Raw genomic sequence first — 49,192 nt, 5'->3', positions numbered from 1 at the left:
GTGGGCTCACCTGAGCCCACCGCCCCGAGGTCTGTTCACGGCTCGGTGCTCCGCCCCACCGGTCCGTCGTCGTGGTCGCGCCATGCCATCGTGCGACTACCAGGGCACCTGCTCACGACCTAGCGTCCACCGCCATGAACACCTTGCCCGGTTGGATGTGCCCGCCACGGGAGGAAGGCTGGTTCGCCGAAGACCTGGACCTCCTGACCGACGCTCCCCGCCACACCGAACTGATCGACGGAACGCTCGTCTTCCGGATCTACCCGCAGCGGTCGTGGCACAGCCGCCTCCTCTCGGAGCTCACCCGAGCGCTCGACGACGGGGCACCCGGCGGCATCGAGGCCGTGCAGGGGATGACCGTGCGACTCGACGCCCGGAACCGCCCGGAAGCCGACGTCATCGTGACGTCCTCGCCCTACGACCCGGACCAGACGTGGTTCGAGCCCGTCGACGTGCTGCTGGTGGCAGAGGTCGTCTCAGCCGAGTCCGCCTTCCGCGACCGCACGGTGAAGCTGCGCAAGTACGCGGCGGCCGGCATCCGGCACTACTGGCTGGTCGAGGACGAGGCCGGCGGCCCGGTCGTGCACGTCTACGAACTGGACGAGCCGACCAAGTCCTACGCGCCCACCGGCGTGTTCCGCGACTCGCTGCACCTCACCGTGCCGTTCGAGATCGACGTCGACCTGGCCAAGCTCATGCCGGGTCGGTGAACCGGAACTCCGGCGCGGCGCGGGGAGGCGTCGGGTCGGGCTTGGTCCAGCCGGCCAGGCGCGCGGCGGCTTCCGGGTGGCCGATCCCACTGGTCGCGAGCGCGATCACCAGGTCGTAGGCGTCGTCCTCCGGCGCGTCCAGGTCGATCCCGTTGAGGCCGTAGAAGACGAACGCCGACATCCACCCCAGCCGCTTGTTCCCGTCGATCAACGGGTGGTTGCGCAGGACCGACTCCAGCAGCACGGCGGCCTTCTCGTGCACGCCCTCGTACGCGTCCTGCCCCATCAGCGACGACCGCGGCCGGTGGGCGGCGGAGTCCAGCAGGCCCACGTCGCGGACCTGGGGCACGCCCAAGTCGTCCGCGAGCGCCAGCAGGTCCTCCAGGGTCAGGTACTCCACGGTCACTGCGCGAGCCGGTCGAGCAGCCCCGCGTACCGCGCGCGCCCCTCAGCGGAGAGGCCTCGTACACGGTCCTGGCGGACCCGGCGTGCGGCGGCGTCGGCGATCGCGCGCACCACGGCCTCGTGCTTGCTCACCCCGTCCGCCTCGGCGAGCAGGGCGAGCGCGCGTTCCTGCTCGTCGGACAGCCGCAACGTCATCGCCATGCCGTGATGCTACCAATGTGGTAGCAAGATCCGGTCGCAGTTCCCGGGTACGCCGGCTCCGGGCAACTCTCCCTCGATCAGTAGTGATAACGGGCCGCGAGGATGACGATCTCGTCGTTGACGACGAGGTAGACCAGCCGGTGCTCGTCATCGATCCGGCGCGACCAAGCACCCGGGAGGTGGTGCTTGAGAGGCTCGGGCTTGCCGATCCCGGTGAACGGGTCGCGGAGGACGTCCTCGATGAGCTTGTTGATCCGGGCGAGCGTCTTGCGGTCGTTCTTGAGCCAGGACGTGTAGTCCTCCCAGCCGTGCTCTTCGAAGACGAGCCTCACTCGCCACCCTTGTCCGCGTCTGCCGCATCCGGGTCGATCAGCGCACGCTCGGAGAGGTTGATCCGGCTCAGCGCGTTCTCGTAGGCCTTGAGCAGCCGACGAGCGTTCGCGGGCGAGCGCAGGAGGTAGGAGCCTTCGCGCAGGGCGGCGTAGTCCTCGGCGGAAACCAGCACGGCGTTTCCGTGCTTGGACACGATCTCGACGGCGTCGTGGTCCTCGTTGACCCTCTTGATCAGGGGAAACAGGTCTCTACGGGCCTCGCTCGCGGTGATGGACACGGCGGGCACCCCCTCTTCTCTGGTACCGGATATCGTACCACCCTGAAGGACGGCGGGGGCATGCCGAGGAGGCCGGACGAGCTGTCCGACCTCCTTCGATCAACCGGTCAGACGTTGAAGCGGAACTCCACCACGTCGCCGTCTGCCATGACGTAGTCCTTGCCCTCGATGCGGACCTTGCCGGCGGCCTTCGCGGCGGCCATGGAGCCCGCCTCCACCAAGTCGGTGAACGAGACCACCTCGGCCTTGATGAAGCCGCGCTCGAAGTCCGTGTGGATCACCCCGGCCGCCTGCGGCGCGGTCGCGCCCTTCGGGATCGTCCAGGCCCGCGACTCCTTCGGGCCCGCGGTCAGGTAGGTCTGCAGGCCCAGGGTGTGGAAGCCCGCCCGCGCCAACGAGTACAGGCCCGGCTCGTGCTGCCCGATCGACTCCAGCAGCTCGCGCGCGGACTCCTCGTCCAGCTCCAGCAGCTCCGCCTCGACCTTGGCGTCGAGGAACACCGCGTCCGCGGGCGCCACCAGCTCGCGCAGCTCCTTGAGCTTCGCCTCGTCGGTGAGCACGGCCTCGTCGGCGTTGAACACGTACAGGAACGGCTTCGAGGTCAGCAGGCTCAGCTCGCGCAGCAGCTCACCGTCCACTTCGGACTGCGCGGCGAACAGCGTGCGCCCGCCGTCGAGGACCTCGCGCGCCTTCTGCGCCGCCTCCAGCGCGGGACGGCGGTCCTTCTGCGTGCGGGCTTCCTTCTCCAGCCTCGGGATGGCCCGCTCCAGGGTCTGGAGGTCGGCCAGGATCAACTCGGTGTTGATCGTCTCGATGTCGGCGGCCGCGTCGACGCGACCGTCGACGTGGATCACGTCGGAGTCGTCGAAGACCCGGATGACCTGGCAGATCGCGTTCGCCTCGCGGATGTTGGCGAGGAACTTGTTCCCCAACCCCGCGCCTTCGGACGCCCCCTTCACGATGCCCGCGATGTCGACGAACGACACCACCGCCGGCACTTCGCGCTCGGAGCCGAAGATGTCCGCCAACTTCGCCAGGCGGGCGTCCGGCAGCGGCACCACGCCGACGTTCGGCTCGATGGTCGCGAACGGGTAGTTCGCCGCCAGCACGTCGTTGCGCGTGAGGGCGTTGAACAGGGTGGACTTGCCGACGTTGGGCAGGCCGACGATACCGAGGGTCAAACTCACGGTGGGTGAGTCTACGCGCCCCCAACGCCGTGTCCGATTCCCGCGAGACCCCACGTCCCGCCCCTGGCAGAGTGGGTCGCATGCTCCTCGACGACGAACGCGCCTACCGGGCCGTCGCCGCCCGCGACGCCCGCTTCGACGGGTGCTTCATCCTCGCGGTGCGCACGACCCGGATCTACTGCCGGCCGTCCTGCCCCGCCGTGACGCCGAAGCGCCGCAACGCCGAGTTCTACCCGACCGCGGCGGCGGCGCAGTCCGCCGGCTACCGGGCGTGCCGGCGGTGCCTGCCCGACGCCGTGCCCGGCTCGCCGGAGTGGAACCTGCGGGCCGACCTGGCCGCCCGCGCCATGCGCCTGATCTCCGACGGCGTGGTGGAGCGGGAGGGCGTGCCGGGGCTCGCGGCGCGCCTGGGCTACTCCGAGCGCCACCTGACCCGCGTGCTGACCGCCGAGCTGGGCGCCGGACCGCTGGCGCTGGCACGTGCGCACCGCGCGCACTCCGCGAGGCTGCTGATCGAGACGACGGACCTGTCGTTCGCGGACATCGCGTTCGCGGCCGGTTTCGCCAGCGTGCGGCAGTTCAACGACACGATCCGGGCGGTGTTCGCGGCCACGCCGTCGGCGATGCGCTCGACCCGTGCCGCGTCGACCACGCCGGGCCGCATCACGCTGCGCCTGCCGTACCGGCCGCCGTTCGACGCGGCGGGGCTGCTGGCGTACTTCCGGGCGCACGCGATCCCGGGCGTCGAGCACGTGACGGACCGCTGCTACGCGCGGTCGTTGCGCCTGCCGCACGGCCAGGCGACCGTGCTGCTGGAGCCCGCGGCGGGGCACGTGTCGTGCTCGCTGCGGTTGACCGACCTGCGCGACCTGGGCAGCGCGGTGAGCCGGGTGCGGCGGCTGCTGGACCTGGACGCCGACCCGGTGGCGGTGGACGACTTCCTGGCCGCCGACCCGGCGCTGCGGCCGTCGGTCGTCGCCCGGCCGGGCGTGCGGCTGCCGGGGAGCGTCGACGGCGCGGAGACCCTGCTCAGGGCGCTCGGCCACGACGCGCCGGGCGAGCCGTTGGAGCAACCCGACGGTCCGGTGACGCACCTGTACCCGGCGCCCTCGGCGATCGACTCGCCGGTGGCGCGGGCCCTGGCCGACGGCACGTTGCGGGTCGACGTCGGCCGTGACGCGGACGAGCTGCACGCCGAGCTGTCGGCGTTCCCCGGCGTCGGCCCCGAGGTCGCCTCGTACGTGGTGATGCGCGTGCTCGGCGCCCCTGACATCCCTTTGACCAGCGACAACATCGCGTGGCGCCCGTGGCGCTCGTACGCCGCGATGCACTTGAGGAGGACCGCGTGAGCACCGGCCACGTGTCGACCGTCGACACCCCGATCAGCCCTTTCACCACCGTCGTCGCCATGGACGGCGCCGTCCTGGCCAGCGGGTGGACCGCGGACGTGGACGAGCTGCTGCCCCAGGTCTCGCCGTCACTGCGCCCGACGACCCTCGCGCACCGCCGCGACCTGGGCGCGGTGACCAGGGCCGTGCGCGCCTACCACGCGGGCGACCTGGACGCGATCGCCGACGTCCCGGTCCGGCAGCGCGGGGGCGAGTTCATGCAGCAGGCGTGGGAGGCGCTCCGCACCGTCGCGGCGGGCAAGCCGGTCAGCTACGCCGACTACGCCCTGCTCGCGGGCAGGCCGTCCGCGGTGCGCGCCGCCGCGACCGCGTGCGCCCGCAACGCGGCCACCCTGTTCGTGCCGTGCCACCGGGTGATCCGCACCGGCGGCGCGATCGGCAACTTCCGCTGGGGCGCGGACGTGAAGCGCTGGCTGCTCGCCCACGAGTCCTGACCGGAAGTACCGCTCGGGCACCGGCCGACCGGCCGGGAGGACGTCGGCCGAGAGCCCGATGTGGTCCGCGCCCGGCACGATCACGCTGGATCTCCGGAGCCCCCACAGGAGGAGCGGATGGCCGTGCGGACGACACCTGGGAAGCAGTACCGGGACGCCCCGGTCGACGTGAAGCTCGTGCTCGGCGCGCTGTGGACGGCGGTGCTGTTCACGTTCGCCTACGTCGACATCTTCGGGTTCTACCGCGCCGACGTCCTCGACGCCGCGCTCGACGGCGAGGTGGCGGGCACGCCGTTCGCGGTCGACCAGGTGTTCCTGGTCTCGACCTTGCTCTACCTCCTGCCGCCGATCCTGATGGTGGTCCTGTCGCTCGTGCTCGAGGCGCGGGTCAACCGGATCGTCACCATCGTCGTCGGCGTGCTCTACGCGATCACCCTGATCGCGTCGTGCGTCGGCGAGACGTGGGTCTACTACCTCGTCGGCAGCGCCGTGGAGGTGGCGCTGGTCGCCGTCATCGTCCGCCTCGCCTGGAAGTGGCCGGTCGCGCCCGGTCGGTGACGCCCGTCAGGCCTCGTCGCGCGGGGGGCGGGGACGGCGAGGCGGCCGGGCGCCGTCACGCGGCGGGGCCGGGCGCCGGGGGCGGTCCGGGGAGCCGGCCGGCGGGCGGGGGCGCTGGGGGCGGTCCTCGTCGGTGGCCGGGCGGCGGCGGTCCGCGGGCGCTTCGCCGCGGTCGGCGCGGGGGCGCTTCTTCGGGCGGTCCTCCGGCTCCGGCTTCTCGGCGCGGGCCGGGCGGTCGGGGCGGTCCTGGCGGTCGGCGCGGCGGGGCTTGTCCGGCTTCCGCTTCGCCTCCCGCTTCTCGTCCTTGGTCGGCCGGTTCGGGTCCTTCTGCGTCGTCACGCGGACGATGCCGATGATCACCGTGCACGCCGTCGTGATCGCCATCGCCGGGAAACCGTCGATCAACGGCTTGCCCAGCGCCAGGCCGACCGCCGCCAGCCCGCCACCGGGCATGCCCTGCGTCAGCATCACCAGGACCGGCACCACGATCGCCAGCACCAGCGGCGGCTGGACGACCGGGCCGAACATCGAGCGCCGCTCGACGAACACCACCGCGCCGACGCAGCCCACGAAGAACGTGACGGCGAACACCCAGCCCACGGTGTGCGCGGCCGAGTTGACGTCGACGAACGTGCCGACGATGGCCACCACGAACGCGATGAGCACCGCGGCCCACCAGGGCAGACCCCGGAAGCTGCCGAACATGGCGCGGTCGTTCCATCGGACGGCGGTGTACTCGTCGTCCTCCGGCTCGCTGCGCGAGTCGTCACGCATTGCAGCGGTCACGCACACTCCTCGTTCGGCTCAGTCCCGACACACTCTATTACGCCTCCCGGGCGTCCAAGGGTGCACCGAGGCCCGCCTCGTCCGTCCGCCGCACCAGCGGCAGGGGTGTGACGTCGGACGACGCGTTGCTCAACGGCTCGACGGCCGCCCGGAAACCCTCCAACGCGTCCAGCTCGCGCCGCCGCGCCGACAGGAACCGCTGCAGGTGCGTGCTCGACAGGTTCACCGCGTCGATGGCGCCGTCGGCCGCCCGGTGCGCCCGCGACGCCGCCGCCCTGACCTGCTCGACGTCGTCGGCCAGCGCGCGGTCGGTCACCGCGAACATCGCCGCCGACGCGATCACCGCGAACCCGGTCGGCCCGCACAGGAACACCCGCCGGTCGAGCAGCCACCGCAGCAGCTCGGGGTCCGTGTCCAGGGCCGCGACCACCGCGCCGTCGTTCGGCACGAACATGATCGTCCCGTAGATGGCGTCGGCCCACCGCTGGTAGCCCTTGCCCGCCAGCTCCGCGGCCCGCGCCCGGATGTTGCGCACGTGCACGCGCAGCGCGTCGACGCGCTCGGTCGCGTCGTCGGTCTCCACCGCCTCCGCCCACGTGGCCATGCTCATCTTCGCGTCCACCGGCACCCGCCGACCGCCGCCGACGTTGAGCACCAGGTCCGGCCGCACCGAACCGCCGCCCGCCACGTCCACCTGCAGGTCGAAGTGGATCCCCTCGCGCAGGCCGAGCACCCGCGCCGTCTCCACCAGCACCTTCTCGCCGAGCTCGCCGCGTCCGCTGACCGAGGAGAACGCCACCTCGTAGCGCTGCAACGCCGCCCACTGCGCGTCGCCGCGTTCCCGTTCGGCCCGCACCGCGGCCAGCGCGGCGTCGGTGCGCCGCACGCTGTCCTGGTAGAGCCGCCACAGGAACACCAACGCACCCGCGAGCAGGAGCGCCACGACCACCGCCGCCGTGCTGAGGACCGCCGTCATCCCCCGATCATCGCGCACAGGTGTCCGACCACACGTTCGAGCGACACGCCGAGCGGGTTGGACGATCAGAGGGCCCGCCGGCCCTAGCGTGGCCGACGTGTTGATCCTGCACACGTCCGACTGGCACGTGGGGCGCACCTTCCACGGCCGTGACCTGCTGCAAGAGCAGGAAGCGGTGCTCAGCGGCCTCGCCGACACGGTGTCGGACGAACGGGTCGACGCGGTCGTCGTGGCGGGGGACCTGTTCGACCGGGCCGTGCCGAACGCGGAAGCCGTCGCGGTGTGCTCCCGGGTGCTCAAGCGCCTCCGCGAGGCGGGCGCGAAGATCGTGATCACGCCGGGCAACCACGACTCGGCGGCCCGGCTGGGCTTCCTCGGCGCGTTCGCCGAGGCGGGCGGCCTGCACCTGCGCACGCGGGTGGCCGAGCTGCACGAGCCGGTGCTGTTCGCCGACGAGCACGGTCCGGTGGCGGTCTACGGGATCCCGTTCCTGGAACCGGAGACGGCGCGGCACACGCTCGGCGTGGAGGCCAAGGGCCACGGCGGCGTGCTCACCGAGGCGATGCGGCGGATCAAGCTGGACCTCGCGGCCCGACCGGGCACCCGGTCGGTGGTGATGGCGCACGCGTTCGTGACCGGCGGCGAGCCGTGCGAGTCGGAGCGCACGATCGCGGTGGGCGGCGTGCAGGACGTGTCGGGCGCGGTGTTCGCCGGGGTCGACTACGTGGCGCTGGGCCACCTGCACGGCCAGCAGACGTTGGCCGAGCACCTGCGGTACTCGGGCAGCCCGGTGGCGTACTCGTTCTCCGAGGCGCGGCACCACAAGTCGGTGTGGCTGGTCGAGCTGGGCGCGGGCGGACTGGCCGGGGTGCAGCGGAGGCCGCTGCCGGTGCCCCGCGCGCTGTCGGCGGTGAGCGGCTCGCTCGACGACCTGCTGCTCGACCCGGACCACGAGCCGGTCGAGGACCACTTCCTCTCGGTCACGCTCACCGACCGGGTGCGCCCGCTGGACGCGTTGCGCCGCTTGCAGAAGCGGTTCCCGCACGCGGTGCACGTGGAGTGGCGGCCGGAGGGCGGGCGGACCGGCGAGCTGCGGTTCGCCGAACGGGTGCGCGGCCGCGGCGACGAGGAGATCGCCTGCTGCTTCGTCGAGGACGTGCGCGGCGACCAGCCCGGCCCGCGCGAGCTGGACCTGCTGCGCGAGGCGTTCGCCGCGGCTGCCCGGGAGGACGAGTCGTGAAGCTGCACCGGTTGGCGGTCAGCGGGTTCGGCCCGTACGCGCGGCTCGAGGAGGTCGACTTCGACCTGCTCGGCGCGGACGGCCTGTTCCTCCTGCACGGCGACACGGGCGCGGGCAAGACGACGCTGCTCGACGCGGTGGCGTTCGCGCTGTTCGGCAAGGTCCCCGGCGCGCGCGGCGACGTGAAGCGGCTGCGCTGCGACTACGCCGACCGCGACACCCCCACGTACGTGGAGCTGGAGCTGACCGTGCGCGGCAGGCGGTTCCGGATCAAGCGCAGCCCCGAGTACGAGCGGCCGAAGAAGCGCGGCGACGGCGCGACCCGGCAGCAGGCGCAGGTGTCGCTGACGTGGGTCAGCGGGTGGACCGGCGAGGGGCACAGCCGCATCGACGACGTGGCCCGCGAGGTCGAGGGCCTGCTCGGGATGACGGCCGAGCAGTTCTTCCAGGTGGTGCTGCTGCCGCAGGGCGAGTTCGCCCGGTTCCTGCGCGCGGAGACCGCCGAGCGGGAGAAGCTGCTGGAGAAGCTGTTCGGCACGGAGCGGTTCCTGGACGTGGAGAAGTGGTTCCGGGAACGCCGCGCCGAACGCAGGCGCGAGGTCGCGCAGCTCGGCCAGGAGCACCGCGACCTGACGCTGAAGGTCGCCGAGGTCGCGCTGGAGGAGCTGCCCGAGGGCGGCGGCGACCAGGAGTGGCTCAGCTCCCTGCTCAAGCGGCTGGACGAGGACGAGCGCGACGCCGAGCGGCTCTCGGCCGAGGCCTCCGGGCGGCGCACCGCGGCCGAGCGGGAGTGGCAGGAGGCGCGGGCGCGGCACGAGCGGGTCCGCCGGGTGCGCGACGCGCGCCGCCACCTCGACCGGTTCGCCGAGGTGGAGCCGAGCCTGCGGGCGTGGGTCGCCGAACGCGACGCGGCCCGGCAGGCGGCGGTCGTGGCGCCCGCGCAGGACCGCGCGGTGAAGCTGGCGCGCGAGCTCGACGCCGCCGTCGCCCAGGAGCGGGCGGCGGCCGCGGCCGTGTCCGCCCTCGGCCACGAGGGCTCCGACCTGCGCGGCGACGCCGAACGCCTGCGCGAGGAGGCGGGCGGGCTCACGAGCCTGGCCGCCGAAGCCGAGCGGCAGCGCGTCGACCAGCGGCGGATCGCACAGCTGGACCGCGACGTCGCCACCACGTCCCAGCGGCTGGCCGCCCTGGTCACCCAGCTGGACGAGGTGCCGCACCGGCTGGCCGCTGCGCGGGGCGCGGTCGAGGAGGCGGCGGAGGCCGCGGCCCGGCTGCCGCAGGTGTCGGGGCTGGCCGCCGCCGCGGCCGAGCTGCCGCGCGTGGAGCGGGCGTTCCGGGAGGCGGACGAGGCGCGGCGGGACGCGGTGGACGCGCAGCAGAAGGCCCGCGAGAAGCTGCTCCGGATCCGCCGGGAACGGCTGGACGGGATGGCGGTCGAGCTGGCCGGCCGGCTGCGCGCGGGCCACGAGTGCCCGGTGTGCGGGTCGGCCGAGCACCCGTCGCCGGCGCAGCCGATGCTGGACGCGGTGACGGCCCTGGACGAGGACGGCGCCGCCGACGAGGACCAGCGCGCCCTGGACCGGCGGCAGCGGGCCGAGCAGGAGGCGCACCGGCTGGGCGAACGGCTGGCGTTGCTGCGCGAGCAGCTGGGCGACCGGCCGCCGGCCGAGCTGGAGCGCGAGCACCGGTCCGTGGTGGCGTGCGCCGAGCAGTGGGAGAGCAGGCAGGCCGAGCTGGCCGAGCTGGAGACCAAGGTGCAGCGCGCGCTCGACCAGCGTGGTGCGCTGGAACGGGAACTGGCCGAGGCGGGCGCGCAGCGGGCGCAGCTGGTGGAGGCCGTCGAGGAGCGCGGCGCCCGGTTGGAGGAGGCCCGCGGCGACTTCCCGGACGTCGGCACGCGCCGGGCGCACCTCGGCGACCTGGCCGACGCGCTGACCGAGCTGGCCGCGCGTCGCGCCGCCGTGGCCGAGCACGAGGAGCGCCTGGCCGACCAGCGGCTGGAGGTGGCGCGGCTGGCCTCGCTCGCCGGGTTCGCCGACGTGGCCGACGCCCTGGCCGCGGCACGCCCGGCCACCGCCGTCGCCGAGCTGGAGACCCGGATCCGCGACGTCGAGAAGACCCGGACCGCGGCCGAGAGCACGTTGGCCGAGCTGCCCGACACCGACCCGGACGACGAGGTCGACGTGGCAGGCGCGGAGGAGCGGTTCCGGGTGGCGAGCGACGCCGCGACCGAGGCCGCGACGGCGTTGACGAACGCCCGCACGAGGGCCGCGCGCGCCGCCGACCTGGCCGAGCGGCTCCGGGACGCGTGGCTGCGGCTGGAGCCCGTGGAGGCCGAGTTCGCCGAGCTGGACGCGTTGACCGACGTGATCAACGGGTCCGGGCAGAACACCAAGAGCATGACCCTGCGCACGTACGTGCTGGCCGCCCGGCTGGAGGAGGTCGCGGTGGCGGCCAGCGCCCGGCTGGAGCGGATGAGCCAGGGCCGCTACCGGTTCGTGCACTCGGTCGAGGCCGGTCCGCGCGGCACCCGGGGTGGGCTGGGCCTCGACGTCATGGACGACTACTCGGGGCAGCAGCGGCCGGCGAAGACGCTGTCCGGCGGCGAGTCGTTCCTGGCGTCCCTGTCGCTGGCTTTGGGCCTGGCCGACGTGGTCGCGGCGGGCGCCGTGCTGGACACGCTGTTCATCGACGAGGGCTTCGGCACGCTCGACGCCGAGACCCTGGAGCTGGTGATGACGACGCTGGACGAGCTGCGCGCCGGCGGCCGGGTCGTCGGCCTCGTCTCCCACGTGGAGGAGCTGCGGCAGCGCATCCCGACCCGGTTGCGAGTCCGCAAGGCCCGCGAGGGCTCCTCGCTGGAACTCACGGCCTGATTCACGATCGAGGGTCGCCCGGCAGTATTACGTGCTTCGGGAAATTGACGTCGAGTGACCACTCGGCTGAGTGAAGCACAATTTATGCGGAGATCTCGAACCGTGGTGGACCAACGGTTTTTCAACCATTGGGAAACCACTGCCCCGTGCTAGATTCCCTCCTGTTCGGAGTTTTAAACATCGAACTCTGAGGAGATCTTCCGATGAATATCTCATTCACCAGGATGTTGTTCGTCGTGCTCTTGGCGCTGTTCTCGACGAGTGCCACCGCGGCCGCCGCGGAACCCGAAGCGGCGGCGGACAGACAGTGGTCGGGCTGGACCGACCTCGGCGGCGTGGTCACCGCGGGCCCGGCCGTGTCGTCGTGGTCGGAGAACCGGCTCGACGTGTTCGCCCGCGGCACCGACTCGGCCGTCTGGCACCGGTGGTGGAACGGGTCCTCGTGGTCGGGCTGGGAAAGCCTCGGCGGCAACATCATCGACAACCCGGCGGCCGTCTCGTGGGGCCCCAACCGCATCGACCTGTTCGGCCGCGGCACGGACAACCACCTGTGGCACAAGTGGTGGAACGGCTCGTCCTGGTCCGGCTGGGAAGACCTCGGCGGCATCATCACCGCAGGTCCGGCCGTGTCGTCGTGGTCGGCCAACCGGCTGGACGTGTTCGTCAGGGGCTCGGACGGCGCGTTGTGGCACAAGTGGTGGAACGGGTCGTCGTGGTCCGGTTGGGAGAGCCTCGGCGGCGTGTTCATCGACAACCCGGCAGCGGTGTCGTGGGGCGCGAACCGCATCGACGTCTTCGTCGAGGGCCTGAACAACCATCTCTGGCACAAGTGGTGGAACGGCTCGTCCTGGTCCGGCTGGGAAGACCTCGGCGGCGTGATCACCGCGGGCCCGGCCGTGTCGTCGTGGTCGGCCAACCGGCTCGACGTGTTCGCCAAGGGCACCGACAACCAGCTCTGGCACAAGTGGTGGAACGGGTCGTCGTGGTCGGGTTGGGAAAACCTCGGCGGTGTTTTCCTGCACAACCCGGCGGCCGTCTCGTGGGGGCCGAACCGCATCGACGTCTTCGTCGAGGGCACGAACAACCACGTCTACCACAAAGCGTGGTACTGAGCACGGCTGAACATCGCCCGTGAGAACCGCTCCCTTTCCCGCGCGCCGGGGAAGGGAGCCGGCGTTCGCCCTTAACCCCGACGATCGACTTTCACCTGGGAGCCGTCGACCGGACGTGCGCCGGGCGCACGGCGCGTCGCGAGCAGCCGGTGCCGGCGGGCGTCGTCCGGCCGGTCCCAGGCCGCGTAGGCGCGGGCGAGGCCGTCGTGGGCGAGTGCCTCCTCGTGCCGGTCGCCCGTGCGGCGGGTCAGCGCCAACGCCTCGTGGTGGTGCTCGACGGCGCGCCCGGGGTCGCCGCCGGCGGTCGCCAGCTCGCCCAGGGTGTCGAGCACCTCGGCCTCCAGGTCCCGGTTGCCGGTCGCGCGTGCGCCCGCGAGCGCCTCGGCCAGGTGCTTCGCGGCGATCTCCCACCGGCCGAGCCGGAGGTGGACCAGCCCCAGGTTCGCCTGCAGGTGGCCCACCAGCGCGTGGTCGTTGTCGACGTCCGGCACGGCCGCCACCGCCCGGTCCATGTGCCGCAACGCCTCCTCGTGCCGCCCCGACGCCTCGTGCACCAGCGCCAGGCTGCACAGCACGGCCGCCTCGCCGCGCCGGTTGCCGATGGCCCTGGCGATGGACAGCGCCTCCTGGAAGGTCCGCTCCGCCTCCTCGTGCCGACCGAGGCGGCGCAGCACGACACCCAGGTTCTTCAGCACGCGACCGGTGAAGCTCACGTCACCGGTCTCCCGCCCGACCGCGACCGCCTGCTCGTGGTGGCGCAACGCCTCCTCGTAACGACCCAGCCGCTCGCACGCCACGCCGAAGCCGGTGAGCGCGGCGCCCTCGGCGGCCCGGTCCGCGCGCCTGCGGCCGGCCACGAGGGCGTGCGTGTGCAGGGCGAGGGACTCGTCGTGGTGGCCGCGGACGTGGAAGTAGGGCCACAGGGTGGCGGTCAGCGCCTCGGCGTGCTCGGCGTCGCCGTGCCGGGCCGCGTGCTCGGCGACCGCGAGGAGGTTCGCCCGCTCGGCCTCCAGCCACCCCACCGCGTCGGCCCGGGTGCGCAGGCAGGGCGGCGCCGGCGCGGACGGCCGCCCGGCGTGGTCGGCGGGGTCGAACAGCCCCATCGCGACCGCCGCCACGCGCACGTAGTGCTCCGCCAGGGCCCGCACGGCCGCGTCCCGCCCGTCGTCGCCGTCCACCTCGGCGGCGAGGCCGCGGGCGTAGGTGCGCAGCAGGTCGTGCATCTGGAACCGGCCGTCGGCCGTGCGCTCCACGAGGTGCGACTGGACCAGGGCGTCGACGTGCCGCCGGGCCGCCGCGTCGTCCGAGCCGGTCAGCGCGGCGATCGCGGCGACGCCGAGTTCCCGGCACGGGTGCGCGCCCAGCAGCCGGAACACCCGCGCGACCGCGGGCGGGAGGTGCCGGTAGGACCACGAGAACGCCGACCGCAGCGCCGCGTGGGGGTCGGCGTCGTCGTCCAGCCGGTCCAGCCGGTCCTGTTCCCGGGTCAGCTCGCCGGCGAGGTCGGCCAGCGAGGCCGCGGGGCGGCCGGTGGCCAGTTCGGCGGCCAGGCGCAGCGCCAGCGGCAACCTCGCGCACAGCTCCACCAGGACGTCCACCGCGCGCGGGTCCGCCGACGCGCGGTCGCCGATCAACGCGCGCAGCAGGTCGCCCGCCTCGTCGGCGGGCAGGAGGTCGAGCCGCAGGCGGGTCGCGCCGTCCTTGGCGATCAGCCCGCGCATCGAGTCGCGGCTGGTCACCAGCACCGCGCAGCCCGGCGACCCGGGCAGCAGCGGCCGGACCTGGGCGGCCGTGCGGGCGTTGTCGAGCACCACGAGCACCCGCCTGCCCGCCAGCCGGGACCGGAAGGCCGCGGACCGCTCGGCCAGGTCCTGCGGGATGTCCCGGGAGTCGACGCCCAGCGCGCGCAGGAAGCCGGACAGGGCGTCACCCGGGCCGACCGGCAGGTCCGGGTCGTAGCCGCGGAGGTTGACGTAGAGCTGCCCGTCGGGGAACCGGTCGCGCACACGCTGCGCCCAGTGCAGCGCCAAGGAGGTCTTGCCGACCCCGCCGGTGCCGGTGACGACCGCGATCGGCGGCGGCTGCCGGTCGTCGGCGCGCACCAGCAGGCCGTCGAGCCGCTCCACGTGCTCGGCACGTCCGGTGAACCCGGCGACGGCGGCCGGCACCTGCGCGGGGCACACCCCGGCCGGGGCCGCCTCCCGCCCGACCGCCAGGTTCGGGTCCTGGTTGAGGATGTCGAGGTGCAGCCGGCGCAGCTCCTCGCCCGGCCGCAGGCCCAGTTCCCGGTCGAGCAGCGCGCGGCCCTCGTCGTAGACGTCCAGCGCCTCCGCCTGGCGGCCCGCCCGGTACAGCGCGGTCATCAGCGCGCCGCGCAACCGTTCCCGGAACGGGTGCCGCGCGACCAACCCGGTCAGCGCGACCGCCGCCTCCTCGTGCGACCCCAGCGCCGACAACGCCGCCGCGTGCCCTTCCAGCGCCGTCAGCCTGCGCTCGACCAGCCGGGCCTTGACGGCGTCCGCGTCGGGGCCGGCCAGGTCGCGGAACGGGTCGCCGCGCCACAGCTCCAGCGCCTCGGCGAACGCCGCCACGGCCTGCCGGTGCGAGCCCGCGTCACCGTGCCGCCGTCCCGCGCGGACCAGGTCCTCGAACCGGTGCGCGTCGAGTCCGCCCTCCGCCACCCGGACCCGGTAGCCGGCCCGACCGCCGTCGATCCACTCGCCGGCGAGCAGCCGGCGCAGCTGCCAGACGTAGGTCTTGGTGTTCTTCTCCGCCGACGCGGGCGCGCCCTCCGGCCAGAGGGCCTCGACCAGCCGCTCGACGCTCACCCACTCGTCCGCGTGCAGCAGGAGCGTGGCCAGCAGCACCCGCGGTTTCCGGGCGTCGACGGGCACCCGCACACCGTCGGACCGCACGACGTCGACCGCGCCCAGGACCCGGAACAGCACTCGGCACACTCCCTGCGCCCCGGCTCCCCACGGCCGAGGCGGCACCGAAGGTAGCGCACACCGGACCCCGGTCGTAGACCGTCGCTGTACCGCCGCTGTACCGGCGTGCGCCAGGCTCGACCGCGCGGTTCGCCGGCCGTGACCTTCGCTGGGGGGAGGGCCACGGCCACGAGCTGACCGGGCGGCGGGCGCCGGGCGGCACCCTCCACCCGCCGCCCGGTCACGACCGCCGTGCACCCCCGGCTAGGACGCGAGCAGCCCGCCCCGGTACGCGGAGGCCTGCAGCTCGAACAGCTCGAAGTAGTGCCCCCGCAACGCCATCAGCTGCTCGTGCGTGCCCTGCTCGACGACCCGGCCCTGGTCGAGCACGACGATCCGGTCGGCGTTGCGGATGTTCGCCAGCCGGTGCGTCACCAGGATCGTGGTGCGCCGCGCGGTCGCCTCGCGCAGGCCCTCGAACACCCTCGCCTCCGCCTTGGCGTCCAGCGCGGCCGTCGGCTCGTCGGCCACGAGCACCGCCGCGTCCCGGTACATGCCGCGCGCGATGCCCATCCGCTGCCACTGCCCGCCGGACAGGTCCTGCCCGTCGTTGAACTGCCGCGACAGCACGGTGTCCGGCCCCGCGGGCAGGCTCGCCAGCACCTCGTCCGCGCCCGACTTCGCCACCGCCTCCTGCCACGCCTCGTCGTCCTCGCGCTCCAGCCGCCCGACCGTCACGTTGTGCCGGGCGGTCATCGGCCACTGCGCCGGGTCCTGCGCGATCACCGCGATGGACGAGTGCACCGAGTGCGGGTCCGCCTCGGCCAGGTCGACGCCGTCCCACGCGACCGTGCCCGACGACGCCGGGTACAGGCCGGTCAGCACCTTGCCGAGGGTCGTCTTGCCCGACCCGTTCTCGCCCACCAGCGCGATGACCTCGCCGCGCGCCACGGTCAGGTTCACCTCCCGCAGCGCGGGCTTCGGCGCGCCCGGGTAGGTGAACGAGACGTCCGTCAGCGTGATCTCCTCCGGGTCCGCCGGCGCCTTCACCGGCGAGCTGCCCTGGGCCCGTTCCGCGCCTTCGACCAGCAGCTTGCGGTAGAAGTCGATGTAGAACGAGTCCTCGTAGAGCGAGTTGACCGCCCGGGTCGTCGACGCCAGCGACGAGAAGCCGGTGCGCATGGCCAGCACCGCCGTGCCCGCCAGCGCCAGCTCCATGCCGCCGGTGTGCAGCAGGAAGCCCAGCACGACGTAGGCGATCGCGGTGCCGACGCCGGCCAGCGCGCGTCCGGTCAACCGCACCATGTTCGTGCGGTGCGCCATCCGGATCTCGTCGGCCATGAGGCTCTCCGCGATGCGCCGGTGCTCGCCGAGCAGGCGTTCCTGCAACGTCAGCGCGTGCCGTTCCAGCGCGAAGTCGCGGTCGGTGGCGACCTCCTCCACCACGCCCTTGCGCGTGTTGCGGGTCACCGAGTCGAGGAAGTGCTCGTAGCGCAGCTTGGACGCCCGCGCCGACGCCCAGGCGTTCGCGAACGCGGCCAGCAGCAGCGCCGGCGCCAGCCACGGGTTGAGGAACCCGACCGTGACCACGGCCGCGGTCAGCGAGATGCCGCCGGAGAGCAGGTCCGCCAGGTACCGCAGGCTGCTCTCCAGCGAGCGGACGCCACGCCGGCCGCCCTGGCGGGCCAGCTCGCGGAAGTCGGCGTCCTCGAAGGCGAGGAGCTGGGCGCGGACCAGGACGGCGGTGACCTCGTCGTTCGCCTCACGCGTGACCCTCGGCCGGAGCGAACTCTCCACCGCCGCGACCGCCGTGTCGAGCAACGCGCGGAGCACGAACGACCCCACCACCACCGCCAACGCGGGCAGCGCCTGCGTCACGCGCTCCGGCGTCGGGCCGTCACGCAGCAGCGCGGAGAACACGTCGGCCGTGGCGAGCAGCCCGAACGCGGTCACGCAACCGGACAGCACGTGCACCACGCCCGCCGCCACCGTGAGCCGGGGCGACGTGCGCCAGGCGAGCCGAACCACCATCGCCACCGCCGACGGCAGGCTCTTGAGGGCCTTGCCCAAGCTCACCGACGTCCCACCACGACGACGGGCCCACTTGGGGGTGGCGACGTTCTCCACCCCGATCAGCACGCTGCTCATCGTTCCAGGAAACGCGAACTTCACCCCCGCGCCAACCGCTTACGCCGTCAGCGCAGCTCAGTGCTTCGGGGAGCCAGAATTGTCAGACCCCGCCGGCAGGATGAGAAAGGGCTCCCCTCGGCCGGGGCTTCACCGCCACCGACCCGAGCGCACCCCCCGATCGCCGACCTGGCCGAACCCGACCGGCCGCACCGCAGCGGCACCGCAACGCGGACTTCGTGCTCCCACGGCCTCACCGAACCGCACCGGCCGCGACGTCGGCAACGCCTGGACCCACGGATCACCGGGACGTCCCTGGAGCCGGACGTCCCGGTGCCACCGGCACGTCCTAGCGGACCATGTCCTTGCGCAGTTCGCGCGGCAGGGCGAAGGCGATCTTCTCGTTCGCCGTGGTGATCTCCTCGACGTCGCCGTAGCCCTGGGTCGCCAGGTACTCCAGCAGCTCCATCACCAGGATGTCCGGCACCGACGCGCCGGACGTCACGCCGACCGTCGTCACGCCCTCCAGCCACGCCGGGTCGACCTCGCGCGCGTAGTCGATCAGGTACGACGCCCGCGCGCCCGCCTGCAGCGCCACCTCGACCAGCCGCACCGAGTTGGACGAGTTCTTCGACCCGACCACCAGCACCAGGTCGCACTCCGGCGCCATCGTCTTCACCGCGGTCTGCCGGTTGGACGTCGCGTAGCAGATGTCGTCCGACGGCGGCTCCTGCAGGTCCGGGAACCGCTCCTGCAACTGCCGCACCCGCACCATCGTCTCGTCCACCGAGAGCGTGGTCTGCGAGAGCCACACCACCTTGGACGGATCGCGCACGACGACCTTGTCGACGTCCTCGGCGGTGTCGACGAGCTGGATGTGCGAGGGCGCCTCGCCGTACGTGCCCTCGACCTCCTCGTGCCCCTCGTGGCCGATGAGCAGGATGTCGTAGTCCTCGCGGGCGAACCGCTTCGCCTCGTTGTGGACCTTCGTCACCAGCGGGCAGGTGGCGTCGATCGTGCGCAGCTGCCGCGAGGCGGCCTCCTCGTGCACGGCGGGCGACACGCCGTGCGCCGAGAACACCACGAGCGCGCCCTCGGGCACCTCGTCGGTCTCGTCGACGAAGATCGCGCCACGCCGGGACAGCGTCTCCACGACGTGCTTGTTGTGGACGATCTCCTTGCGCACGTAGACCGGCGCGCCGTACTGCTCGAGCGCCTTCTCCACGGTCACGACGGCACGGTCCACCCCGGCGCAGTAGCCACGCGGCTTGGCCAGGAGCACTCGCTTGTCCATGACGACCAGGGTACGGCGTGCCGGATGTAGGCATCCGACGGCCGACTGCGGCAGGCTGTAGGGCATGAAGCCACTGCCCCTGACCGTCCGCCTCGCCGCGGGACTGGCGGTCACCGCCGTCGAGCAGGCCCGGAAGCTCCCGGGGCAACTCGCGGGCCTCCCGGTCACCGTGGTCAGTGAGGCCCTGCAGCTGTCCATGCGGCTCCAGCAGCGGGTGACGGAACTCGCAATCAAGGGCGACGACGTGCTGTCCGTGCTGCGGCCGGTGGAGCAGGAGCCCGAGTGGGCGACGTTCGACGAGGACGAGGGCATCGCCGCGCCGACCACCGGCGACGAGACCGACCTCGACGCCGACGACCCGTGGGCGGTGGAGGAGCAGGCCCTGGCCGCCGAGCCGCCCGCCGTGCTGCCGAACTACGACGAGCTGTCGTTGGCGCAGCTCAGGGCACGTCTGCGCACCCTGACCGCGGAGGACCTCGAGGAGCTGCTGGCGCACGAGCGCACGCACGCCGCCCGCCCCGAGTTCACCGGCATGCTCACCCGCCGCATCGCGAACCTCAAGAACCAGTGAACCCCGAGCGGACGAGCACCGAGAAACCCCAGGTCGACAGGTCGAGCCCGGAGAACCCGTGGCCGGTGCGCACGGTCGCGCGCAAGATCTTCGACTGGATCAACCGGCTCGGCGACGTGTGGGTGGAGGGCCAGGTCACGCAGCTGAGCGCGCGTCCGGGCACGGCGACGGCGTTCCTCACCCTCCGCGACCCGTCCGTGGACATGTCGATGCAGCTGACCGCGCCCGTCGGCATGGTGCGCGAGCTGCAGCTGTCCGAGGGCAGCCGGGTGGTGGTGCACGGCAAGCCCAACTTCTTCCCCAACCGCGGCACGCTGAGCCTGCGCGTGGACGAGATCCGGCAGGTCGGCATCGGCGAGCTGCTGGCCCGGATCGAACGCCTGCGCAAGCTGCTCAACGCCGAGGGCCTCTTCGACCCGCGTCGCAAGCGAAAGCCGCCGTTCCTGCCGAACAAGATCGGCCTCGTCACGGGGCGCGCGTCGGCCGCCGAGCGGGACGTGCTGACCAACGCGCAGGCCCGCTGGCCGGGCGCCCGGTTCCGGGTGGTCAACGTTGCGGTGCAAGGGGCCTTGGCGGTGCCGCAGATCCTCACCGCACTGTCGACTCTGGACCGCGACGCCGAAGTGGACGTCATCGTGCTGGCCCGCGGCGGCGGCAGCGTGGAGGACCTGCTGCCGTTCTCGGACGAGGCGCTGTGCCGGGCGGTGGCGCAGTGCCGCACGCCGGTGCTGTCCGCGATCGGGCACGAGCCGGACACACCGCTGGTGGACCACGTGGCGGACCTGCGGTGCTCCACGCCGACCGACGCGGGCAAGCGGGTGGTGCCGGACGTCGCGGAGGAGGGCGAGCGGATCCGCCAGCTGCGCGACCGCAGCAGGCGCGCCCTGCACGGCTGGGTGGACCGGGAGCGGAAGCTGCTCGCGGCGCTGCGCACCCGTCCCGCGCTCTCGGACCCGCACGGTCCGCTGGACCGGCGCGCGGAGGACGTCGACCGGCTGCGGGAACGCGCCCGGCGCGCGGTGCGGAACCGGCTCGACTCGGAGACGGCCGGGCTGGTCGCCACCACGGCGCGCTTGACGACCCTCGGGCCTGCCGCCACGCTGGCGCGGGGGTACGCGGTGGTCCAGCTCGTCACCCCGGACGGGGTCGACGGTGTGCTCCGCTCGACCTCCCAAGCTCCCGCGGGCACCCGGCTGAGGGTGCGCGTGGCCGACGGCGCGGTGCACGCGGTCGTCACCTCCGACGGGGACGGCGCCGAGGCGCACGCCGGCGGAGACGGCAATGCGGCCCAAGAAGGAGGCGGTGGTGCCGAACCCCGCACGTGAGCCCACGTTCCTGCCCTTGACGGTGGCCGCCGCGGGCGAAGCCGACGACGAGGGCGCGAGCGCCGTGCGCAGCCGCGCCGTGTCGGCCGACCAGGCCGCCGCCGACTGCTGGCTGTCCCTGGTGGCCGGCTGCACGTCGGGCAGGCAGACGTTGATCAACCGCTTACACGACCTGTCCGAGGCGACCTCCGGCTACGCCGGGATGCGGTGGTGGCTGGGCCACGGCTCGGTGCACCGCAAGCGCGTCGCCGCCGCCGAGCACCGCATCGACGACGCCGTGCGCGAAGGCGACGGCGCGGAGTTCGCCGAGGCGTTCATCGGGTACGACCAGGCGGTCGCGACCGTCGTGGTGCACGTCCAGAACCGATTGGGGAAGTTGTCCACGTGAGCGAGCCGGGCTACGAGCAGGCCAGGGACGAGTTGGTGGAGGTGGTCCGCAGGCTGGAGGCGGGCGGCCTGTCGCTGGAGGAGTCGCTGGCGCTGTGGGAACGCGGCGAGGCCTTGGCGAAGACCTGCGAGCGGCAGCTCGCGGGCGCCCGGGAACGGATCGATCAAGCACTCAGTGTGACCGAGGAGGACGTGGCCGAGGCGTGATGACGTGCGAGGATTGGTCTACCGGCCGGTAATCGCAGTCGCAGGAGGAACCTCATGGTCACAGCCAGCAGCCCGTCCGAGCGTCGTCGCGAAGCACCCGATCGGAACCTCGCGCTGGAGCTCGTCCGGGTGACCGAGGCGGCCGCGATGGCCGCCGGGCGCTGGGTTGGCCGCGGCGACAAGAACGGCGGCGACGGCGCGGCGGTGGACGCCATGCGCAAGCTGATCGGCACCGTGTCCATGCGCGGCGTCGTGGTGATCGGCGAGGGCGAGAAGGACGAGGCGCCCATGCTGTTCAACGGCGAGGAGGTGGGCGACGGCAACGGCCCCGAGTGCGACGTGGCGGTCGACCCGATCGACGGCACCACGTTGATGGCCAAGGGCATGCCGAACGCCCTCGCGGTGCTCGCGGTGGCCGAGCGGGGCGCGATGTTCGACCCGTCGGCCGTGTTCTACATGGAGAAGCTCGCCACCGGGCCGGAGGCGGCGGACGTCATCGACATCACCGCGCCGATCGCGGAGAACATCCGCCGGGTGGCGCGGGCCAAGCACAGCGACGCCTCCGACGTGACGGTGTGCGTCCTGGACCGGCCGCGGCACGAGTCGCTGGTCGCCGACGTGCGCGCGGCGGGCGCCCGGATCCACTTCATCTCCGACGGCGACGTGGCGGGCGCGATCTCGGCGGCCCGGCCGAACACCGGCATCGACCTGCTGGTCGGCATCGGCGGCACGCCCGAGGGGATCATCGCGGCGGCGGCGCTGAAGTGCATGGGCGGCGCGATCCAGGCCAAGCTGTGGCCCAAGGACGACGAGGAGCGGCAGAAGGCGCTGGACGCGGGCCACGACCTGGACCGCGTGCTGCTGACCGACGACCTGGTGCGCGGCGACAACGTGTTCTTCTGCGCCACCGGCGTGACGGACGGCGACCTGGTGCGCGGCGTGCACTACCGGGCGGGCGGCTGCACGACCCAGTCGATCGTGATGCGCTCGAAGTCCGGCACGGTGCGGATGATCGACGGCTTCCACCGGCTGACCAAGCTGCGCGAGTACTCGTCGGTCGACTTCGACATCCCGTCGACCGGCGAGGACGCCCTCCCGCCGCTCCCCTAGCGCGTTCGCCGCCGCCGTTCGCGACCCACCGCTGCCGTTCGCGACCCACCGCTGCCGTTCGCGACCCAGCGCTGTCAACTGTGAACCCAGCGTTACCGGCCGATCGGCTGTAGTGATCACGCCGCGTTCATCCCTAGTTTCCGATCCGTCCCCGAGCACCCTGCGCCGGGGACGGAGAGGAAGCGATGAAGGTTCGTACCCTGTTCACCGCCTTCGCGGTGGCGGTCGGCGCGGCACTCGCCTCGGCGGCCGGGGCGGCGGCGGCCCCGGCGACCGACGGCGGCGTCACCCCGTTCATCGTGGGCGGCGGCAACGCCACGCAGACCTACTCGTGGATGGTCTCCCTGCAGAGCACCACGGGCAGCCACTTCTGCGGCGGCTCGCTGATCAAGGCCAACTGGGTCGTCACCGCCAAGCACTGCGTGCAAGGCCGGTCGGCGTCCTCCATCCGGGCGCGCATCGGCACGACCAACCGCACCAGCGGCGGCACGGTCGCGTCCGGCGCCCAGGTCGTGACCCACTCGTCCTACGACATCGCGCTGGTGCGCCTGTCCACCTCGGTGGGCCAGACGCCGATCGCGGTGGCGTCGACGTCGGGTCCGGTCGGCACGGCCACCCGCATCATCGGCTGGGGCCAGACGTGCGCCCCGCGCGGCGGCTGCGGCGCGCCGATCACCCTGCAGGAGCTGAACACCTCGATCGTGGAGGACAGCCGCTGCCTGGGCATCTACGGCTCGGTGGAGATCTGCACGAACAACCCGAACGGCAACTCGGGCGCCTGCTACGGCGACTCGGGCGGCCCGCAGGTCAAGTCCGTGAACGGCGTGTGGCAGCTGGTCGGCGCCACCAGCCGCGCGGGCAACAACAGCTCCACCTGCGCCACCGGCCCGTCGATCTACATGGACGTGCCGGCGTTCCGCTCGTGGATCAGCCAGTACGCGGGCGCGGTCTAGGCCGCTCGTCCTCGCGTTCGAAGGGCCGTCCCTCCTCCGGGTGGGGCGGCCCTTCCCAATTCGTTACCGGGCGGCCTGCAACCACAACCTCCGGGACGGCGTCTCCAGGGTCAGCACACAGCACGATCTCTGGGGGGTTTGCGCGATGCGCAAGGCAGCACTGGTGGCAATCGCTTTCCTGGCAACGGCTTGCGGGACGTCCGAGGCCTCGGGCCCGGCCGCGGCCCCGTCTTCGGCGGCCTCGTCGGTTTCCTCGTCGGTTTCCTCCGCCGCACCGACGTCGGAGCCGTCCTCCCCCGCCCCGGCCTCCACGCCCGCGCCTGCGACCGAGACCACGGAGACGACGCCGGACCCGCAGCCCGCGCCGCCGCCCCCGCCGGTGACCGTGCCCGGCACGCCCTGCGACATCACCGAGGGCGCGTGCGTGCGGCTGTCGACCAACGAGTCGTGGCTGATCAGCGGCGGCAAGATCAGCTACGGGCCGGTGCCGACGACGTCCGGGATGGCCGGCTACGAGACGCCCGTCGGCTACCACTCGGTGCTGTGGAAGGTCGAGCTGGACTACAGCCGCGACTTCGGCATGGCCGAGATGCCGTACTCCACCTACTTCGTGAGCAACGGCATCGCGTTCCACGAGGGCAGCCTCACGGATCCGTCGCACGGCTGCATCCACCTGTCACGCGAAGCGGCGGCGAAGTACTTCCACACCCTCCGAGTGGGTGACCAGGTCCAGGTGACCGCGTAACGCGGTGTGTCGGATCACTCCTCGGTGGGTAATCCTGACACCGAGGAGTGATAGCGATGAGGAAGACGCTCGGCACGACGGCGTTAGCCGCGGCGGCCTTGACCCTCGGCCTCGCGACTCCCGCTCCCGCCTCCGCTTCGACCGGCACGCCGTGCTCCGTGCAGAACGGCGCGTGCGTGCGGTTGTCCACCAACGAGGCGTGGCTGATCTACAACGGGAACGCCAGCTACGGGCCGGTCCGGGTGTCCCACGGGATGCCCGGCTACGCGACGCCCGTCGGCACCTATCCCGTTCTGCGCAAGGTGAAGGACGACTGGAGCGTGCCCTACAACGGGCCGATGCCGAACGCGGTGTACTTCACCACGAACGGCATCGCGTTCCACCAGGGCGACACGAACACGCAGTCGCACGGCTGCGTGCGCCTGGGCCCGCAGGAGTCGTTGGTGTTCTACGACAACCTGTTCCCGGGGGAACAGGTCCAAGTAGTCGCTTAACTCGCGTTGCTGGAGTGCCCGGGGAACAAGTGGGCCTCGGGGTTGAGCAGCACGGCGATGTTGTTGACCGCGGTGGCGGCCTCGCCGAACCCGGTGGCGATCAGCTTCACCTTGCCGGGGTACTGGGCGACGTCGCCCGCCGCGTAGACGCGATCCCGGGCGGTGCGCATGGTGGTGTCCACCAGCACCGCCCGGTGGTCCAGCTCCAGGCCCCACGACTCGATCGGGCCCAGGTCCGCGGTGAAGCCCAGCGCCGCCACCACGGCCTGCGCCGGCAGCACCTTGCGGTCGCCGCCCTTGAGCCCCAGCTCCACCTCGGCCAGGTCCGGGTCGCCGCGCAGCTCGAGCACCTCGGCGTCGGTGATGATCTCCACGCCCAGCTCGCGGACCTGCCGCACGGTCGGCGGGTGCGCCCGGAACGTCGCTCGGCGGTGCACCAGCGTGACGCTGGCCGCGATCGGGTGCAGCGCGAGCGCCCAGTCGAACGCCGAGTCGCCGCCGCCCACGACCACCACGTCCTGGCCGGTGTGCACGTTGAGCTTGGGCACGAAGTGCACCATGCCCCGGTCCAGCCAGCCGTCGCCCGCGGGCAGCGGCCGCGGCTTGAACTCGCCGATGCCCGCCGTGATCAGCACCGCGCCGGCGCGCACCACGCCGCCGTCGGCCAGCCCGACCTCCAGCCGACCGTCCACATCGGACAAGGTGCGGGCCTGGCGGCCGAGCAGGTACGTCGGCTGCCACTGGTCCGCCTGCTGCACGAGCGCGGTCACCAGCTCGCGCCCGCGCACCGCCGGGAACCCGGCCACGTCGAAGATCATCTTTTCCGGGTACATCGCGGTGATCTGGCCGCCCGCCTCCGGCAGCGCGTCGACCAGCGCGACGGACAGGTCCCGGAACCCCGCGTAGTAGGCCGCGAACAGGCCCGTGGGGCCCGCACCGACGATCAGCAGGTCGACCTCAAGCTCCATCCTTCGACCATAGGTGTTCCAGGCCACTGTGCCCAGTAAGGAAAGGCGGTCCAAACTCGGTGGTATGGCTGAACAGGAGTACCGCGTCGAGCACGACACGATGGGCGAGGTCAGGGTGCCGGTCGACGCGCTGTGGCGTGCGCAGACCCAGCGCGCGGTGGAGAACTTCCCGATCTCCGGGCGCGGCCTGGAGCGCGCCCAGATCCGGGCGCTCGGCCTGCTCAAGGCCGCCGCGGCGCGGGTGAACGAGCGGCTGGGGGTACTGGAACCCGAAGTCGCCGCGGCCATCGCCTCGGCCGCCGACGCCGTCGCGGCGGGCGAGCACGACGAGCACTTCCCGGTCGACGTGTTCCAGACCGGCTCCGGCACGTCGTCGAACATGAACGCCAACGAGGTCATCGCCACCCTCGCCACCCGCGCGCTGGGCCGCGAGGTTCACCCGAACGACCACGTCAACGCCTCGCAGTCGTCCAACGACACGTTCCCGACCACGCTGCGGGTCGCGGCGACCGAGGCGGTGGCGCGCGACGTCATCCCGGCCCTGGAGCACCTGCTCTCGGTGCTGGAGGCCCGTGCCGCCGACTGGACGTCCCTGGTCAAGTCGGGCCGCACGCACCTGATGGACGCCGTGCCGATCACCCTGGGCCAGGAGGCGGGCGCGTGGGCCACCCAGGTCCGCTACGGCGTCGAGCGCCTCACCTCGTCACTGCCCCGCCTGGCGGAACTGCCGATCGGCGGCACGGCGGTGGGCAGCGGCCTGAACGCGCCCGCCGGCTTCGGCGCGGCCGTCTCCGCGGAGCTGGCCGCCGTCACCGGCCTGCCGCTGACCGAGGCCCGCGACCACTTCGAGGCGCAGGCCACGCAGGACGGCGTGGTGGAGATCTCCGGGCAGCTGCGGGCCACCGCCGTGGGGCTCTACAAGATCGCGAACGACCTGCGCTGGCTGGGCTCCGGCCCGCGCGCCGGGCTCGGCGAACTGGCGCTGCCCGACCTCCAGCCCGGCTCGTCGATCATGCCGGGCAAGGTGAACCCGGTGATCTCCGAGGCCACGATGATGGTGGTCGCGCAGGTCGTCGGCAACGACGCGGCGGTGGCGTTCGCCGGGTCGCAGGGCAACTTCCAGCTGAACGTGATGCTGCCCGTGATCGCCCGCAACGTCCTGGAATCGTCCCGCCTCCTGGCCGCCGTCGCCCGCCTGCTGGCCGACAAGGTCCTGACCGGCGCGGAACCGCAGATCGACCGGATGCGCGAGTACGCGGAGTCGTCGCCGTCCATCGTGACCCCCCTCAACCGCTACCTGGGCTACGAGGAAGCGGCCTCGATCGCCAAGCAGTCCCTCCGCGAGCGCAAGACGATCCGCGAGGTGGTCCTGGAGCGCGGCCACGTCCCCTCGAAGCTCTCCGAAGCCGACCTGGACCGCGCCCTCGACGTCCTGCGCATGGCCAACCCCCACTGACCGGCCGCGTCCCGCGTTCAGGACCCCTGGGCTCGCACGACCCGGGCGTTCGGCTCGACCAGGGGCGGGTGGTCGACGTCGGTCGCCCGCCCCCGCAGCCCGACCACGCACCCCGCCGCCACGGCGACCGCACCCGCCAACCCCACCGCGGTCAACGCCTGCGCCCCCAGCGCCACCGACGCCACCAGCCCGGCCACCGGCATCAGCCCGATCAGCACACCGGCCCGGTCCGCGCCCAACCGCGCCACCGCGAAGTACCAGAGCCCGAACGCCACCGCCGTCAGCACGACCCCCAGCACCACCAGCGCCACGCCCTCGCGCACCGTCGGGACCTGCCACCCGCCGAACACCGTCCCCAGCACCGCGCCGGCCCCGGCCGCGACCAGGCAGCACCACGTCGCCACCGCCAGCCCGCCCATCCGCCGCACGACACCCACCGCGAACAGCGTGAACGACGCCTCACCCGCCATCGTCAACAACGCCAGCAGCAACCCCGGCCCGTGCCACGACCCACCGCCCGACAGCACCACCACCCCGCCGACCACGACCACCGCGCCCACCACCGCCGCCGCGGCCGGCTTCCGCCCCGCCAGCAGCGGCGCCACCAGAGCCAGCACCAGCGGGCTCGCCCCCAGCACCGCCGCGACGAACCCCGGCTCGGCGTACCGCTGCGCGTACAGCACGCACGCGTTGAACCCGAGCATCCCGGTCGTGACCAGCCCGATCAGCGCCGGCCAGTCCCGCCGCCCCGGCACCGGCAGCCGCCCGCCCCGCAGCCAGATCCACCCGAGCAGCGCCACCCCACCCAGCGCGTACCGCATCGCCTGCCCCGTGAGCAGCGGATACGCCTGGAGCATGCCCGTCACCGGCACGGACGCGCCCACGATCACCGACGACAGCGCACCCGCCGCGATCGCGGTTCCACCTTTTCCCATGACCAGGACTCTCGCCGACCAGTGGTCCAGGCTTAAGCTCCACTTCAATGGCTGCCAACTGGACCACTTACCGCGAGCTCCTCCTCCCCGCCCCGAACGGCAGGCGCGCGGTGGAGTCCGAGCTGCGCCGCGCCGTGCGCGACGGGCGGCTCGCGCCGGGCACCCGCCTGCCGTCCAGCCGCGACCTGGCCGCGCAGCTCGGCGTCGCCCGCGGCACGGTCACCTCCGCCTACGCCCAGCTCATCGGCGAGGGCTACCTGACCGCGCGGCGCGGCTCCGGCACCACCGTGACGGCCACCGTCACGTGGCCGGACGCCGCCGCCGACACCGAGCCCGCGCCGAGGTTCCGCTACGACCTGAAGCCCGGCGTGCCCGCGCTGAGCGCGTTCCCCCGCGACGAGTGGTCGCAGGCGCAGAAGACGGCGTTGGCGGACCTGTCCACCGACGACCTCGGCTACCCCGACCCGGCCGGTTTCGGCCCCCTGCGCCGCGAGCTGGCGGACTACCTCGGCCGGGTGCGCGCGGTGGCGGCGCGACCGTCCGAAGTGGTCGTGACCAACGGCGCGGCGGAGGGGATCTCGTTGCTGGGCCGGGTCCTGCAAGCGGCCGGGCACCGCAGCGTCGCCGTCGAGGACCCCAGCCACTTCGGGGCCTCGGAGATGCTCGCGTCGCACGGGCTGGCGATCCGGCCGATCCCCGTCGACTCGGACGGGCTGCGCGTCGACGTGCTGTCCACAACGGACTGCCGCGCGGTGTTCGTCACGGCGGCGCACCAGTTCCCGTTGGGCGTCGTGCTGCATCCGGAACGGCGGCGCGCGCTGTTGGCGTGGGCGCGCGCGTGCGACGGGTTGGTGGTGGAGGACGACTACGACGCCGAGCACCGCTACGACCGGCCGGCCCTGGGCGCGATGCAGGCGCTCGACCCGACGCGGGTGGTGTACCAGGGCAGCGCGAGCAAGGTGCTCGCGCCCGCGTTGCGGCTGGGGTGGCTGGTGCTGCCGCCCGCGTTGCGCGACGTCGTGGTGGACCGCAAGCGGTTGGACGACCTGGGCACGGGGACGTTGCACCAGGCGGCGTTCGCCCGGCTGCTCGGCGCCGGCGGGTACGACCGGCACCTGCGGCGCACCCGCCAGCTGTACCGGGCGCGGCGGGACGCGCTGCTGGCGGCGCTGCGGGCCGTGCTGCCGGGGTGGGAGCCGATCGGGGTGGCGGCCGGGCTGCACGTGGTCGTGCGGCTGCCCGACGGGACGGACGACGTGGCGTTGCGGGAGCGGCTGGCGCGGCGCGGGGTGAACGCGCCGGCGTTGGCCGACTACGCGCGCACGCCGACGTTCCCGGGGCTGGTGCTCGGGTACGCGGCGTTGACGCCGGACCGGCTGCGGGAGGCCGTCGCGGAGCTGCGCGCGGCCGGCTGACCGGTTTTTGTCGGTGCTCGGGTGCACCATGGTCACCGTGCTGTTCGCCGAAGTCGTCGAGACGTCCGCCGCCGTGGCGGCGACGCGCTCCCGTTTGGCCAAGGTCGCCGCCCTGGCCGAGCTGGTGCGCCGGATGAGCACGCCCGCGGTGGTGTCGTTCCTCGTCGGCGTGCCCAGCCAGGGTCGGATCGGCGCGGGGTGGCGCACCGTGTTCGACCTGGACGTCCCGCCCGCGCCGGAGCCTTCGCTGACGGTGTCCGAGGTGGACGAGGCGCTGGGCGCGTTCGCGTCGATCGGCGGGAAGGGGTCCGCCGCTCGGCGGGTGGAGGCGCTGACCTCGCTGTTCGGCCGGGCCACGGCGGCCGAACAGGATTTCCTGCGCCGACTGCTGACGGGTGAGCTGCGTCAAGGCGCCCTCGAAGGGGTGATGCTGGACGCGATCGCGCGGGCCGGTGACGTGCCCGGCGAGGTGGTGCGGCGGGCGTTCATGCTGTCGGGTTCGCTGCCGGGGACGGCGGTGGCGGCGATGAGCGGTGAGGGTGCGTCGGCGGCGCTGGCCGCGTTCCGGCTGGAGGTGGGGCGGCCGGTGCGGCCGATGCTCGCGTCGCCGGCGGAGTCGCTGTCCTCGGCGTTGGCGGAGCTGGGGTCGTGCGTGGTGGAGCACAAGCTGGACGGCGCGCGGATCCAGGTGCACCGGTCGGGTGACGAGGTGCGGGTCTTCACGCGGACGTTGCGCGAGATCACCGGCACCGTGCCGGAGCTGGTGGAGCTGGTGCGGGCGCTGCCGTGCACGTCGGTGGTGCTCGACGGCGAGACGCTGGCGCTGAACGACGACGGCAAACCCCGGCCGTTCCAGGAGACGATGAGCCGGTTCGGGGCGCAGGACGTCCGGGAGCTGCTGCTGAGCCCGTTCTTCTTCGACTGCCTGCACGTGGACGGCGTGGATCTGCTGGACGAGCCGCTGGCCGTGCGGCTGGACGCGTTGCGCCGGGTGGCGGGGCCGCACGTCATCCCGGGGGTGGTGTCGCCGGCTTCGGAGGAGGTCGCGGCGCGGGTGCTGGACGAGGCGCTGGCCGGCGGGCACGAGGGCGTGATGGTGAAGTCGCTCGAGTCGGTCTACGCGGCTGGTCGGCGTGGGCGGGCGTGGCAGAAGGTGAAGCCGGTGCACACGCTCGACCTGGTGGTGCTCGGGGTCGAGTGGGGCAGCGGTCGGCGGCGGGGGCTGCTGTCGAACCTGCACCTGGGCGCGCGTGATCCCGACGGGGGTGCGCCGATCATGGTCGGCAAGACGTTCAAGGGGCTGACGGACGAGTTGCTGGCGTGGCAGACGCGTGAGTTGATGGCGATCGCGACGGAGAAGACCGACTGGGTGGTGATGGTGAGGCCGGAGCTGGTGATCGAGATCGAGCTGGACGGCGTCCAGGTCAGCCCCAGGTACCCGGGCGGCGTGGCCCTGCGCTTCGCCCGCGTCCTCCGCTACCGGCCGGACAAGGACGCCGGCGAAGCGGACACGATCGACGCCGTCCGCGCCCTGCTTCCCCAGACCAGACCCACCCCGCAGACCCGACCCACGCGACAGACCAGACCCACCCGACCAAACACGATCGAGTGATCATGGCCGGAAAATGTACGGAAACACTGTTACCGGCCCTCGGTTGAAACGAGGAGGAAACCAACCAACCCCGGCACGCGCCGCAACCCCCACCAACCCAACCCCCGACCCCCGACCACCCACTAACCCGACCCCCGGCCATCCACCCCCGACCCCTCGACCACCCACCCACCGGCCACCCGCCAACCCGACCAGCGACCAGCGACCAGCGACCAGCGACCAGCGACCAGCGACCAGCGACCACAGCACACCCCGCCAACCCAGCCACCGACCACTCCGCCACCCCACTCCGCCACCCCACCCAGCCGCCCCGCCCAGCCGCACAGACCCGGCCTAGCCCACCGCGCCGCCAGGCCCAACCCGCCACGTCACGCAGCCCACCCAGCACATCGAGCCCGACGTGGCCGCGCCTGCCGCGAGCCCGACGTGGCCGGGCCTGCCGCCGATGACTTGGGCCGCACACTGCGCACAGCCGGGACAGCCGCAGTGGGCGTACGCCGTTCGTGTGCCCACCGGCCGGCGGCGGGACGGCCGCAGGATTGCGGGTTGGAGGAAGCTACAACCGCAGACCCGTAACGATCCCCCCGATGGTGCGTACAACCAGGGCGAACTCCCCCCGACGCGAGTACCGTTAAGTTCTCGTGCGGTTCATCGAAGGGCATCGGCCCAGCTACGACCTGACCTATGACGACGTCTTCCTCGTGCCCGGCCGATCGGCCGTCGACTCGAGGTTCGGCGTCGACTTGTCGACCTCCGACGGAACGGGGGCGACGATCCCGATCGTGGTCGCGAACATGACCGCGGTGGCGGGACGCCGGATGGCGGAAACCGTGGCGCGACGCGGCGGGCTGGTGGTCCTCCCGCAGGACGTGGCGCCGGAAGCGGTCGCGGAGATCGTCCAGTGGGTCAAGGCACGGCACACCGTGTGGGACACCCCGCTGACGTTGCACCCCGGCGACTCGGTCGCCGACGCGGTCAACCTCCTCCACAAACGGGCGCACGGCGCGGTGGTCGTGATCGACGACGACGGCCGCCCCACGGGCGTCGTGGACGAGGCGGCGTGCGCGGGCGTCGACCGGTTCACCCGGTTGCACGACGTGGCCGACGACCGCATCGTCACCCTTCCGTTGGACACCCCTCCGCGTGAAGTCTTCGACCGGCTCCACGGCGGCACCCAGCGGGTCGCGCTCGGCGTCGACGCCGACGGACGCCTCCGCGGCGTGATGACCAGCCTGGGCGCCCTGCGCGCCGACGTCTACCAACCGGCCCTCGACCACGCGAACAAGCTCCGCGTCGCCGCCGCCATCGGCGTGAACGGCGACGTCACCGCCAAGGCCGAGCACCTCCTCCAAGCCGGCGTCGACACGCTCGTCGTCGACACCGCCCACGGCCACCAGGAGAAGATGCTCGCCGCCCTCAAGGCCGTCCGCGAGGCACGTCCCACCGTCCCGGTCGTCGCCGGCAACGTCGTCACCGCCGAAGGCGTCCGCGACCTGGTCGAAGCGGGCGCGGACATCGTCAAGGTCGGCGTCGGCCCGGGCGCGATGTGCACCACCCGCATGATGACCGGCGTCGGCCGCCCGCAGTTCTCCTCCGTCGCCGAGTGCGCCGCCGAAGCACGCAGGCTCGGCAAGCACGTCTGGGCCGACGGCGGCATCCGCCACCCGCGCGACGTCGCCCTCGCCCTCGCCGCCGGCGCGTCCAGCGCCATGATCGGCTCCTGGTTCGCCGGCACCTACGAGTCGCCCGGCGACCTCCAGCGCGACGAGCAGGGCCGCCTCTTCAAGGAGTCGTTCGGCATGGCGTCCAAGCGCGCCGTGTCCGCCCGCACCCGCACCGACAACGCGTTCGACCGCGCCAAGAAGGGCCTGTTCGAGGAGGGCATCTCCACCTCGCGCATGCGCCTGGACCCGAACAGCCCCGGCGTGGAGGACCTGCTCGACGCCATCACGGCGGGCGTCCGCAGCTCCTGCACCTACGCCGGCGCGCAGACCCTGGAGGAGTTCCACGCCAAGGCGACCGTCGGCGTGCAGAGCGCGGCCGGTTTCGCCGAAGGCCGCCCGCTCCCCTCGGGCTGGTGATCCCGCCACACCCGATCGACCGCCGTGGACGACCACCGCGGCGCACGGCTTCCCACCAGGGCCCCGCCGACGCCCGGCGCGGCCCTGGTGGGAAGCGGCTCGACTAGCAGGACCGGTGCCCCGACCCGATGATCGGGCGATGAGCACCGCACCGCGCCCCACCACCCGGCACACCGGCTCACGGGTGTGGCACGGCGTGCTGGCGGCCGTGATCGCCGCGTCCCTGATCACCCAACTGGTGTTGCTGTTCACCGGTGGGGCGGACGTCAACACCGGCGACACCACGGCCCACGTGACGCTGGGTGTCCGTCTCGTCCGCCTGTTCAGCTACTTCACCATCCAGAGCAACCTGTTCGTGCTCGTCGTCGCGATCACCCTGGTCTTGGACCCGGCCCGGGACGGCCGCGGCTGGCGGGTGGCCCGCCTCGACGCGCTCCTCGGCATCACGATCACCGGCGTCGTGTTCGCCCTCGTGATCGCGCCGCTGGTGGACGACCCCGTCGGCATCGCCTGGTGGGTGAACCTCGGCTTCCACCAGCTGTCGCCGGTGCTGGCGGTGCTCGGCTGGCTGCTGTTCGGCCCCCGACCACGCGTCGACCGCGCCACCGTCGCCCAGGCGCTGCTCGTCTGGCCCGTCCTGTGGATCGCCTACACGTTCGCCCACGGCGCGATCACCGACTGGTACCCGTACCCGTTCCTCGACGCCACCGAGCTCGGCTTCGCCGCCGCCCTGCGCAACGCCCTGCTCGTGCTGGTCGCCGCCGCGGTCCTGGCCTGGCTCGCGGCGCTCGTCGACCACAAGCTGAAGGCCGCCCCGGTCACGGCGACCGGGGCGGCCTCGGCGTCGGACCGTCAGGAGGCGTAGTCCTCCAGCATCTCGGTGACCAGCGCGGCGATCGGCGAGCGCTCCGACCTCGTCAACGTGACGTGCGCGAACAGCGGGTGGCCCTTCAGCTTCTCGATGACCGCCGCCACGCCGTCGTGCCGCCCGACGCGCAGGTTGTCACGCTGCGCCACGTCGTGCGTGAGCACCACCCGCGAGTTGGCCCCCAACCGCGACAGCACGGTCAGCAGCACGTTGCGCTCCAACGACTGCGCCTCGTCCACGATCACGAACGAGTCGTGCAGGGACCGGCCGCGGATGTGGGTCAGCGGCATGACCTCCAGCATGCCGCGGTCCATGATCTCCTCGACGACGTCCTGGCTGACCAGCGCGCCGAGGGTGTCGAACACCGCCTGCGCCCACGGCTGCATCTTCTCGCTCTCGGAACCGGGCAGGTAGCCCAGTTCCTGGCCGCCCACCGCGTACAGCGGGCGGAAGACCACGACCTTGCGGTGCTGGCGGCGTTCCATGACCGCCTCCAGGCCCGCGCACAGCGCGAGCGCCGACTTGCCGGTGCCGGCCCGTCCGCCCAGCGAGACGATGCCGACCTCGGTGTCGAGCAGCAGGTCCAGCGCCACGCGCTGCTCGGCCGACCGACCGTGCAGCCCGAACGCCTCGCGGTCGCCGCGCACCAGCCGCAGCTGCTTGTCCGGCGTGACCCGGCCCAACGCGCTCGACGTGCCCGCCAGCAGCCGCAACCCGCTGTGGCACGGCAGCTCGGCCACGTGCGCGAGGTCGAACAGCGCCGGGTCGATCACGGTGTCGCGGTAGAGCGCGTCCACCACGGCCTGGTCGACGTCCACGTCGGACATCCCGGAGTAGCCGGACAACGTGACGTCGTGCGCCCGGTACTCCTCGGCGGCCAGGCCGACCGCGCCCGCCTTGACCCGCAGCGGCATGTCCTTGGTGACCAGCGTGACGGCGTTGCCCTCGGCCGCGAGGTTGAGCGCGCAGGCCAGTATGCGGGCGTCGTTGGAGTCCGTGCGGAAACCCGCGGGCAGCACCTCCGGGTCGGAGTGGTTGAGCTCGACGCGCAACGTGCCGCCGTCCTCGCCGATCGGGACCGGGTGGTCCAGCCGGCCGTGGCGCAGTCGCAGGTCGTCGAGCAGGCGCAACGCCTCCCTGGCGAACCAACCCAGCTCCGGGTGGTGCCGCTTGCCCTCCAGCTCGCTGATCACCACGAGCGGCAGCACGACCTCGTGCTCGGCGAACCGCGTGGTGGCCAGGGGGTCGGAGAGCAGCACGGACGTGTCCACCACGTACGTGTTGGTCGTCGGCGCGCCACGGCGCCGGGAAGTGCTGCGCGATGAGCCTGAGGAACGGCTCGCGGGTCGTCGTGCGTTCACGGCAACTCCCTCACGAACGCGGCACCCGCGTCCGCTCCTCGCTGGGCCAGGCACCACCCCGATCGACCGGACCGCCTCCGCTAGCTGGAGGCGCGCCGGTCACGAGGGCCGGGTGCCGGCCCCCTCGCGCTCATCACCGCCGGCGGAACCGGCGATACGACGACAGCCACGATCAGGGCCTCCCTGCGCGGTCCGCAGTGGACGCGTCCCGCCAACCGGAAGTTACCTCCGCAGGTCCCTCTTATGCAGGCAGCCACACAGGTGATTCGTCAATTCGTCACCCCGCCGCAAACTGGCGAAAGACGGCCGCGGAGGGTGCGCGCGGAGGACCCGGGGCCGTCACATCGGCGCAATCCGACGTCGTCCACGCAGCTCAGGGCACGTGCGGCCGGACGTGGCGCGGTCCGTCACCCAGGGTCGCGGGACAACCAGGGCACCCCGGCCGAGACCTCTGCCGCCAACGTCGCCGGCACCAGTGGTTCGTCAAGAAGTCTCAGGTAGCGGTCGCTCAAGGTATCCGTCCGGGCGCGGAGGTCGAGCCACGCGCGGACCAGGCGCACACCCTCGACGTACGTCGTCGTGTACGCCCGCCACAGAGGGTCACCGAGGAACCGCAGCATGTGGCGGGCACGGCGTTCGGGAACCAGCAGCCACCGGCACAGGAAGTCCACCACGTCATCCGGATGGGCACGCCGGTCGTGCAGCATCAGGGCGGCGTCCTGACGCACGGTGAGCAGCCCGGAGAGGGCGTTCTCCACCCGTTCGGCCAGCTCGCCGTCCATCCGGAGGCCGAGGTCGGCCATGATCTCCTCGGCCCAGCGGCCCCAGCCGGCGCCGACCACGGCGTGCAGGCCGAGCTCGGCCATGCCCTCGGCCATCAGGCACTGCGGCGTGTTGATCAGGAACAACGCCTGCTCGGCGTGCCCGCGCTTGCCGACCAGGCCCACCTCCTTGCGGCAGTGCTCGGTGTGGTGGCCGGGGTAGGACTCGTGGGCGACCAGGTGCGGCAGGTTCGACATCCGGTGGCCGAGGTCGGCGTTGATCGCCACGCGCGAGCGGAAGCCGCCCAGGTAGTAGTTGAAGCCGCTCCACGGCTTGTCGGTGACGACCTCGTACTCCACCACCTCGTTCGCGGGCAGCTCGAACCGTTGCCGCACGCGGTCGCGCAGCGCGCTGGACAGCGCGTGCACCGTGTCCTTGAGCCGACGCGGCGGCACCTCGTCGAGCGCGCGGTGGTCGGCGAGCCGTTCGGCCAGCGAGCCGGAGCCGGGCAGCAGGTCGTCCAGCGCGGCGTGCGCGCGGCGGTAGGTGTCCGGGTGACCTGGGCGGATGTCGACCTGGAAGTACGCGCGCACCTCCTCCACGAAGCCGACACGCACCCCGGCGAGCTTGCGCGCGATGGTCTCGGCGGCCACCAGGTGGGCGTCCAGGAAGCGCTTGCGCTCGGGCTCCAGGTCGGCGCCGGGCAGCTCGCGGCGCAGCAGCGCGGCCCGCTCGGTCAACGCCACGGGGTGCGGCCTCGGCTCCACGTCGACGGCCCGGCGCAGCGCGCGGTCGCCGGTGAACGAGTCGACCAGCCCCGGCGACAGCCGGTCCAGCCTCAGCCCGAGCAGCAGGTACTCACGCACGATCCGGTCGCCGTCCACGGACTGAAGACCATACGAGATGACCGCCCGGTTTACCACAGCCGAACCGCGCGGACGAATTCAGACCCGAAAAGACACCACAATGGGGGACGCCCACGTTCGGCGGATCACACAATCGTGTTGTCGAGATCCACACGGGGCGTCCGGTTCGGTACTTTGCCGGAAAGACAACCACATCCGGCTCCCGAACAGCGCTGGATCGGCCGGGGAAACCCGTCAAGAGGAGTGTGAAGTGCTGAAGAAGGCAAGTACGCTCACTGCGGTCGTGGCCGGACTGATGATGGTGGGCGCTCCGGCGTTCGCCGTGGCCGGTGAACCCCATGAGGACGGGCGCGCACCAAGTTTCAGCGACGGCCACTACACCGCCATCGGCGACTTCCACAACCAGCAGTACACCGAGGACGAGTCCGGCAGCCTCACCTACGCCGACCAGTTCGGCCTGCTGAACCTCGCCAACGACTCCGACGTCGCGAGCCAGCTGAACGTCTGCGAGGTCGAGGTCAACGCGATTCTCGGCATCCCGGTCCTGTCGAACAACGACGAGAGCCTCTGCGCCGCGACGGACAACGACGACAACGACTCGGACGCGGCCGGCGACAACAGCTCCGAGGACTGATCCACCTGCCACCTGTCACCTGCGGCCGGGAGCTCGGGCGCACCGGCGACGGGAGTGGCATGCGCACCGGTGACGGCGCATCGGACGCGCAGCAGGACCGTGGAATGGACACCTGGAATTCGGGACACCATGTCCGGATTCTCGTGCTCGACAGCTAAACCAAGAAGAACGAGTTCACACGATGGTGTTGAACCGGGTGCAATCCACAACGCCGACCGATAAATTATCGGAGCGAGGGCGAACCGCCTGAGCCGCAGACTCCCCGAATGCTCGGAACTCGCGAGCAAGGTTATGGGCGTCACATCAATTCCCCACTAGAGGAGTGTGTTTCCATGTTCAAGAAGGCAGGTGCCGTCGCCGCCGCCGCGGCCGGTCTGATGCTGCTGGGCTCCCCCGCGTTCGCGACGCCGCACCACGGTGGCTACGACGACGGCGAGTACACCGCCATCGGCGAGTACCACAACCAGCAGTACTTCGACGAGGAGTCGGACGAGACCACCGTTGCCGACCAGTTCGGCCTCATCAACTTCGGCAACGACTCCGACCTGCTGAGCCAGGTCAACATCTGCGAGGTCGAGGTCAACGTCCTGGCGATCCCGATCCTCTCGAACAACGACGAGAGCGTCTGCATCGCGACGGACAACGACGACAACGACTCGGACGCGGCCGGCGACAACAGCTCGGAGGACTGATCCCACGCTGTAGTTCTCGAGGGCGGCACTTCCCAGTCGGGGGGTGCCGCCCTCTGGCGTTCCCCGGCGATGGGCGGCCAGGCGTCACCCGGCCCGGCGTCAGGAGCCGAAGCGGCGGTGCCGGACGGCGTAGTCGCGCAGGGCGCGCAGGAAGTCGGTGCGGCGGAACTCGGGCCAGTAGGCCTCGGTGAACCAGAACTCCGAGTGCGCGGACTGCCACAGCATGAAGCCCGACAGCCGCTGCTCGCCCGAGGTGCGGATGAGCAGGTCGGGGTCGGGCTGACCGGACGTGTAGAGGTGTTCGGCGATGTGGTCGACGTCCAGGACCTCGGCGAGCTCCTCGATCGTGCCGCCGGACTCGGCGTGCTTCTGCAGCAGCTTGCGGACCGCGTCGGCGATCTCCTGCCGGCCGCCGTAGCCAACCGCGACGTTGACCTCCAGGCCGGTGCGGCCCTTGGTGCGCAGTGCCGCCGCGGACAGCCGGGCGGCGGTCTCGGTCGGCAGCAGGTCCAGCGCGCCGACGTGCCGGATGCGCCACGGGTTACCGGGCTCGGCGAGCTCGTCGACGATGTCGGCGATGATGCCGAGCAGCGGGTCCAGTTCCTCGGCCGGCCGGTTGAGGTTGTCGGTGGACAGCATCCACAGCGTGACGACCTCGACCTCGGCCTCGCGGCACCAGCTCAGCAGTTCGAGGATCTTGCGCGCGCCGGCCCGGTGGCCGTGCGCGACGTCGTCGAAGCCCGCCTCCCGGGCCCACCGGCGGTTGCCGTCGAGCACCACGCCGACGTGGCGTGGTCGTTGCTTGCCGTCGAGCCATCGGTTGAGGCGGAACTCGTAACCCTTGAGCAGGACGCTCTTGACCTGTTCGCGAAGACCCACGCTGGAAGAGCGTACGCCGGGTGGGCGCGGTCACGCCGTCGTGTGCTGACCGGGTCACCTACGCTCCCGTAACCTCAGGGCGTGACCACGTCGACTCATAGCCCGCAGGCCGCGCTGCGGCCCCGCCTGCGGGGGTGGCTGCACCTCTGGTCGTTCGTGGTGTCCGTGGCGACGGGCGCGACGCTGATCGCCCTGGCCGCGGCCACCGTGTCGGCGAAGGCGGCGCTGGCGACGTCGGTGTACGGGCTGACCGTGCTCGGCCTGTTCGGCGTGAGCGCCCTGTACCACCGGGTGAACTGGGTCAGCGTGCGGGCGCGGACGTGGATGAAGCGCCTCGACCACTCGATGATCTTCGTCTTCATCGCCGGCACCTACACCCCGTTCGCGCTGCTGGCCATGCCGCCGGACACGGGCAACGTCGTGCTGCTCGTGGTCTGGCTCGGCGCGCTGGGCGGCGTGACGCTGAAACTGGCCTGGCCGCACGCCCCGAGGTGGCTCGGGGTGCCGATCTACATCGCCCTGGGCTGGGTGGCGGTCTTCGTCCTGCCCGACCTGCTGCACCACGTCGGCGTGGCGGCCTTGGTCCTGCTGCTGGTGGGCGGCCTGCTCTACACCGTGGGCGCCGTCTTCTACGCCTCCCGCTGGCCGAATCCCTGGCCGGAAGTCTTCGGCTACCACGAGTTCTTCCACGCGGCCACCGTGCTGGCGGCGCTGTGCCACTACATCGCCATCTGGTTCGCGATCTACTCCTGACCAGCGGTTTTGTGGTCGGTTGACCCCCGGTTTCCATGATCAGGCCGTTTCCAGGCCGTCAACGCGCTTCTTGGGCTTGAAGAGGCGGTTGGCGGCCTTTCGGCTCTTGTCGTGACTGGTCGGCATCAGGTGCGTGTAGGTCCGGAGCGTGAAGCCCGGATCGTGGTGGCCGAGGTGGGCGGACAGGGCCTTGATGGAGACGCCGTTCTCCAGCTGACTGGACGCGTAGAGGTGCCGGAGTCCGTGCATCCCGTCTTCCTGCTGCCGGTACTCCAGGCCCGCCGTGGTGAAGGCCGGACGCCAGATGCCCATGTTGAACACCTGACGCCTGACCGCGCCGCCGTCCATCGTGAGCACCAGGCGCACGGTCACCGGATCGCCTCCAGGACGGTCCCACGGCAGAGTGACGGCGACCGGCGGGTGAGCCGCCATGTGGTCATCCAGCGCGTCCAGGACGCCGTCACCGAGCGGCACCGTCCGCGACTTCTTGCTCTTGGGCAGGGCGTAGACGAGCTGGTTGCCGACGATGCGGACCTGGCGGACGACGTGCAGCTCACGGGCGTCACGGTCGATCTCGTCCACGCCCAGGCCGAAGATCTCGCCTTGACGCATGCCGGTACCCGCAGCGAGCACCAAGGCGATCTTGTACTCGACCGGCAAGGCGAGCTGGACGGCCCGCATCCGAGCCTCCGGCCAGGGCTTGATGCGCCGTTCCGGCGGTGACGGCCGCTGCACGCTCCGCGCCTTGCATGGATTGCCCGTGATGATCTTCTCCTCCACCGCCGCGTTCAGGATCGAGGAGAGTCGGTCGAACAGAAGTTGCTGGTAGCGGAGGCTCAAGCCCGCCTCACCCATCGATCCCAGCCACTCCCGGACACGCGGGATGCTGATCGACTTCATGGCCATCCCGCCGAAGAACGGCACCAGGCGCTTGTTCACCTGGTTGTGCAGGTTCTCCTGCGTCGCCGCGTCCTGGGACTGGCCGCCGAACCAGGTCTCCACGTACTTGGAGAACTTGATTTCCCCGGCTTTGGGGTCGACGTACTTGCCCTCCCGCTTGTCCGATTCCACCTCCAACAGGAAGTCGTCGGCCCGCTTCTTCTGCCGGTCCGGGAAGCTCTTGCTCTTCTCGTTGCCCTGCGGGTCGAGGTAGCGCACTTTGTAGCGCAGGCCCTTGCCGTACGAGGAGGTCTTGACCCTCGTGACCTTCTCCGTCACGGGGTCGCGCTCCTCCTTCCACCAACGATCTTGGATGTGGCCCACGGCAGACTCCTCCTGTCGGTTGAACTGCTGAAACAGCTAGGCGGCGAGGTCTTCAACCCACCGGCGGACTTGAGCGGGCACGTAGCGGAGGTGCTTGCCGACCTTCCGCACCGGCGGCCCGTAGCGACGCCATTTCCACTGGTAGAGCGTCTTGACCGGCACCCCGAGGAACGCCGAGACCTCTTCCACTCCCCACAGCGGTTCGATCTCCCCCACGACTCCCCCTTGATCAAGCTGCGATTGCTGAAACTTTCGGCGGAGGTGCCAGCGCGGCTTGTGCCTGCTGGTACTCGGCCTGCCAGGCGAGCCGCTGAGCGATCATGTGCATCAGCAGTTCTGTCCGGGATGGGGCGTGTGGGTCACCGGGCCGGACTGGTCCCCATTGGAGTCGGGCGCGTTCGTCCTCCGGCTTGGCGATGCCCGCAGCCTTGAGCGCTTCACGGACGAAGCTGGCGCGGTCCGCCTTGTGCTCGGCGAGGGTCTTGCCCGACCAGCGACGCGAGACCAGGACGCGACGACCGGGCAGGCCGAGGGTGTCCCGGCGGTGTGCCTTGCCCTTGCAGTGGCCAGGCGTGGTCTTGGACGTGACGCCCTTGGGTTGGACGCCGTAGAGCAGCCAGACCGCGCAGCGCTCCGAGCACGGTGTGACGGCCAGTTCTGCGGCCAAGCGGTCGGCGTGGTCTGCCAGGCGGGGTGAGGCGTCCTGCTCGACCACTTCGGTGATCGACTTGGTGAGGTACTTGGTCAGGTAGCCGACGTGCCGCCCCGACTCCTCGGTGCCGCCGAGGATGCCTTTCGAGTGAACTTGGCGGCCGAACTCGGCAACGTGTGCCGGAGCGTGCAGGTCGGCCACGGCGTCGGTCCAGGTGGTCAACGGCTGTTCGGTGTCCGGGTCCACGAAGCCCTTGGCGCGCATGTCCCAGACCGGCAGGCGATCGCCGCTGTACTTCAGGTGGTCGTGGTCGGGCCACCAGACCTGGAGGTAGGTGGCGGCGGTGACCTGACGGATGACCTTGTGCGGGATGGAGCCGCGCACGGCGAAGTGGGCGTGCGGGGTGATGCGGCGTTGTGGCTCAACCGTGCCGAAGTACTGGGCGTCGAAGCCGACGACCCGGCGGAGGTTCTGCCACCACCGGTCGACCAGGGAGGCGAAGTGCACCGCGTCTCGAGCCGCCCGCCGGTAGTCGTAGGTGTCCGGGTCGACCGGGGCACCGTCCGGACCGACCTTGCCGTAACTGTCGAGCGTGAGCGTGACGAACGTCGACGGCCGGTACTTGCCCGCGAACTCCCGCCCCACGGTGCGCTTGGTGACCTTGCGTCGAGGCAGGTCGGGCGCGTCCTGCCTGCGACGAGTCGACCTGACTGGTGCCGCTCGACCGGGCCGTTCGACGTTGGGGAGGTTCCCGCGGACTCCCTCCCGCTTGAGGTCGGCGTCCGCCTCCCGGATGCCCTCGCGTAGATCCTCGATCTGGTCTTCAGCACCCTCAGCGACGGCACGGCGGTACTCGGCGGTCAGATCCGAGCGGTAGGTGACCAGCTCGACCTGATCAGGGGTGGGTGCGTGGCGTTCTGCGATCGGTTCGTGGTCGAGGTGCCAGCCCTCACGGCACTGGGCCATGCGGGAGCGGCGGTTGCGCTCGGCGCAGGCCGGACACTTGGACGCCTGGGTCGAGTTACAGCGGATACCGACGATCCGCACCTCACCGGTGTCCAGGTCCACGACTTCCCGCAGCACGGGCCGAGTGCAGACGCCGTGCTGCTCGGCCGCCGCCTTAACGACGTCGAGGGACAGCGGCAGCCGGGCGCGATCAGCCGAGGTCATGCCCGCCAAGTCGAGCGGCACCGCAGGGACAACAGGAGTGGTCATGCCGCAGCACCTCCGGTCGCGTCGCCATCGGGTCGGGTCGGGAACACGTGCACGGTCGCGTCGGCCAGGTAGACGCCCAGCTCGACCAGGTCCGCATCGGTCACGTGGAAGGCCCGCACGCGCTCCGGTTCACCGCGTCCATCGGTCTTCACCCAAGCCACGCCGGGTGTCTGCTCGCTGATCTCGTGAGCCGCAGCACCACGCGCACGAGCACCGTCACCGAGGACCATGTCCACCTGCGCCGACTCGTCCAGGCGCAGCGCCACGCGCGTACCGAACAGGTGACGGAACCCCACGACCTCCTTGCGCGGGTCCTGTACCAAGCCCAGGACGCAGAAGCCCGGAGCGCGTCCCTGGGAGGTGATCGTCTGGATGGCGCGGATCGCCCGCTCTCGCAGGCCCTTGTCCGGTTGATAGGCGATCAGGTCCGCCAGCTCGTCGACCACCAGCACGGTGAACGGCTCACCGTTCGAGCGAGCCCAGAGCCGGCGGACACCCCGGTACCGCGCCGCACGCTCCTTGACTTCCGCTGCCAACTGCTCCAGCAGCTCGACCGCCTCACGGCCGTTGTCGAACACCAATCGAGCGAACGCCTCCGGACACTGCCCCAGCTCCATACCGCCCTTGGGATCGATGCCCACCAGGCGCACGAGACCGGCCCTCACTGCCGGGGCAAGGTGCCAGATGATCGACCACAACACCGACCCCTTGCCCGCGCCCTGCACCCCGACACCGAGAACTTGGTTGCCCTGCAGGCGAATCCGCCACGGCTTACCGGTCTCCGTGCGACCGACCACAACCCGCTTGAGGTCGACCGCGTCCACATCGGCGGCCAGGGATGGCACCGGCAACGACCGGACCAACGGGTCGGAGTGGATGAAGTCGAGTTCGATCACCTTCGGCCGCAGCACTCGCACCCGACACGCTTGCGCCCCGAACGAGTGCGCCAAGGCGTCACGACGCAGCTCCCACGCCTCAGGTGCCTGCGCCGGGATCATCCGCACCCGGACGCGGTCCCTCCAACCTTCGGACCGCACCCGCCGCAGCTTGGGCCGGTACTCACGTCCCCGGTTGTCCTTGGCCAGCTCCGCCAGGCGCATCGTGGTCCGCCAACGCCGGACGTACACCGTCGCCCGCCGGTACTCGGTGACCAGCCGGAACCACACGTGCCGCAGGAACGAACGCCGATCCAGACCGGCCCAGACCGTGAGCCCTGCCGTCAGGCTTAGCAAGGCCAGGACCAGCGGCGACAGCCCGAACCGCAGCCAGCACCAAGCCGCCGTCAACGGCACCAGCGTGACCACCGGGTACCTGACCACAACGAGCACCAGGCGCACGACGCCGACCAGGAGCAGCCACACCACGGCTACCAACAGCGCCAGCCACTTCACCTTGCCCAGCATCAACGCCCACCACGGCACCCGAGGCCGAGCGCCCTCGAACGGAGCCGGATCAACCCACCGCGCCATCAGGCCACACCCCTTGCCGGGGCGAAGATGAGCGCGAGCCACCCCAGACAGGCACAGCAGGCGAGCTGGCCGGGCGCGAACACACCGAACCGCTTGCACCGCTGGCACTTCGAACCGTTGGACAGCTTCCACCCTGACGAGGCGACGGCCCGACTTGACGCACGTCCCCCGCGACGAGATACCCTCTGCATGACTGGAATCCCTTGTGTGTCAACAAAAGTGCATGGCGAAGCCAGTCAGGTGAGTCGCAGGGAGACAGCCGGAGCCCGCCAAGACTTGGACTGTCTCCCCGCGACCACACCGACCAGCCGCGATCTGTTCAGTTGTCACGCACCCGCAGGCACGGTCACTCCTCGCTGACGTCGATCTCGAACAGGTCCTCGAACGCCATCGGCGCAAGGGCCTTCAACGCACCGGCGATGAACCCCGGTCCCGGCATCAACTCACCGGTCCGCACTCGCTTCACCGTCGACCGGTTGAGCCCCATTGCCTTGGCCAACGCGTACTCCGACCGGAAACCCGCCAACGCCATAGCCCGCCCGAACGAGTTCGCCCGGAGGAAGACCGTGTACTTCGGCTTGGCACCGGTGGCAGCGGTCATCGCGGTCGACTCCCCGGCCCGGACTCCCCGAAGAAGGTGGCGTCCGACAACACCGTGCCGCTCCCCGGCATCAACAGGTGGTTCGGTGACGGATCGAGCACCCCGGCGAGGAAGTACGCGGCCCTGCCCAGCTCGGTCAGGAAGGTCGCCAACCTCTCCCGCCCGTCCTCGTCCTCCGGCAGTCCCAACACGACCTCACCGGGGTCCATCACCAGTCGCAGTCCGTACCAGTCCGTACCCGGCTTGGTGACCACCTCCGGCCTGGCGTTCGGACCGGGCGTCAACAGACCTTCGATCTCCACGACGTCCTCTCTCAGGCCGCAACCGGCGGAGCGCCCGCCGACGAGTCCGACTTGCCGCTGCCCCGACGCCCCTTCGCCGCTGCCTCCTGCGGCGACACCATCTCCTCAGCCCAGATCGTGTAGTTCACCCAGCCGTCGCGGACGTACGGCGACACCTTCAACCCCGTGAACACCGCCGGACGGAACGTCGTACCGGGCAGCACCTCCGGCGGGACCGGCTGGTACTCCGACACGATCTTGACCACGGCCCCGGTGTTCTTGCCCCGCGCCGAAGGGTCCGTGCCCTGCACCGTCCACACCGGCAGGCCCGACACCTTGTCCACCGCCGGACGTGGCGCCTTGCCGTCGTTGAACTCCTGCGCCCGCTCCACCTTCAGCACGAAGAACCCTTGCGGGAACAGCTCGTCGAAGGTGATCGGAAACCTGTGACCAGCAGGAATAGCCATCGTTAGACCTTTCTCGATCTCTGTTGGGCTCCTTGGCCGGAGCCGATCAGCTCACCTAGTCCTCTAGACAAGCTCACCGTACCTAGTCGTCTAGAGGAGTTCAACCACTCCGCCCTTCTCTTCGCTTATGCAACCGAACTACTTGGCCGGGACGTCGTACTCCAGCACGAACGACGTGGCCACCTTGACCGTGTCGCAGACCTCCACCGCACGACCCTTGGTGTCGAACGCCGTGCGGACCAACGTCAACACCGGCGACCCCGACCCGATCTCCAACGCCTTGCGCTCATCCGGCGAAGGCATCCGCGCCGACACCTCCTCGGTGAACCGCGCCAGCTCGTGCCCCGCCTCCTCGATCCGCGCGTAGATGCCACCAGGCCCGGTGTTGACCTCCGCGATGGCCGTCCCCTTGGCGATCGACTCGGGGATGTACGACGTAGCCACCTCCACCGGCCGCCCATCAGCCAGGTACCGCCGCGACCTCACGATCACCCGTTCCCGCGGCTTCAACCCCAACCGCTCCGCCACCTCAGCCGACGCGGCCTCATTGGTGACCCGGATCTGGTCGACCCCCGGCACGTGCCCAGCCGCCTCAGCCTCCGCCAGGAAGGCCGACTTCCCGTCCTGCCGATGCCGCCGCGCGAACCGATCCGACGCCAACCGACGCACCGGCGGAGCCGACCGCACGAACACGCCCTTGCCGTGCTGCGCCACCACCAAGCCCTCGGTTCGCAGCTCCTTGATGGCCTCACGAACCGTCATCCGAGCCACGCCGTAGTGGTCGATCATCGCGGCCTCCGACGGCAACTGCTCACCAGGGGCCAGGCGACCGCGCTCGATGTGCTGGCGCAGGATGTCAGCGATCTGCCGATACGGCGGACGATCCACCGTTCTGTCTATAGTCCCTAGATCGAGCATGGTCTCCTACTCCTACAGACGACTAGACGTGTACATGGTCCCACAGGGGCCACGGGAACGAAAGCGGACCAATGACAGACACGCCGCGCCATTCGGTGAGCGTCGCTGGCATCGTCGTGAACAACGTAGGCAAAGTCCTTGTCATTCAGCGTAGAGACAATGGTCGCTGGGAACCGCCTGGTGGAGTTCTGGAACTAACCGAGACATTCGAGGAAGGCGTTAAGCGGGAAGTCCTCGAGGAGACAGGTATCTCGGTTCAAGTTGAGCGCCTGACGGGTGTCTACAAGAACATGCCGCGCGGGATCGTCGCATTGGTGTATCGCTGCACTCCTTTGGATGGCACCAGTCGTACAACGGACGAGGCAACTGAAGTCCGCTGGATGACCGTAAATGAAGTTTGCGCCGCCATGCCTCCCGCATATGCCACACGTGTAACGGATGCGTTCGAGAATGCGATTCACACCAGAGCACACGATGGAGTGAATCTACTCGACTGAAGCACACGCGAGGAGCCAATGACCGACGACAGAACCCTACTCGCAGGCTTCTCCGTGTCCGGATTCCGCAGTCTATACGGCGATACAGCGCTCACGATATCGCCGTTGACTAAGGTCTCGCTACTCGCCGGTCAGAACAACTCAGGAAAGTCGAACATCCTGAGTTTTGTCGCGCGCTACCTCAATAGCAGAGAACGTACAATCACAGCACCAGACGGACTCGACGTCCCACAAACGAGAAACGAGGAAGACCGTGGCTTTAGGTACTCGATTGCGATTACCGAGAACAGTCCAATCATCGAGGCGGTACTGACGAAGGCTCGACGACAAGGCGGCGGATCCGTACAGCAATTCAAAGATTTTCTGGCCGCGCCCGCATTCCATGCCACCCATGATGACTTGATCTGGCTTACGATGAACATGCCTTCGGCGGGCGACGCAAGCACGACCTTCGACATCAAACAGTTAAGCGATCTCCAATCCCAGTTGGGCAAAGGGTTCCTTAGCGGATTGTCTAGCGCATTGATGCAGACTTCAGGTGGGGCTACCTACGATGACGCTAAACGTTTGATCAGCTTGATAGACATCCGCAACTCACTACCGCCAGTGCAAATGATTGGAACTTTCCGCCAGGTTGACAATTCCACTACAGAAACGCTGTCTTACGACGGCGCAGGACTTATATCGTCCCTGCAACGACTTCAGAATCCGCGCGCACAAAACCGGGATGACCGCGAGCGGTTCAACGCCGTAAACAGGTTCGTGCGAACAGTATTCGAAGACTATGAGGCCACGCTTGAAGTACCTTACGACCTTTCAACTATCAACATTGCACGAAGCGATTCAACTCTGCCATTGGAGCATTATGGCACAGGAATCCAGCAGGTTATCATCATCGCAACGGCGGCTACCGTACTCGAGAACCACCTAATATGCATCGAAGAGCCCGAGGTCAATCTACACCCGATCCTACAGAGGAAGCTTCTTCACTATCTCCAGGAGAACACTAGCAATCAATACTTGATTGCCACACACTCCGCCCAGATGCTCGACTACGAAAATTCCTCGGTTTTCTCGGTGCGTCGGATCCCATCAGGAACGGAGGTAACTACAGCGCAGACAGCCTCACATGTCTCCAATATATGCGTAGACCTCGGCTACCGACCATCTGATCTACTTCAGACGAATGCGGTCGTCTGGGTCGAAGGACCGTCAGATAGGATCTACGTCCGCCACTGGATCGACAGCGAGAGCAACAAGAAGCTCATCGAAGGCATCCATTACTCGATCATGTTTTACGGTGGCCGCCTTCTCAGCTCGCTCTCTACCGACGACCCGGATCAAGCTGGCGATGTCACCGATTTCATTTCACTTCGACGGCTAAACCGCAACGTTGCCATCCTTATTGACTCGGATAAGAAGTCGCCCGACGCACCTCTGAATGCGACGAAAAGCCGGGTAGTCGATGCGCTATCCGATGACACGATCTCGTCGTTTGCCTGGGTTACAGATGGTTATACCATTGAAAACTACGTCCCAGATAAGCTCTTGAGGTCGATATGCTCTGACATCTATCCCGGTCACGATATAACCGGGTCGACTGACCGATGGTCGAACCCCTTGATATTTCGGGATGATGCCAAGAAGAAGGCCGACAAGGTTCGCATAGCCAGAGATGTCTGCGCCAACTGGGATAAGGAGCACTGGCCCATTGGGTTGCAGGCGGAGGTCCACCGTCTGGTCACTATGTTGATGGCCGCCAACCACATCACCGATGTTGATCCGACTCTCGTGACAAGCAACCCTCCTCTATAGGAGGGCCCAGATCATCCAGCACCCGTCGGTCGACCTGGCGCTGGCGCGGCTGGACCGGTCGGTCTCGGGCACGTACGCGCCGCTGGGC

General features: G+C 70.9%; 49 protein-coding genes. 25 read left to right on the top strand and 24 right to left on the bottom strand.

Annotation, left to right across the window (positions count from 1 at the left end; genetic code table 11):
* The first annotated feature begins 134 nt into the window (after window positions 1-134).
* On the top strand, window positions 135-710 hold the full coding sequence (locus ABTZ99_RS33300; protein WP_499616963.1) for a Uma2 family endonuclease: 576 nt from the start codon (window positions 135-137) through the stop codon (window positions 708-710).
* Here the strand turns inward: ABTZ99_RS33300 and ABTZ99_RS33295 are convergent.
* The 5 genes from ABTZ99_RS33295 to ychF all read right to left on the bottom strand — a co-directional run bounded on the left by ABTZ99_RS33295 (window position 694) and on the right by ychF (window position 3,113).
* Window positions 694-1,116, bottom strand: coding sequence for a type II toxin-antitoxin system death-on-curing family toxin (locus tag ABTZ99_RS33295; protein WP_498774262.1), 423 nt, complete (start codon window positions 1,114-1,116; stop codon window positions 694-696). The genes ABTZ99_RS33300 and ABTZ99_RS33295 overlap by 17 nt on opposite strands.
* Window positions 1,113-1,316 carry a CopG family transcriptional regulator gene (locus ABTZ99_RS33290; RefSeq protein ID WP_230567334.1) on the bottom strand — a complete coding sequence of 68 codons (204 nt, stop codon included), beginning with the start codon at window positions 1,314-1,316 and terminating at the stop codon, window positions 1,113-1,115. Before ABTZ99_RS33290 ends, ABTZ99_RS33295 begins: the two co-directional genes overlap by 4 nt.
* A gap of 77 nt (window positions 1,317-1,393) precedes the next feature.
* Window positions 1,394-1,648, bottom strand: a complete 255-nt coding sequence (locus tag ABTZ99_RS33285) for a Txe/YoeB family addiction module toxin (protein WP_230567335.1) — start codon at window positions 1,646-1,648, stop codon at window positions 1,394-1,396.
* Window positions 1,645-1,926, bottom strand: coding sequence for a type II toxin-antitoxin system Phd/YefM family antitoxin (locus ABTZ99_RS33280; RefSeq protein ID WP_308257208.1), 282 nt, complete (start codon window positions 1,924-1,926; stop codon window positions 1,645-1,647). The genes ABTZ99_RS33285 and ABTZ99_RS33280 overlap by 4 nt, the downstream gene beginning before the upstream one ends.
* Window positions 1,927-2,033: 107 nt before the next feature.
* Complete coding sequence (gene ychF, locus ABTZ99_RS33275; protein WP_499616958.1) at window positions 2,034-3,113, bottom strand: redox-regulated ATPase YchF; 1,080 nt, start codon at window positions 3,111-3,113, stop codon at window positions 2,034-2,036.
* A gap of 80 nt (window positions 3,114-3,193) precedes the next feature.
* Between ychF and ABTZ99_RS33270 the strand changes: the two genes are divergently transcribed.
* From ABTZ99_RS33270 to ABTZ99_RS33260, 3 genes are all read left to right on the top strand, one after another.
* On the top strand, window positions 3,194-4,462 hold the full coding sequence (locus ABTZ99_RS33270; protein ID WP_499616955.1) for a bifunctional transcriptional activator/DNA repair enzyme AdaA: 1,269 nt from the start codon (window positions 3,194-3,196) through the stop codon (window positions 4,460-4,462).
* Complete coding sequence (locus ABTZ99_RS33265; protein ID WP_498774250.1) at window positions 4,459-4,956, top strand: methylated-DNA--[protein]-cysteine S-methyltransferase; 498 nt, start codon at window positions 4,459-4,461, stop codon at window positions 4,954-4,956. The genes ABTZ99_RS33270 and ABTZ99_RS33265 overlap by 4 nt, the downstream gene beginning before the upstream one ends.
* 117 nt (window positions 4,957-5,073) lie before the next feature.
* Entirely contained in the window at window positions 5,074-5,514 is a 441-nt protein-coding gene (locus ABTZ99_RS33260) for a DUF6326 family protein (RefSeq protein ID WP_499616952.1), read from the top strand.
* A gap of 6 nt (window positions 5,515-5,520) precedes the next feature.
* Here the strand turns inward: ABTZ99_RS33260 and ABTZ99_RS33255 are convergent, their stop codons facing one another.
* On the bottom strand, window positions 5,521-6,300 hold the full coding sequence (locus tag ABTZ99_RS33255) for a DUF6542 domain-containing protein (protein ID WP_498774246.1): 780 nt from the start codon (window positions 6,298-6,300) through the stop codon (window positions 5,521-5,523).
* A gap of 37 nt (window positions 6,301-6,337) precedes the next feature.
* Window positions 6,338-7,276: a DNA recombination protein RmuC gene (locus ABTZ99_RS33250; RefSeq protein WP_498774244.1), complete on the bottom strand. Its 939-nt coding sequence runs from the start codon at window positions 7,274-7,276 to the stop codon at window positions 6,338-6,340.
* Between the two features lie 97 nt (window positions 7,277-7,373).
* On the opposite strand from ABTZ99_RS33250, the gene ABTZ99_RS33245 reads away from it, so the two are divergent.
* The 3 genes from ABTZ99_RS33245 (at window position 7,374) to ABTZ99_RS33235 (ending at window position 12,504) form a co-directional block, all read left to right on the top strand.
* Window positions 7,374-8,516, top strand: coding sequence for a metallophosphoesterase family protein (locus ABTZ99_RS33245; protein WP_499616949.1), 1,143 nt, complete (start codon window positions 7,374-7,376; stop codon window positions 8,514-8,516).
* A complete protein-coding gene (locus tag ABTZ99_RS33240; RefSeq protein WP_499616946.1) occupies window positions 8,513-11,392 on the top strand; it encodes an AAA family ATPase in 2,880 nt (959 codons plus the stop codon). Before ABTZ99_RS33245 ends, ABTZ99_RS33240 begins: the two co-directional genes overlap by 4 nt.
* A gap of 203 nt (window positions 11,393-11,595) precedes the next feature.
* Window positions 11,596-12,504 (top strand): PLL family lectin, encoded by a 909-nt coding sequence (locus tag ABTZ99_RS33235; protein ID WP_498774238.1) that lies wholly within the window; start codon window positions 11,596-11,598, stop codon window positions 12,502-12,504.
* Window positions 12,505-12,575: 71 nt separating this feature from the next.
* On the opposite strand, the gene ABTZ99_RS33230 is transcribed toward ABTZ99_RS33235, so the two are convergent.
* The 3 genes from ABTZ99_RS33230 to ABTZ99_RS33220 form a co-directional block, all read right to left on the bottom strand.
* Window positions 12,576-15,452, bottom strand: a complete 2,877-nt coding sequence (locus tag ABTZ99_RS33230) for an AfsR/SARP family transcriptional regulator (protein ID WP_499616943.1) — start codon at window positions 15,450-15,452, stop codon at window positions 12,576-12,578.
* Window positions 15,453-15,695: 243 nt separating this feature from the next.
* Window positions 15,696-17,579, bottom strand: a complete 1,884-nt coding sequence (locus tag ABTZ99_RS33225) for an ABC transporter ATP-binding protein (RefSeq protein ID WP_499616940.1) — start codon at window positions 17,577-17,579, stop codon at window positions 15,696-15,698.
* Window positions 17,580-17,907: 328 nt separating this feature from the next.
* The gene (locus ABTZ99_RS33220; RefSeq protein WP_498774232.1) at window positions 17,908-18,852 is read right to left on the bottom strand and encodes a 4-hydroxy-3-methylbut-2-enyl diphosphate reductase; all 945 of its coding nucleotides are present in this window, start codon (window positions 18,850-18,852) and stop codon (window positions 17,908-17,910) included.
* 64 nt (window positions 18,853-18,916) lie between these two features.
* Between ABTZ99_RS33220 and ABTZ99_RS33215 the strand changes: the two genes are divergently transcribed.
* The 6 genes from ABTZ99_RS33215 to ABTZ99_RS33190 all read left to right on the top strand — a co-directional run bounded on the left by ABTZ99_RS33215 (window position 18,917) and on the right by ABTZ99_RS33190 (window position 23,405).
* The gene (locus tag ABTZ99_RS33215) at window positions 18,917-19,423 is read left to right on the top strand and encodes a lipid droplet-associated protein (protein WP_498774230.1); all 507 of its coding nucleotides are present in this window, start codon (window positions 18,917-18,919) and stop codon (window positions 19,421-19,423) included.
* Complete coding sequence (gene xseA, locus ABTZ99_RS33210; protein ID WP_498774228.1) at window positions 19,420-20,748, top strand: exodeoxyribonuclease VII large subunit; 1,329 nt, start codon at window positions 19,420-19,422, stop codon at window positions 20,746-20,748. Before ABTZ99_RS33215 ends, xseA begins: the two co-directional genes overlap by 4 nt.
* On the top strand, window positions 20,705-21,136 hold the full coding sequence (locus tag ABTZ99_RS33205; protein WP_498774226.1) for a sugar ABC transporter substrate-binding protein: 432 nt from the start codon (window positions 20,705-20,707) through the stop codon (window positions 21,134-21,136). Before xseA ends, ABTZ99_RS33205 begins: the two co-directional genes overlap by 44 nt.
* Window positions 21,133-21,342 (top strand): exodeoxyribonuclease VII small subunit, encoded by a 210-nt coding sequence (locus tag ABTZ99_RS33200; protein WP_053719410.1) that lies wholly within the window; start codon window positions 21,133-21,135, stop codon window positions 21,340-21,342. Before ABTZ99_RS33205 ends, ABTZ99_RS33200 begins: the two co-directional genes overlap by 4 nt.
* A gap of 54 nt (window positions 21,343-21,396) precedes the next feature.
* Complete coding sequence (gene glpX, locus ABTZ99_RS33195; RefSeq protein WP_498774223.1) at window positions 21,397-22,452, top strand: class II fructose-bisphosphatase; 1,056 nt, start codon at window positions 21,397-21,399, stop codon at window positions 22,450-22,452.
* Between the two features lie 185 nt (window positions 22,453-22,637).
* Window positions 22,638-23,405 (top strand): S1 family peptidase, encoded by a 768-nt coding sequence (locus ABTZ99_RS33190; RefSeq protein WP_498774221.1) that lies wholly within the window; start codon window positions 22,638-22,640, stop codon window positions 23,403-23,405.
* 63 nt (window positions 23,406-23,468) lie between these two features.
* Here ABTZ99_RS33190 and ABTZ99_RS33185 read toward each other — a convergent pair whose 3' ends face one another.
* Window positions 23,469-23,801, bottom strand: coding sequence for a hypothetical protein (locus ABTZ99_RS33185; protein WP_499616932.1), 333 nt, complete (start codon window positions 23,799-23,801; stop codon window positions 23,469-23,471).
* On the opposite strand from ABTZ99_RS33185, the gene ABTZ99_RS33180 reads away from it, so the two are divergent.
* A complete protein-coding gene (locus tag ABTZ99_RS33180) occupies window positions 23,791-24,150 on the top strand; it encodes a L,D-transpeptidase (protein ID WP_498774217.1) in 360 nt (119 codons plus the stop codon). The two genes, ABTZ99_RS33185 and ABTZ99_RS33180, sit on opposite strands and share 11 nt — an antisense overlap.
* Window positions 24,151-24,206: 56 nt before the next feature.
* The gene (locus ABTZ99_RS33175; protein ID WP_499616929.1) at window positions 24,207-24,644 is read left to right on the top strand and encodes a L,D-transpeptidase; all 438 of its coding nucleotides are present in this window, start codon (window positions 24,207-24,209) and stop codon (window positions 24,642-24,644) included.
* On the opposite strand, the gene ABTZ99_RS33170 is transcribed toward ABTZ99_RS33175, so the two are convergent.
* Window positions 24,641-25,612: an NAD(P)/FAD-dependent oxidoreductase gene (locus tag ABTZ99_RS33170; RefSeq protein WP_498774213.1), complete on the bottom strand. Its 972-nt coding sequence runs from the start codon at window positions 25,610-25,612 to the stop codon at window positions 24,641-24,643. The genes ABTZ99_RS33175 and ABTZ99_RS33170 overlap by 4 nt on opposite strands.
* A gap of 64 nt (window positions 25,613-25,676) precedes the next feature.
* Here ABTZ99_RS33170 and ABTZ99_RS33165 point away from each other — a divergent pair, with 64 nt between their 5' ends.
* Window positions 25,677-27,068 (top strand): class II fumarate hydratase, encoded by a 1,392-nt coding sequence (locus tag ABTZ99_RS33165; RefSeq protein ID WP_498774211.1) that lies wholly within the window; start codon window positions 25,677-25,679, stop codon window positions 27,066-27,068.
* A 17-nt stretch (window positions 27,069-27,085) separates the two neighbouring features.
* On the opposite strand, the gene ABTZ99_RS33160 is transcribed toward ABTZ99_RS33165, so the two are convergent.
* The gene (locus tag ABTZ99_RS33160; protein ID WP_499616928.1) at window positions 27,086-28,003 is read right to left on the bottom strand and encodes a DMT family transporter; all 918 of its coding nucleotides are present in this window, start codon (window positions 28,001-28,003) and stop codon (window positions 27,086-27,088) included.
* Between the two features lie 47 nt (window positions 28,004-28,050).
* On the opposite strand from ABTZ99_RS33160, the gene pdxR reads away from it, so the two are divergent.
* The 4 genes from pdxR to ABTZ99_RS33140 all read left to right on the top strand — a co-directional run bounded on the left by pdxR (window position 28,051) and on the right by ABTZ99_RS33140 (window position 33,976).
* Complete coding sequence (pdxR, locus tag ABTZ99_RS33155) at window positions 28,051-29,418, top strand: MocR-like pyridoxine biosynthesis transcription factor PdxR (RefSeq protein WP_499616925.1); 1,368 nt, start codon at window positions 28,051-28,053, stop codon at window positions 29,416-29,418.
* 37 nt (window positions 29,419-29,455) lie between these two features.
* A complete protein-coding gene (locus tag ABTZ99_RS33150) occupies window positions 29,456-31,030 on the top strand; it encodes an ATP-dependent DNA ligase (RefSeq protein WP_499616922.1) in 1,575 nt (524 codons plus the stop codon).
* Window positions 31,031-31,671: 641 nt separating this feature from the next.
* On the top strand, window positions 31,672-33,111 hold the full coding sequence (locus ABTZ99_RS33145; protein ID WP_498774203.1) for a GuaB1 family IMP dehydrogenase-related protein: 1,440 nt from the start codon (window positions 31,672-31,674) through the stop codon (window positions 33,109-33,111).
* A 139-nt stretch (window positions 33,112-33,250) separates the two neighbouring features.
* Complete coding sequence (locus ABTZ99_RS33140; RefSeq protein WP_498774201.1) at window positions 33,251-33,976, top strand: Pr6Pr family membrane protein; 726 nt, start codon at window positions 33,251-33,253, stop codon at window positions 33,974-33,976.
* Here the strand turns inward: ABTZ99_RS33140 and phoH2 are convergent.
* Both phoH2 and ABTZ99_RS33130 read right to left on the bottom strand, forming a co-directional pair.
* Window positions 33,964-35,253 (bottom strand): RNA 5'-3' helicase PhoH2, encoded by a 1,290-nt coding sequence (gene phoH2 / locus ABTZ99_RS33135; RefSeq protein WP_499616966.1) that lies wholly within the window; start codon window positions 35,251-35,253, stop codon window positions 33,964-33,966. The two genes, ABTZ99_RS33140 and phoH2, sit on opposite strands and share 13 nt — an antisense overlap.
* 494 nt (window positions 35,254-35,747) lie before the next feature.
* Complete coding sequence (locus ABTZ99_RS33130; RefSeq protein WP_499616917.1) at window positions 35,748-36,986, bottom strand: DUF885 domain-containing protein; 1,239 nt, start codon at window positions 36,984-36,986, stop codon at window positions 35,748-35,750.
* A 265-nt stretch (window positions 36,987-37,251) separates the two neighbouring features.
* Between ABTZ99_RS33130 and ABTZ99_RS33125 the strand changes: the two genes are divergently transcribed.
* Window positions 37,252-37,602, top strand: a complete 351-nt coding sequence (locus ABTZ99_RS33125) for a hypothetical protein (RefSeq protein WP_499616914.1) — start codon at window positions 37,252-37,254, stop codon at window positions 37,600-37,602.
* 332 nt (window positions 37,603-37,934) lie between these two features.
* The gene (locus ABTZ99_RS33120) at window positions 37,935-38,294 is read left to right on the top strand and encodes a hypothetical protein (protein ID WP_499616911.1); all 360 of its coding nucleotides are present in this window, start codon (window positions 37,935-37,937) and stop codon (window positions 38,292-38,294) included.
* Between the two features lie 99 nt (window positions 38,295-38,393).
* On the opposite strand, the gene ABTZ99_RS33115 is transcribed toward ABTZ99_RS33120, so the two are convergent.
* The gene (locus ABTZ99_RS33115; protein WP_498774191.1) at window positions 38,394-39,173 is read right to left on the bottom strand and encodes an isoprenyl transferase; all 780 of its coding nucleotides are present in this window, start codon (window positions 39,171-39,173) and stop codon (window positions 38,394-38,396) included.
* A gap of 81 nt (window positions 39,174-39,254) precedes the next feature.
* Between ABTZ99_RS33115 and trhA the strand changes: the two genes are divergently transcribed.
* Window positions 39,255-39,926 (top strand): PAQR family membrane homeostasis protein TrhA, encoded by a 672-nt coding sequence (gene trhA, locus ABTZ99_RS33110; protein ID WP_499616908.1) that lies wholly within the window; start codon window positions 39,255-39,257, stop codon window positions 39,924-39,926.
* Between the two features lie 39 nt (window positions 39,927-39,965).
* Here trhA and ABTZ99_RS33105 read toward each other — a convergent pair whose 3' ends face one another.
* The 8 genes from ABTZ99_RS33105 to ABTZ99_RS33070 all read right to left on the bottom strand — a co-directional run bounded on the left by ABTZ99_RS33105 (window position 39,966) and on the right by ABTZ99_RS33070 (window position 46,762).
* Window positions 39,966-41,144 carry a site-specific integrase gene (locus tag ABTZ99_RS33105; RefSeq protein ID WP_499616905.1) on the bottom strand — a complete coding sequence of 393 codons (1,179 nt, stop codon included), beginning with the start codon at window positions 41,142-41,144 and terminating at the stop codon, window positions 39,966-39,968.
* A gap of 81 nt (window positions 41,145-41,225) precedes the next feature.
* On the bottom strand, window positions 41,226-41,405 hold the full coding sequence (locus ABTZ99_RS33100; protein WP_073895785.1) for a helix-turn-helix transcriptional regulator: 180 nt from the start codon (window positions 41,403-41,405) through the stop codon (window positions 41,226-41,228).
* A gap of 13 nt (window positions 41,406-41,418) precedes the next feature.
* On the bottom strand, window positions 41,419-43,056 hold the full coding sequence (locus ABTZ99_RS33095; protein ID WP_499616902.1) for a replication initiator: 1,638 nt from the start codon (window positions 43,054-43,056) through the stop codon (window positions 41,419-41,421).
* The gene (locus ABTZ99_RS33090; protein ID WP_499616899.1) at window positions 43,053-44,459 is read right to left on the bottom strand and encodes an FtsK/SpoIIIE domain-containing protein; all 1,407 of its coding nucleotides are present in this window, start codon (window positions 44,457-44,459) and stop codon (window positions 43,053-43,055) included. Before ABTZ99_RS33090 ends, ABTZ99_RS33095 begins: the two co-directional genes overlap by 4 nt.
* A gap of 412 nt (window positions 44,460-44,871) precedes the next feature.
* Window positions 44,872-45,126, bottom strand: coding sequence for a transcriptional regulator (locus ABTZ99_RS33085; protein ID WP_499616896.1), 255 nt, complete (start codon window positions 45,124-45,126; stop codon window positions 44,872-44,874).
* Window positions 45,123-45,428, bottom strand: coding sequence for a hypothetical protein (locus tag ABTZ99_RS33080; RefSeq protein WP_499616894.1), 306 nt, complete (start codon window positions 45,426-45,428; stop codon window positions 45,123-45,125). Before ABTZ99_RS33080 ends, ABTZ99_RS33085 begins: the two co-directional genes overlap by 4 nt.
* Window positions 45,429-45,439: 11 nt before the next feature.
* Window positions 45,440-45,874, bottom strand: a complete 435-nt coding sequence (locus tag ABTZ99_RS33075) for a hypothetical protein (protein ID WP_499616891.1) — start codon at window positions 45,872-45,874, stop codon at window positions 45,440-45,442.
* 138 nt (window positions 45,875-46,012) lie between these two features.
* A complete protein-coding gene (locus ABTZ99_RS33070; protein ID WP_499616889.1) occupies window positions 46,013-46,762 on the bottom strand; it encodes a GntR family transcriptional regulator in 750 nt (249 codons plus the stop codon).
* A 101-nt stretch (window positions 46,763-46,863) separates the two neighbouring features.
* Here ABTZ99_RS33070 and ABTZ99_RS33065 point away from each other — a divergent pair, with 101 nt between their 5' ends.
* Together ABTZ99_RS33065 and ABTZ99_RS33060 are read left to right on the top strand one after the other, a co-directional pair.
* Complete coding sequence (locus ABTZ99_RS33065; protein ID WP_499616887.1) at window positions 46,864-47,289, top strand: NUDIX hydrolase; 426 nt, start codon at window positions 46,864-46,866, stop codon at window positions 47,287-47,289.
* Between the two features lie 18 nt (window positions 47,290-47,307).
* The gene (locus ABTZ99_RS33060; protein WP_499616884.1) at window positions 47,308-49,104 is read left to right on the top strand and encodes an ATP-dependent nuclease; all 1,797 of its coding nucleotides are present in this window, start codon (window positions 47,308-47,310) and stop codon (window positions 49,102-49,104) included.
* Window positions 49,105-49,192: the final 88 nt, after the last annotated feature.

This window comes from Actinosynnema sp. NPDC002837, assembly GCF_040295345.1.
Taxonomy (GTDB): domain Bacteria; phylum Actinomycetota; class Actinomycetes; order Mycobacteriales; family Pseudonocardiaceae; genus Actinosynnema.
Note: the sequence above shows the minus strand (reverse complement) of the source record. Positions and strands in the feature narration are given on the sequence as shown.

Excerpts from the sequence above, each read along its gene's own strand:
- ABTZ99_RS33300 (WP_499616963.1), top strand. The coding sequence starts at position 135 with ATGAACACCTTGCCCGGTTGGATGTGCCCGCCACGGGAGGAAGGCTGG.
- ABTZ99_RS33290 (WP_230567334.1), bottom strand. The coding sequence starts at position 1,316 with ATGGCGATGACGTTGCGGCTGTCCGACGAGCAGGAACGCGCGCTCGCC.
- ABTZ99_RS33270 (WP_499616955.1), top strand. The coding sequence starts at position 3,194 with ATGCTCCTCGACGACGAACGCGCCTACCGGGCCGTCGCCGCCCGCGAC.
- ABTZ99_RS33260 (WP_499616952.1), top strand. The coding sequence starts at position 5,074 with ATGGCCGTGCGGACGACACCTGGGAAGCAGTACCGGGACGCCCCGGTC.
- ABTZ99_RS33250 (WP_498774244.1), bottom strand. The coding sequence starts at position 7,276 with ATGACGGCGGTCCTCAGCACGGCGGCGGTGGTCGTGGCGCTCCTGCTC.
- ABTZ99_RS33235 (WP_498774238.1), top strand. The coding sequence starts at position 11,596 with ATGAATATCTCATTCACCAGGATGTTGTTCGTCGTGCTCTTGGCGCTG.
- ABTZ99_RS33225 (WP_499616940.1), bottom strand. The coding sequence starts at position 17,579 with ATGAGCAGCGTGCTGATCGGGGTGGAGAACGTCGCCACCCCCAAGTGG.
- ABTZ99_RS33220 (WP_498774232.1), bottom strand. The coding sequence starts at position 18,852 with ATGGACAAGCGAGTGCTCCTGGCCAAGCCGCGTGGCTACTGCGCCGGG.
- ABTZ99_RS33215 (WP_498774230.1), top strand. The coding sequence starts at position 18,917 with ATGAAGCCACTGCCCCTGACCGTCCGCCTCGCCGCGGGACTGGCGGTC.
- ABTZ99_RS33205 (WP_498774226.1), top strand. The coding sequence starts at position 20,705 with ATGCGGCCCAAGAAGGAGGCGGTGGTGCCGAACCCCGCACGTGAGCCC.
- glpX (WP_498774223.1), top strand. The coding sequence starts at position 21,397 with ATGGTCACAGCCAGCAGCCCGTCCGAGCGTCGTCGCGAAGCACCCGAT.
- ABTZ99_RS33190 (WP_498774221.1), top strand. The coding sequence starts at position 22,638 with ATGAAGGTTCGTACCCTGTTCACCGCCTTCGCGGTGGCGGTCGGCGCG.
- ABTZ99_RS33175 (WP_499616929.1), top strand. The coding sequence starts at position 24,207 with ATGAGGAAGACGCTCGGCACGACGGCGTTAGCCGCGGCGGCCTTGACC.
- ABTZ99_RS33170 (WP_498774213.1), bottom strand. The coding sequence starts at position 25,612 with ATGGAGCTTGAGGTCGACCTGCTGATCGTCGGTGCGGGCCCCACGGGC.
- ABTZ99_RS33165 (WP_498774211.1), top strand. The coding sequence starts at position 25,677 with ATGGCTGAACAGGAGTACCGCGTCGAGCACGACACGATGGGCGAGGTC.
- ABTZ99_RS33160 (WP_499616928.1), bottom strand. The coding sequence starts at position 28,003 with ATGGGAAAAGGTGGAACCGCGATCGCGGCGGGTGCGCTGTCGTCGGTG.
- pdxR (WP_499616925.1), top strand. The coding sequence starts at position 28,051 with ATGGCTGCCAACTGGACCACTTACCGCGAGCTCCTCCTCCCCGCCCCG.
- ABTZ99_RS33140 (WP_498774201.1), top strand. The coding sequence starts at position 33,251 with ATGAGCACCGCACCGCGCCCCACCACCCGGCACACCGGCTCACGGGTG.
- ABTZ99_RS33120 (WP_499616911.1), top strand. The coding sequence starts at position 37,935 with ATGTTCAAGAAGGCAGGTGCCGTCGCCGCCGCCGCGGCCGGTCTGATG.
- ABTZ99_RS33095 (WP_499616902.1), bottom strand. The coding sequence starts at position 43,056 with ATGACCACTCCTGTTGTCCCTGCGGTGCCGCTCGACTTGGCGGGCATG.
- ABTZ99_RS33090 (WP_499616899.1), bottom strand. The coding sequence starts at position 44,459 with ATGCTGGGCAAGGTGAAGTGGCTGGCGCTGTTGGTAGCCGTGGTGTGG.
- ABTZ99_RS33085 (WP_499616896.1), bottom strand. The coding sequence starts at position 45,126 with ATGACCGCTGCCACCGGTGCCAAGCCGAAGTACACGGTCTTCCTCCGG.
- ABTZ99_RS33075 (WP_499616891.1), bottom strand. The coding sequence starts at position 45,874 with ATGGCTATTCCTGCTGGTCACAGGTTTCCGATCACCTTCGACGAGCTG.
- ABTZ99_RS33065 (WP_499616887.1), top strand. The coding sequence starts at position 46,864 with ATGACAGACACGCCGCGCCATTCGGTGAGCGTCGCTGGCATCGTCGTG.
- ABTZ99_RS33060 (WP_499616884.1), top strand. The coding sequence starts at position 47,308 with ATGACCGACGACAGAACCCTACTCGCAGGCTTCTCCGTGTCCGGATTC.